The sequence below is a fragment of the Nostoc sp. genome (assembly GCF_036917515.1).
GTDB lineage: Bacteria > Cyanobacteriota > Cyanobacteriia > Cyanobacteriales > Nostocaceae > Nostoc.
The window spans coordinates 57,672-115,342 of the sequence record NZ_JBALDE010000171.1; the positions used below are offsets into that span (position 1 = coordinate 57,672).

The 57,671-nt window shown below is 41.6% G+C and carries 52 protein-coding genes and 6 pseudogenes (2 of these 58 cut by a window edge); 28 read left to right on the top strand and 30 right to left on the bottom strand.

Annotated features, from left to right (window positions below; translation table 11 throughout):
• A protein-coding gene (locus tag V7K89_RS22075; RefSeq protein ID WP_335190908.1) for a hypothetical protein crosses the window boundary here: on the bottom strand, positions 1-420 show its 5' portion. Its footprint begins 516 nt before the window's first position; 420 of the gene's 936 nt are visible here — the first part of the coding sequence; its start codon is at positions 418-420; its stop codon lies off the left edge, out of view.
• Positions 421-590: 170 nt separating this feature from the next.
• Entirely contained in the window at positions 591-1,550 is a 960-nt protein-coding gene (locus V7K89_RS22080; protein ID WP_335190910.1) for a 1-aminocyclopropane-1-carboxylate deaminase/D-cysteine desulfhydrase, read from the bottom strand.
• A gap of 220 nt (positions 1,551-1,770) precedes the next feature.
• Between V7K89_RS22080 and V7K89_RS22085 the strand changes: the two genes are divergently transcribed.
• From V7K89_RS22085 to V7K89_RS22095, 3 genes are all read left to right on the top strand, one after another.
• Positions 1,771-3,501 carry a diflavin flavoprotein gene (locus V7K89_RS22085; protein ID WP_335190912.1) on the top strand — a complete coding sequence of 577 codons (1,731 nt, stop codon included), beginning with the start codon at positions 1,771-1,773 and terminating at the stop codon, positions 3,499-3,501.
• Positions 3,502-3,618: 117 nt separating this feature from the next.
• The gene (locus tag V7K89_RS22090) at positions 3,619-4,131 is read left to right on the top strand and encodes a phosphate-starvation-inducible PsiE family protein (RefSeq protein WP_335190914.1); all 513 of its coding nucleotides are present in this window, start codon (positions 3,619-3,621) and stop codon (positions 4,129-4,131) included.
• A gap of 131 nt (positions 4,132-4,262) precedes the next feature.
• Positions 4,263-5,999, top strand: coding sequence for a diflavin flavoprotein (locus tag V7K89_RS22095; RefSeq protein ID WP_335190916.1), 1,737 nt, complete (start codon positions 4,263-4,265; stop codon positions 5,997-5,999).
• Positions 6,000-6,065: 66 nt separating this feature from the next.
• Here the strand turns inward: V7K89_RS22095 and V7K89_RS22100 are convergent, their stop codons facing one another.
• Positions 6,066-6,200 carry a hypothetical protein gene (locus V7K89_RS22100; protein WP_335190918.1) on the bottom strand — a complete coding sequence of 45 codons (135 nt, stop codon included), beginning with the start codon at positions 6,198-6,200 and terminating at the stop codon, positions 6,066-6,068.
• A 155-nt stretch (positions 6,201-6,355) separates the two neighbouring features.
• On the opposite strand from V7K89_RS22100, the gene V7K89_RS22105 reads away from it, so the two are divergent.
• The 3 genes from V7K89_RS22105 to V7K89_RS22115 all read left to right on the top strand — a co-directional run bounded on the left by V7K89_RS22105 (position 6,356) and on the right by V7K89_RS22115 (position 9,596).
• A complete protein-coding gene (locus V7K89_RS22105) occupies positions 6,356-7,222 on the top strand; it encodes a GNAT family N-acetyltransferase (protein WP_335190920.1) in 867 nt (288 codons plus the stop codon).
• Between the two features lie 550 nt (positions 7,223-7,772).
• Positions 7,773-8,783 carry an ABC transporter ATP-binding protein gene (locus tag V7K89_RS22110; protein ID WP_335190923.1) on the top strand — a complete coding sequence of 337 codons (1,011 nt, stop codon included), beginning with the start codon at positions 7,773-7,775 and terminating at the stop codon, positions 8,781-8,783.
• Positions 8,784-9,596 carry an ABC transporter permease gene (locus V7K89_RS22115; protein ID WP_335190925.1) on the top strand — a complete coding sequence of 271 codons (813 nt, stop codon included), beginning with the start codon at positions 8,784-8,786 and terminating at the stop codon, positions 9,594-9,596.
• A gap of 14 nt (positions 9,597-9,610) precedes the next feature.
• Here the strand turns inward: V7K89_RS22115 and V7K89_RS22120 are convergent.
• Positions 9,611-9,945, bottom strand: a pseudogene (locus V7K89_RS22120) (four helix bundle protein).
• Between the two features lie 161 nt (positions 9,946-10,106).
• On the opposite strand from V7K89_RS22120, the gene V7K89_RS22125 reads away from it, so the two are divergent.
• From V7K89_RS22125 to purU, 3 genes are all read left to right on the top strand, one after another.
• Positions 10,107-11,897, top strand: a complete 1,791-nt coding sequence (locus V7K89_RS22125) for a GldG family protein (protein ID WP_335191036.1) — start codon at positions 10,107-10,109, stop codon at positions 11,895-11,897.
• A gap of 71 nt (positions 11,898-11,968) precedes the next feature.
• Positions 11,969-12,595, top strand: a complete 627-nt coding sequence (locus V7K89_RS22130) for a DUF4340 domain-containing protein (RefSeq protein ID WP_335190927.1) — start codon at positions 11,969-11,971, stop codon at positions 12,593-12,595.
• A 25-nt stretch (positions 12,596-12,620) separates the two neighbouring features.
• On the top strand, positions 12,621-13,475 hold the full coding sequence (purU, locus tag V7K89_RS22135; protein ID WP_335190929.1) for a formyltetrahydrofolate deformylase: 855 nt from the start codon (positions 12,621-12,623) through the stop codon (positions 13,473-13,475).
• Positions 13,476-13,504: 29 nt separating this feature from the next.
• On the opposite strand, the gene V7K89_RS22140 is transcribed toward purU, so the two are convergent.
• A complete protein-coding gene (locus V7K89_RS22140; protein ID WP_335190931.1) occupies positions 13,505-14,257 on the bottom strand; it encodes a peptidylprolyl isomerase in 753 nt (250 codons plus the stop codon).
• A gap of 233 nt (positions 14,258-14,490) precedes the next feature.
• Positions 14,491-14,889 (bottom strand): hypothetical protein, encoded by a 399-nt coding sequence (locus tag V7K89_RS22145; RefSeq protein ID WP_335190933.1) that lies wholly within the window; start codon positions 14,887-14,889, stop codon positions 14,491-14,493.
• 575 nt (positions 14,890-15,464) lie between these two features.
• Between V7K89_RS22145 and V7K89_RS22150 the strand changes: the two genes are divergently transcribed.
• On the top strand, positions 15,465-17,753 hold the full coding sequence (locus tag V7K89_RS22150; RefSeq protein WP_335190936.1) for an FUSC family protein: 2,289 nt from the start codon (positions 15,465-15,467) through the stop codon (positions 17,751-17,753).
• A gap of 236 nt (positions 17,754-17,989) precedes the next feature.
• The gene (locus V7K89_RS22155; protein WP_335190938.1) at positions 17,990-18,133 is read left to right on the top strand and encodes a hypothetical protein; all 144 of its coding nucleotides are present in this window, start codon (positions 17,990-17,992) and stop codon (positions 18,131-18,133) included.
• Between the two features lie 80 nt (positions 18,134-18,213).
• Here V7K89_RS22155 and V7K89_RS22160 read toward each other — a convergent pair whose 3' ends face one another.
• The gene (locus tag V7K89_RS22160) at positions 18,214-18,540 is read right to left on the bottom strand and encodes a DUF3140 domain-containing protein (protein ID WP_335190940.1); all 327 of its coding nucleotides are present in this window, start codon (positions 18,538-18,540) and stop codon (positions 18,214-18,216) included.
• Between the two features lie 73 nt (positions 18,541-18,613).
• On the opposite strand from V7K89_RS22160, the gene V7K89_RS22165 reads away from it, so the two are divergent.
• The 3 genes from V7K89_RS22165 to V7K89_RS22175 all read left to right on the top strand — a co-directional run bounded on the left by V7K89_RS22165 (position 18,614) and on the right by V7K89_RS22175 (position 22,356).
• A complete protein-coding gene (locus tag V7K89_RS22165; RefSeq protein WP_335190942.1) occupies positions 18,614-19,264 on the top strand; it encodes a YeiH family protein in 651 nt (216 codons plus the stop codon).
• Between the two features lie 578 nt (positions 19,265-19,842).
• Positions 19,843-21,471: a Na/Pi cotransporter family protein gene (locus V7K89_RS22170; RefSeq protein ID WP_335190944.1), complete on the top strand. Its 1,629-nt coding sequence runs from the start codon at positions 19,843-19,845 to the stop codon at positions 21,469-21,471.
• A gap of 201 nt (positions 21,472-21,672) precedes the next feature.
• Positions 21,673-22,356, top strand: a complete 684-nt coding sequence (locus V7K89_RS22175) for an ATP-dependent Zn protease (protein ID WP_335190946.1) — start codon at positions 21,673-21,675, stop codon at positions 22,354-22,356.
• A 269-nt stretch (positions 22,357-22,625) separates the two neighbouring features.
• Here V7K89_RS22175 and V7K89_RS22180 read toward each other — a convergent pair whose 3' ends face one another.
• Entirely contained in the window at positions 22,626-23,924 is a 1,299-nt protein-coding gene (locus V7K89_RS22180; RefSeq protein WP_335190950.1) for a glycoside hydrolase family 10 protein, read from the bottom strand.
• 344 nt (positions 23,925-24,268) lie between these two features.
• Here V7K89_RS22180 and bchI point away from each other — a divergent pair, with 344 nt between their 5' ends.
• Both bchI and V7K89_RS22190 read left to right on the top strand, forming a co-directional pair.
• On the top strand, positions 24,269-25,393 hold the full coding sequence (bchI, locus tag V7K89_RS22185) for a magnesium chelatase ATPase subunit I (RefSeq protein WP_335190952.1): 1,125 nt from the start codon (positions 24,269-24,271) through the stop codon (positions 25,391-25,393).
• A 184-nt stretch (positions 25,394-25,577) separates the two neighbouring features.
• Complete coding sequence (locus V7K89_RS22190; RefSeq protein ID WP_335190954.1) at positions 25,578-25,877, top strand: hypothetical protein; 300 nt, start codon at positions 25,578-25,580, stop codon at positions 25,875-25,877.
• A 32-nt stretch (positions 25,878-25,909) separates the two neighbouring features.
• Here V7K89_RS22190 and V7K89_RS22195 read toward each other — a convergent pair whose 3' ends face one another.
• The 3 genes from V7K89_RS22195 to V7K89_RS22205 form a co-directional block, all read right to left on the bottom strand.
• On the bottom strand, positions 25,910-27,004 hold the full coding sequence (locus V7K89_RS22195) for a nucleotidyltransferase domain-containing protein (RefSeq protein WP_335190956.1): 1,095 nt from the start codon (positions 27,002-27,004) through the stop codon (positions 25,910-25,912).
• Between the two features lie 236 nt (positions 27,005-27,240).
• Positions 27,241-27,474 carry a Nif11-like leader peptide family natural product precursor gene (locus V7K89_RS22200; protein WP_335190958.1) on the bottom strand — a complete coding sequence of 78 codons (234 nt, stop codon included), beginning with the start codon at positions 27,472-27,474 and terminating at the stop codon, positions 27,241-27,243.
• A 260-nt stretch (positions 27,475-27,734) separates the two neighbouring features.
• Positions 27,735-27,890: a hypothetical protein gene (locus V7K89_RS22205; protein WP_335190960.1), complete on the bottom strand. Its 156-nt coding sequence runs from the start codon at positions 27,888-27,890 to the stop codon at positions 27,735-27,737.
• Between the two features lie 163 nt (positions 27,891-28,053).
• Here V7K89_RS22205 and rplU point away from each other — a divergent pair, with 163 nt between their 5' ends.
• Complete coding sequence (gene rplU, locus V7K89_RS22210) at positions 28,054-28,461, top strand: 50S ribosomal protein L21 (protein WP_335190962.1); 408 nt, start codon at positions 28,054-28,056, stop codon at positions 28,459-28,461.
• 29 nt (positions 28,462-28,490) lie between these two features.
• Positions 28,491-28,772: a 50S ribosomal protein L27 gene (gene rpmA, locus V7K89_RS22215; RefSeq protein WP_335190964.1), complete on the top strand. Its 282-nt coding sequence runs from the start codon at positions 28,491-28,493 to the stop codon at positions 28,770-28,772.
• Between the two features lie 669 nt (positions 28,773-29,441).
• Here the strand turns inward: rpmA and V7K89_RS22220 are convergent.
• Positions 29,442-29,768: a beta/gamma crystallin-related protein gene (locus V7K89_RS22220; protein WP_335190966.1), complete on the bottom strand. Its 327-nt coding sequence runs from the start codon at positions 29,766-29,768 to the stop codon at positions 29,442-29,444.
• 441 nt (positions 29,769-30,209) lie between these two features.
• Between V7K89_RS22220 and V7K89_RS22225 the strand changes: the two are divergent.
• The 3 genes and pseudogenes from V7K89_RS22225 to V7K89_RS22235 form a co-directional block, all read left to right on the top strand.
• Positions 30,210-30,725: pseudogene (locus tag V7K89_RS22225) on the top strand (cytochrome b/b6 domain-containing protein); the annotation flags it as partial.
• A gap of 7 nt (positions 30,726-30,732) precedes the next feature.
• The gene (locus tag V7K89_RS22230; protein ID WP_335190969.1) at positions 30,733-31,449 is read left to right on the top strand and encodes a molybdopterin-dependent oxidoreductase; all 717 of its coding nucleotides are present in this window, start codon (positions 30,733-30,735) and stop codon (positions 31,447-31,449) included.
• 297 nt (positions 31,450-31,746) lie between these two features.
• Positions 31,747-32,940 (top strand): NADH:flavin oxidoreductase/NADH oxidase, encoded by a 1,194-nt coding sequence (locus tag V7K89_RS22235; protein ID WP_335190971.1) that lies wholly within the window; start codon positions 31,747-31,749, stop codon positions 32,938-32,940.
• Between the two features lie 483 nt (positions 32,941-33,423).
• Here V7K89_RS22235 and V7K89_RS22240 read toward each other — a convergent pair whose 3' ends face one another.
• The 8 genes from V7K89_RS22240 to V7K89_RS22275 form a co-directional block, all read right to left on the bottom strand.
• Entirely contained in the window at positions 33,424-33,825 is a 402-nt protein-coding gene (locus V7K89_RS22240) for a fasciclin domain-containing protein (RefSeq protein WP_335190973.1), read from the bottom strand.
• 66 nt (positions 33,826-33,891) lie between these two features.
• The gene (zwf, locus tag V7K89_RS22245; RefSeq protein ID WP_335190975.1) at positions 33,892-35,430 is read right to left on the bottom strand and encodes a glucose-6-phosphate dehydrogenase; all 1,539 of its coding nucleotides are present in this window, start codon (positions 35,428-35,430) and stop codon (positions 33,892-33,894) included.
• A gap of 1,261 nt (positions 35,431-36,691) precedes the next feature.
• Positions 36,692-37,588, bottom strand: a complete 897-nt coding sequence (locus V7K89_RS22250) for a GNAT family N-acetyltransferase (protein ID WP_335190977.1) — start codon at positions 37,586-37,588, stop codon at positions 36,692-36,694.
• A gap of 128 nt (positions 37,589-37,716) precedes the next feature.
• Complete coding sequence (locus V7K89_RS22255) at positions 37,717-38,589, bottom strand: GNAT family N-acetyltransferase (protein ID WP_335190979.1); 873 nt, start codon at positions 38,587-38,589, stop codon at positions 37,717-37,719.
• 293 nt (positions 38,590-38,882) lie between these two features.
• Positions 38,883-39,764, bottom strand: coding sequence for an FHA domain-containing protein (locus tag V7K89_RS22260; RefSeq protein ID WP_335190981.1), 882 nt, complete (start codon positions 39,762-39,764; stop codon positions 38,883-38,885).
• 198 nt (positions 39,765-39,962) lie between these two features.
• Positions 39,963-40,685, bottom strand: coding sequence for a 6-phosphogluconolactonase (gene pgl / locus V7K89_RS22265; RefSeq protein WP_335190983.1), 723 nt, complete (start codon positions 40,683-40,685; stop codon positions 39,963-39,965).
• A gap of 272 nt (positions 40,686-40,957) precedes the next feature.
• Positions 40,958-41,701 (bottom strand): ribonuclease PH, encoded by a 744-nt coding sequence (rph, locus tag V7K89_RS22270; RefSeq protein ID WP_335190985.1) that lies wholly within the window; start codon positions 41,699-41,701, stop codon positions 40,958-40,960.
• Between the two features lie 117 nt (positions 41,702-41,818).
• Positions 41,819-42,442, bottom strand: coding sequence for an adenylate kinase family protein (locus V7K89_RS22275; RefSeq protein WP_335190987.1), 624 nt, complete (start codon positions 42,440-42,442; stop codon positions 41,819-41,821).
• Positions 42,443-42,726: 284 nt separating this feature from the next.
• On the opposite strand from V7K89_RS22275, the gene V7K89_RS22280 reads away from it, so the two are divergent.
• Together V7K89_RS22280 and dcd are read left to right on the top strand one after the other, a co-directional pair.
• Complete coding sequence (locus V7K89_RS22280; RefSeq protein ID WP_335190989.1) at positions 42,727-43,263, top strand: P-loop NTPase family protein; 537 nt, start codon at positions 42,727-42,729, stop codon at positions 43,261-43,263.
• Positions 43,264-43,349: 86 nt separating this feature from the next.
• On the top strand, positions 43,350-43,919 hold the full coding sequence (gene dcd, locus V7K89_RS22285) for a dCTP deaminase (RefSeq protein WP_335191038.1): 570 nt from the start codon (positions 43,350-43,352) through the stop codon (positions 43,917-43,919).
• 23 nt (positions 43,920-43,942) lie between these two features.
• On the opposite strand, the gene V7K89_RS22290 is transcribed toward dcd, so the two are convergent.
• The 4 genes and pseudogenes from V7K89_RS22290 to thyX form a co-directional block, all read right to left on the bottom strand.
• Entirely contained in the window at positions 43,943-44,314 is a 372-nt protein-coding gene (locus tag V7K89_RS22290; RefSeq protein ID WP_335190990.1) for a hypothetical protein, read from the bottom strand.
• 175 nt (positions 44,315-44,489) lie between these two features.
• Positions 44,490-44,825, bottom strand: a pseudogene (locus V7K89_RS22295) (XisI protein).
• Positions 44,813-45,230, bottom strand: a pseudogene (locus tag V7K89_RS22300) (XisH family protein). The pseudogenes V7K89_RS22295 and V7K89_RS22300 overlap by 13 nt, the downstream one beginning before the upstream one ends.
• Positions 45,231-45,365: 135 nt before the next feature.
• On the bottom strand, positions 45,366-46,088 hold the full coding sequence (thyX, locus tag V7K89_RS22305) for an FAD-dependent thymidylate synthase (protein WP_335190991.1): 723 nt from the start codon (positions 46,086-46,088) through the stop codon (positions 45,366-45,368).
• 190 nt (positions 46,089-46,278) lie between these two features.
• Between thyX and V7K89_RS22310 the strand changes: the two genes are divergently transcribed.
• Entirely contained in the window at positions 46,279-46,494 is a 216-nt protein-coding gene (locus V7K89_RS22310; protein ID WP_335190993.1) for a chlorophyll a/b-binding protein, read from the top strand.
• A gap of 145 nt (positions 46,495-46,639) precedes the next feature.
• The gene (locus tag V7K89_RS22315; protein WP_335190995.1) at positions 46,640-47,221 is read left to right on the top strand and encodes a thioredoxin family protein; all 582 of its coding nucleotides are present in this window, start codon (positions 46,640-46,642) and stop codon (positions 47,219-47,221) included.
• 155 nt (positions 47,222-47,376) lie between these two features.
• On the opposite strand, the gene V7K89_RS22320 is transcribed toward V7K89_RS22315, so the two are convergent.
• From V7K89_RS22320 to acsF, 3 genes and pseudogenes are all read right to left on the bottom strand, one after another.
• Entirely contained in the window at positions 47,377-47,889 is a 513-nt protein-coding gene (locus tag V7K89_RS22320) for a hypothetical protein (protein WP_335190997.1), read from the bottom strand.
• A gap of 784 nt (positions 47,890-48,673) precedes the next feature.
• Positions 48,674-49,545: pseudogene (locus V7K89_RS22325) on the bottom strand (IS630 family transposase).
• Positions 49,546-49,922: 377 nt separating this feature from the next.
• Entirely contained in the window at positions 49,923-50,999 is a 1,077-nt protein-coding gene (acsF, locus tag V7K89_RS22330) for a magnesium-protoporphyrin IX monomethyl ester (oxidative) cyclase (RefSeq protein ID WP_335190999.1), read from the bottom strand.
• A gap of 682 nt (positions 51,000-51,681) precedes the next feature.
• On the opposite strand from acsF, the gene V7K89_RS22335 reads away from it, so the two are divergent.
• Positions 51,682-52,179 carry a TM2 domain-containing protein gene (locus V7K89_RS22335; RefSeq protein ID WP_335191001.1) on the top strand — a complete coding sequence of 166 codons (498 nt, stop codon included), beginning with the start codon at positions 51,682-51,684 and terminating at the stop codon, positions 52,177-52,179.
• 59 nt (positions 52,180-52,238) lie between these two features.
• Here the strand turns inward: V7K89_RS22335 and V7K89_RS22340 are convergent, their stop codons facing one another.
• Positions 52,239-53,072 (bottom strand): DUF2996 domain-containing protein, encoded by an 834-nt coding sequence (locus V7K89_RS22340; protein WP_335191003.1) that lies wholly within the window; start codon positions 53,070-53,072, stop codon positions 52,239-52,241.
• 188 nt (positions 53,073-53,260) lie between these two features.
• Positions 53,261-54,316: pseudogene (locus V7K89_RS22345) on the bottom strand (DMT family transporter).
• Between the two features lie 257 nt (positions 54,317-54,573).
• On the opposite strand from V7K89_RS22345, the gene V7K89_RS22350 reads away from it, so the two are divergent.
• Both V7K89_RS22350 and V7K89_RS22355 read left to right on the top strand, forming a co-directional pair.
• Positions 54,574-54,936 (top strand): hypothetical protein, encoded by a 363-nt coding sequence (locus V7K89_RS22350; protein ID WP_104906199.1) that lies wholly within the window; start codon positions 54,574-54,576, stop codon positions 54,934-54,936.
• Positions 54,937-56,047: 1,111 nt separating this feature from the next.
• Entirely contained in the window at positions 56,048-57,025 is a 978-nt protein-coding gene (locus V7K89_RS22355) for a water stress protein WSP1 (protein WP_335191005.1), read from the top strand.
• Between the two features lie 357 nt (positions 57,026-57,382).
• Here V7K89_RS22355 and V7K89_RS22360 read toward each other — a convergent pair whose 3' ends face one another.
• Positions 57,383-57,671, bottom strand: the 3' end of a protein-coding gene (locus tag V7K89_RS22360; RefSeq protein ID WP_335191007.1) for an NYN domain-containing protein. Its footprint extends 875 nt past the window's final position; the window shows 289 of its 1,164 coding nt (coding positions 876-1,164); its start codon lies off the right edge, out of view; its stop codon occupies positions 57,383-57,385.

Below are 57,671 nucleotides of genomic sequence, written 5' to 3' on the forward strand. Positions count from 1 at the left end.
GTCAATATCAAATTGATTGAATGAGTAAGTACTATTAGCCTTTTGTTGATTAACAAAGTATATATGTTGCCACAAGTGAGTAGTGTTTGTTAGTAAATCTGCATTATGAAAACTATAATACCAAAAATACTTATTTAAAAAACTATAATCTGGTTTATCATTCCGATAAAAATATGCTGTGATAGTCAAATATAAATATCGGTAAGGAATTAATCTCCCACCCTTTATATGCAAAATCTTATCAAAAAAATCAAAAGTTTTCGCAACTGCTATTTTAAAATCAGACCATACAGCTTCAATATGCTCTGTTTTTAGCTCATTAAGATACTTGTTAGTAATACTTTTTATCCCAGCTTCGGGAAATTCAAGATTTACCACTACAGCTAGCATCTGAAGTAATGTCCAATCATCAACACTCACTTATCTAAATAGGTAGCAATGGCAGAATTAGTTGGCTGAATGCGATCGGTGTATGTAGACATTAAATTAACCTTACTTAACTTTGAGTAAATATCAAGATTGGCGTGTGAATTTTACTGATATAAGTAAAATTCCATACAAAGGTAATTGATATTTAATTAAGTGGCAACTCAGATTTTAGAAAATCCCTGCAACTTTTCTTCCATGCCGACATTGCCCTGTAAGCCGCCTGTGTGTACCAGTAACAAGGAGTCGCCTTTACAAAAAAATCCCTGTTGTAGTAAATCCATCACTCCGTAAAACATTTTGGCGGTATATACGTAATCAAGGGGTACGCCATGTTGTTGTGTGAACTGTTCACTAAACAGTATTAACTCGTCGTTCACCTTTGCATAGCCGCCAAAGTGATAATCACATATCAATTCCCAGTCAGCAGGAGAACTATATGGTGCAGGTAAATCAGAGGCGAGGTAATTTGTCAACAAAGTTTCAATTTCATGTGCAAGAAATGCCCCATTTTTCAATACGGGAAAAGCGATCGCTCTTTGTCCTTCATGCAACGAAAGCGCAATACCTGCTAGTGTGGTAGCTGTACCGCAGGCTACGCAGATACGATCAAATGCGTAGGCGTAGCCAGCCGTAGGCATCGCATTACCAATTATCTCTGTGCAGCCGCGCACACCATTTAAATTACTCCCACCTTCGGGAATGATAAACACCTCACCGAAACGTTGTCGCAGATATTCCTCTAACGCTGATGTATTGCGCTGTCGATACATCTCGCGGTTCAGATACACAAGCTGCATACCCTGTTGTACAGCAAAACTCAGCGTCGGGTTGAGTGGTAGCCTCTCCTCTCCACGAATTACACCGATGGTGCGAAAACCGAAAAGATTACCAGCCGCCGCAGTTGCATAGATGTGATTGGAATAAGCACCGCCAAAGGTTAGCAGCGTTGTGAAATTTTTCTCCTTAGCCTCCAAAAGATTGTATTTCAGCTTAAACCACTTATTGCCGTTAACCCACGGGTGCATGAGATCGAGGCGCAGCACATACAAATCAACACCAGCGTGACGGGCGATTTTGCTGTTAATTTGTTGTATAGAAGGAGGAAGAAAGGTTAACGACATGCGTAAACATTTTAACTTAGTATTTACATTTTCTCACATCCATTATTGAAGATAAAAGTAATGATAAACATTGAGCAATTCAATGGTAAATCAAGCTAAATGACGAATAAAAATTTCTGATGATTAGCTTTAGAAATTGGCATTTTACTAATTAAGTGTTTCAGGTAAATATAAGAAACATAACATTTGCTTCAGATAAGAATCTTTTTGGAGAGAACAAATGCTTGCACTCATAGAGCTTACTCAAGTTACTCCCAGCCCAGGACGTTTGACGATTCAAACTGTTGAAATTGCTCCTCAAACGACAGCTATCCGTTGTCTAGACTGGGATAGAGAACGTTTTGACATCGAGTTTGATTTACGCAATGGTACGACCTATAATTCTTTCTTAATTCAAGGAGAGAAAATTGCCTTAGTTGACACATCTCACCACAAGTTTGAGCAATTATATCTTGAGGTAGTGACGGGATTAATCGATCCAACTAAGATAGATTACTTAATTATTAGCCACACAGAACCGGACCACAGTGGCTTAGTGAAAGATATTTTGCAATTAGCTCCCTCAATTACTGTTGTTGGTGCAAAGGTAGCTATTCAATTTTTAGAAAATATGGTTCACCAGCCTTTTAAATCAATGCAGGTGAAAAGTGGAGAGCGATTAGATTTAGGCAACGGACACGAATTAGAATTTATCTCTGCACCTAACTTACACTGGCCTGACACAATATTGACCTATAACCATAAAACTTCCACACTCTACACTTGCGATGTGTTTGGGATGCATTACTGTGATGACCACACCTATGATGAAAATATTACCTTGATAGAGGAGGATTTTCAATATTATTATGATTGTCTCATGGGGCCTAATGCTCGGTCTGTTTTGGCAGCTTTAAAGCGGATTGAAAAGTTAGAAATAGCAATTGTTGCTACAGGACATGGCCCTTTATTACAACACTATATCTCTGAATGGCTCGGACGGTATCAAAACTGGAGTTTAGAACAAGCAAAAACAGAAACTTTAGTGGCTCTATTTTATGTTGAAGATTACGGGCATAGCGAGCATTTAGTCCGTACCATAGCACATGGGTGCGCGAAAACAAGCGTGGCAATAGAATTAGTAGACTTTAATAGTGCTGAGCCTCAAGAAGTTCGAGAATTAGTTGCACAAGCCTCTGGTTTAATAATTGCAATGCCAGCCCAATCTTCGGTAATGGCTCAAGCAGCTTTAAGTACGATTTTAGCTGCTGTTCACAAGAAACAAGCGATTGGTTTATTAGAGTCAGGAGGGGGAGAAGATGAACCCATTTATCCTTTACGTAATAAGTTTCAAGAATTGGGATTAACTGAAGCTTTTCCACCTGTCTTAGTTAAGGAAATTCCTACCCAAGCAACGGAACAACTTTGTGATGAAGCGGGGACAGATATGGGTCAATGGTTGACCCGCGACCGCACCATAAAACAAATCAAATCTATCAATACTGAGCTAGAAAAAGCTTTAGGGCGTATTAGCACAGGATTGTATATTATCACTGCTAAAAAAGGAGAAATTCAGAGTGCAATGCTGGCTTCGTGGGTGACACAAGCAAGTCTTGAGCCTTTGGGAGTAGCGATCGCAGTATCCAAAGATCGGGCAATTGAATCCTTAATGCACGTTGGTGATCGCTTTGTTTTAAATGTTTTAGAAGAAGGCAAATATCAAGGATTAATGAAACATTTCCTGAAACGTTTTGCTCCTGGTGCAGATCGCTTTGCTGGAGTGAAAACATATCCAGCTACCAATGAATCGCCCGTTTTAGCTGAAGCTTTAGCTTACATGGAATGTGAAATTACTAGCCGCATGGACTGTGGAGATCATTGGGTAATTTATAGCATAGTCCAAACTGGAAGAGTTGCCAAGCTAAATGCACTTACCGCCGCCCATCACCGTAAAATTGGCAATCATTACTAAATGGTCATTTGTCATTGGGAAGAAGCAGAGGGGAAAAAGGTAATTTTATTATTCTTCCCCCTGCTCTACTGCTCCCCACAGACGCAATAAATCACGTCTCTACAACTCAAAAAAAATATGTATAAATCTGTTGAAAATACCTCAATTAATATGTACGAAATCAATCGAGGACGCGTCGTGCGAACCTTGGAATTTATCCAAGATATGATTGTGATTTGTTTGTGTATTGGTTTATTTAGCTTCATGGCGCTTCAGGTGAAAGATATGTTTCTTTCCTTACTTCCACCTTTAGATTTTCATGCTGTTACTGCTGATATTCTCTTTTTACTCATCTTAGTTGAGTTATTTCGACTGCTGATTATTTATCTACAGGAACATCGAGTATCTATTGGAGTAGCTGTTGAAGTTTCCATCGTTTCTGCCTTGCGAGAAGTCATTGTTAAAGGTGTTCTAGAAGCAAGTTGGAGTCAAGTTTTAGCAACTTGTGCCTTTTTATTAGTTTTGGGAATACTACTGTTCCTCCGAGTTTGGCTACCCCCGACTTTTGAAGGTATTGACCCAGAACAAGAAGTATCTAAACGCTATAGAAACCTAGCCAAGTCTGAATTAACACAAACTAACGGTCATTAGACATAGGAGTGAAAAACAATGTAGAGACGTAGCAGTGCTACAACTCTACAAGGGTTCTGAATAACGCATATTTAATTTCACCAGATGTCTAATCCTCCATACCCAATACCCCATTATTAAGAGAGGTTATTATGTCTGCAAATACTTTAACTACCAGCCATCCTAGAGATGTACAAGTTGCTGAAATTGGTAAAAATACTCTGATTTTGCGATCGCGGACTTGGGACAGATTAAAATTTGAGGTAGAATATTCCCGCCAACGGGGAACTACAGCAAATTCTTATCTGATTCAAGCTGATAAAAAGGCTTTAATTGACCCTCCTGGTGAATCTTTTACCGAAATTTACCTTCAGCAACTTGCACAACATTTAGACTTCACTACCTTAGATTACATTGTTCTGGGTCATGTCAACCCCAACCGCAGATCAACTCTGCAAATATTGCTCTCTCAGGTTCCTCAAGTTACTCTCATTTGTTCTCGCCCCGCCGTCAATGCTCTCAAAACCGCCTTTCTCGAATGGGATTCACGCATTCAAGCGGTGCGATCGCAGGATACTCTAGATTTAGGGCAAGGACATCTTCTATCATTTATCACCGTACCAACTCCCCGCTGGGCGGATGGACTTTGTACCTACGATCCCGCCACAAAAGTTCTCTACACAGACAAACTTTTCGGCGCCCATATTTGCGAAGATATTTTGTTTGATGAAGATTGGAAGGGATTAGACGTGGAACGTCGTTACTATTTTGAATGTCTCCATGCGCCCCAAGCCAAACAAGTTGAAGTAGCCTTAGATAAATTGTCGGTTTTAGGAGCCAGATGTTATGCCCCAGCACACGGGCCAGTTGTCCGTTACAGCCTTAGTCGTTTTACTTATGATTACCGTCAATGGTGTCAAGGGCAAAAATCTCAAGAGTTGAGTGTTGCTTTGCTTTATGCTTCTGCTTATGGAAATACAGCAATTCTGGCGAATGCGATCGCTCAAGGTTTGATCCAAAATGGAGTTAATGTAGAATCAATCAACTGCGAACTAGCCGATTCTGGGAAGATTAACCGCATTGTAGAAACCTGTGATGGTTTGATTATCGGCTCACCCACATTAGGCGGCCATGCACCGACTCAAATTCAAACTGCTTTAGGAATAGTTCTCTCGGTGGCAGCTAAAACTAAGTTAGCAGGGGTGTTTGGTTCCTACGGTTGGAGTGGCGAGGCAATAGATTTAATCGAAAGCAAGCTCAAAGATGCAAATTATCAACTAGGATTTGAAACAATTCGGGTGCGTTTCAGTCCGACTCCTGAGATTCTCCAGCAATGTCAACAAGCCGGTGCTTCCTTTGCCCAAAACTTGAAGAAAACCAAAAAACTGCGGACTTCTCGCCAGATTGTCACAGAAAGCCATGTAGATCGTACTGAACAAGCGGTGGGGCGGATCGTTGGTTCTCTGTGTGTTGTGACAACTCGCGATCAAGAAACTCACAAAGGGGTTTTAACTTCTTGGGTATCGCAGGCAACTTTTAACCCGCCAGGGATTATGATTGCGATCGCTAACGAGCAAAATGCAGATTTAATGCATCATCCTGGCGATAAATTTGTGCTAAATATTCTCAAAGAAGGAAGAAATGTCCGCCGCTATTTTTCTCGTCATAGCACTTTAGGAGATAATCCCTTTGCAAATCTTGCCACAAAAACTGCTCTGAATGGTTGTTTGATTTTGAATGAGGCATTAGCCTATTTAGAATGTACAGTGCAAAATCAGCTTGAATGTGGCGATCGATGGTTAATCTATGCCGTCATCAATCACGGTAAAGTGTTGGAAAATGATGGTGTCACGGCTTTGGAACATCGGAAATCTGGCAGCTATTATTAATCTGACTGTTTACTCTTGTCTAGAAAGCCTCTTTGTTTGTAAAGTGATGGTGTACACACAGGTCTTTTAGAGTTGCAATGCGATTGTTTCGGCTGACAATGCGATTGTTTTGACTGACAATGCCATTGTTTTGACTGACAATGCCATTGTTTTGACTGACAATGCCATTGTTTCATGGCATTTGAAAAGCCTCACTTTCATTCCTCTCTCCTTTTAAGACTACGGTGTACACACAAGTCTTGCCGCAGCCATATCTTTATTAATAAATCTCGCGCTACGTTTCTATTTTGCCTTTGATTTTTTTAATGCATCTCCCTTTAATGGTTTACTATCTTGAAACGGCTAGTCTACCTATTATGAAAAGCACAAACTTCATTTTGCGAGAGGGAAGGATTGAAGACGCTCATGAGTGCGGTTCAATCTGTGATCAAGCGTTTAAGATCCTCCATGACCAATATAATTTTCCCATAGACTGGGCTTCTCCTGAAGTTACAATTGAGTGGTTTTCATCTCTACTTAAACGTCAAAATATTTACTCGGTTGTAGCGCAGCTAGATGGACATATTGTGGGCAGTAATTTTCTCTGGAATAATGGGGCAATTGCTGGAATTGGGCCGCTATCTGTTAACCCCATAACACAAGGACGTTCAATTGGTAAGCATCTCATGCAATACGTCTTAGATTACGCACGGCAGCAGGAGTTTGCAGGTGTCAGATTAGTGCAAGCTGCTTATAATAGTAGTTCATTATCCTTATATACTAAACTCGGATTTCGTGTGCGAGAACCGCTTGCAGTTATAAAAGGTACGGCGCTTCAACTTGAAGTTTTAGGCTATGTGGTTCGTAAAGCAACCGCAGCAGATATCGATATCTGCAACCAACTCTGTTTTCAAGTTCATGGTCATGTTCGCCAGATCGAATTACTTGATGCAATTGAGCAGCAAACGCTTACAGTAGTTGAACATAACGGTTGCATAACAGGATATATAACTGTACTTAGCTTGGATGGACACGCAGTTGCACACAGTAATCAAGACCTCAAAGCATTACTGAGCGCTGCAACAGCTATTTCTGAATCAGAATTTCTCTTGCCAACGCGCAATACTGAGTTATTGCACTGGTGCTTAGAAAGAGGATTGCACATAGTTCGACCAATGACATTGATGACTATGGGACTGTACAACGAGCCAGCAGGCGCATTTCTACCTTCAATACTCTATTAAATTGCCTGTTGCCGCAATCACTAAACTAAGTTAGCACATTTGTAACAATGGTCAAACCAATTCGCTTTTTCGCCCATTCGCAATTTCTTTCCCCACGCATAAATGAGGGGGCTTGAGTCAACTGACGTAGTGCAAGAAGCACTACGCGTCGCTACATACATATTTTTTATTTTCTATAAATAAATTTAGGGGCTTGTACCTTTTTCTTTCTGGTCAACAGAGTGGAAACGCTACAAGTGCATTAAATTTTTATATACAAATAACGATCGCATTCCTGCCTCTGGTGCAAAGTACGATTGCATCCTGAAATAGCCTATTTCCGTTTTGAGTTTTAACACCTCATATTTTCGCGTTGATCCCTCAAATAACATGGTATTCTCACGGAAGCAGAAGCTCCCAAGAAGAATTACATTCCTATTCTCCTGAGATGAAGCTCAATTTTCAGGAACTTTACCCATTGTCGGCGAATCATTAGTGCCAATCCCCGATACCCAATATCGTGATCTAAGATTGTTGGGTATTCTATAAATTTGCGATCGCTACTATACCGATGATTGAAGTTGAACATCTGAGTAAAATATACGGCTCTACCCCAGCGATTACTGATGTCACCTTTAGCGTCGAGCCTGGGGAGATTTTAGGGTTGTTGGGCCCCAATGGCGCTGGTAAAACCACAACCATGCGGATTCTGGCTGGTTATTTACCGGCAACCAATGGGAATGCCCGGATTGCTGGTTATGATGTCCATGAAAATTCTCTGGCTGTGCGCCAACGGATTGGTTATTTACCGGAAACACCGCCGTTATATCCAGACATGACGGTGGAGGGATTTTTGCATTTTGTCGCCCGAATTAAGGGAGTTCCAGCAGGCGATCGCACTAATAAGGTAACAGCCGCCATCGAACGCTGCAACTTAGAAGACAAGCGACGGGTGATTATCCGCAAACTCTCCAAAGGATACCGCCAAAGAGTAGGAATTGCTCAAGCGATCGTCCACGATCCCCCAGCAATCATTTTGGATGAACCCACCGTCGGACTCGATCCCCGACAAATAATTGAAGTGCGGAATTTAATTAAAAGCCTTGCTGGTACTCACACAATTATTCTTTCCACGCACATTCTGCCAGAAGTAAGTATGACTTGTAGCCGCGTCGCCATCATCAATCGCGGTAAAGTTGTGGCAACTAATACACCAGAAACTCTGATGACTCAGTTGACAGGCGGTTCAGGATATGAATTGGAAATAGAAGGAGAAGCTGCTCTAGCGAAACAGGTATTGCAAAAAGTTGCGGGTGTGAGCCTGATAGAATCAATTTCCACAGCCGGAATACATAGCCATCAACCCCAGGAAAATCGCGCTTACTTGCGGGTGATATCGCAACCTGGAAAAGAACCAGGACGCGATATTGCCACAACCTTAGTGCGTGCAGGATTCGGTTTACATGAACTGCGGCGGGTTAATGCCACCTTAGAAGACGTATTCTTGCAACTAACCACAGAAGAAAAGAATTTCGATCCTGAGGTAGACTTAGCAGCAGACAACGAAGGAGAAGCAGCATAAATGGGTATAGTGCTGAGTAATATTATTGCCATTTATCGCCGAGAGTTACAGAGTTATTTTGTATCGCCTTTGGCTTATGCGATCGCAGGCATATTTTGGTTCATCGCCGGGTTATTCTTCGTGATGATTTTGCTAGGGCCAGACGGCATTTTGGTAGGAGTTGCGGCAATAGATGCACAAGGGCAACAACTGGGAGTACCAGTACCACCGATAGATGTCCCTTACGAATTTATCCGAGCATTTTTAGATCGTATGGGATGGCTATTGTTGTTTATTCTGCCCATACTGTCGATGGGACTCTATGCCGAAGAACGGAAGCGGGGCACTTTAGAATTATTAGCCACCTCACCCATCACCAATTGGGCAGTAGCTGTAGGTAAATTATTAGGCGTGATCACATTTTTTATCACAATTGTTGTACCTATGTTAGTGTTGGAAGCGATCGCTATCAGCGGCTCAAATCCACCAATGACACCCTCAATTCCCTTGCTGGGTCATGTTGGATTAATCTTACTAGCAGCGGCAATTTTATCTGTAGGAATGTTTATTTCTTCATTAACAGACAGCACAATTCTATCTGCCGTTTTTACCTTTGCAGTAATCTTATTATTGTTATTGATTGATTTAATCGCCAAAATTGTCCCTGGCCCCGTAGGCGAAGCTTTAGGTTATCTGTCGTTGCTGAAACATTACAACACATTAATCCAAGGGATTTTTGATACTAGCGCCTTGATTTTATTCGCCAGTTACATTTTTTTGGGAATCTTTCTTACAGCTCAATCAATTGATGCTCTGCGCTTTCAAAGGCAATAGTTATTTGTCATTTGTCATTTGTCATTGTTCATTGGTGATTTGTCATCTGGTACATTGCCAATTGAGTTTAGGTAGGAGTTTAATTTTGGTGCTAGTTTGTTAATGATTGTTTTGATTGCATTTATTTGTTCGTTAGTTAAAAGATTACGAGTATAAGCTCGTTTTAACCAATGTTGAGTTTCATTCAAAGAACCTCTCGCTATTTTGATAAAACGTCTATTTTCTTGAAAACTACCTCTTCCTACACCTTCCGCTATATTGGCACCGATACTATCTGCCGAACGGACAATTTGTTTACCAATCGTATCTTTTGCAAAAAATCTGCTAATTGTTCTGATAATTGATACACCTGTAATTATTGAAACCGCTTTGTTGCCATTGATTCAGTTGTCTTGCTAATTTTTATTTAATCAATCAATTTTCGTGCATATATTTTTACTTGTCACTAATTTGTGATATATGACCAACGACAAATAATAAATGACCAATGACCAATGACAAATGACAAATATGAAACTAGTTGCAAAAAAGAAACTGTGGAAATATCTGTTTTGGTTGGGCCCGTTCCTAATTACTGTCGGCTTAACAGTTGGGTTAGTCTCTGAACAGTGGGGATTAATTCCATTAGTATTTCTAATTGCGGGAATTGTCATCAGTGGGTTGGGGATAATATGGCAAAGCTACCAGAGTAACTGGTGGAACCGTCGTTCTACCCAAGCTGGGACTAATGCCCTAGTGGCAACTCTGGCAGTATTGGCAATTTTGGGATTGATTAACTTTTTGGGAACTCGCTATCACTTGCGGGCAGACTTAACAGAGGCTCAATTATTTACCCTTGCACCCCAGTCACGTGAATTAGTAAGGGTTTTGCCACAGCCTGTTAAAGTGTGGGTGTTTGATGTTAACCAAAATCCCCAAGACCGAGAACTACTAGAAAATTATCAACGCCAAAGCTCAAAATTTAAATACGAGTATATCGATCCCCAAGCTAGGCCAGGACTTGCAGAAAAGTTTGGCGTTAAAGATTATGGAGAAGTTTATTTAGAATCTGGCGATAAACGGCAATTAGTACAAGCAATAAATGAAAATGAGCGCTTGTCAGAAATCAGATTAACTAGTCGCCTGCAACAACTAACAAATTCAAATACAGCCAAAGTTTACTTACTGCAAGGTCATGGCGAACGCCAACTTTCACCTGGTAAAGATGCAATATCACAAGCAGTTCAGGGATTAGGCGACAAAAATTTCACAACATCACCCCTGAATTTAGGAGAAACTTCTAAAGTTCCTCAAGATGCAGCTGTAGTGATAGTAGCTGGCCCCAAACGAGGACTGTTTGAGGGTGAAGTCAAAGCTTTGCAAGACTACCTTAATCGCGGCGGTAACTTACTGCTGATGATTGATCCTAATACCGATCCCAAACTTAACAGCTTGCTACAAGAGTGGGGTGTTCGTCTGGATAATCGTTTAGCAGTCGATGTCTCTGGTGAAAGCGTTGTGGGACTTGGCCCTGCTGCGCCCTTAGTAACAGAATACGGGCAACATCCAATTACCAAAGATTTCGGTAACGGCAATTCTTTTTATCCGATTGCCCGCCCACTGGAAATTACGTCTGTGCCTGGTGTTCAGGCTACTCCACTGCTACGAACCAAACCCTACCCCAGTAGTTGGGCAGAAAGCGACCTCCAAAGCGAAAAATTGGAGTTTAATGCAGATAAAGACCTCAAAGGCCCTTTAACCTTGGGCGTTGCTTTAACAAGAAAACAAACACCCAAATCTACTTCTACTCCCCAAGCTTCACCCACACCTTCACCCCTACCATCACCAACCACTCAAAGCAAGACTAGCCCTACTCCTTCCCCTTCCCCCAAGACTCCGCAAGCCTTACCTCTACCATCGCCAACCACTCAAAGCAAGACTTCCCCCACTCCCCCTGCCCCTCCTTCCCCCACTTCCTCTGCTTCCCCTACCTCCCCTGCTTCCCCTGCTCCCTCTGCCCCTCCTTCCCCTGCTGCCTCATCTCAAACAGCTACCGAGTCACGGTTAGTAGTTTTAGGAAATTCCGATTTCGCCACTGATGGTTTGTTTCAACAGCAATTAAATGGAGATGTATTCCTCAACTCAGTTACTTGGCTGAGTCAACAGGATGAGCAACCCCTTTCCATTCGTCCCAAAGAACCGAAAAATCGGCGGATAACCCTGACAACTACACAAGCTAATCTTTTAATATTGTCATCTCTGTTGCTTTTACCTCTAATCGGATTTGCGATCGCAGTTATTATTTGGTGGAAACGACGGTAGAGTTAGGAGTTAGGAGTTAGGAGTTATAAATATTAACTCTTGACCAATGACAAATGACAAATGACTAAAAAATGAAATTGCCGCGAACAACTTTAATTTTGATACTGCTAGCGCTAGGTTTAGGTAGTTTTGTTTACTTCCATGAAATTCGGGGTGCAACTGTGCAAGAACAAATCAAGGAGCAAAAGCAGAAAATTTTCTCTTTTGGAGAAGATGATGTGCAATCTTTAACAGTCAATACAAAAAAACTCACCCTGAATCTGGAACGTAACCCTGAATCTTCTAGTAAGCCCAAGTGGTTAATCAAATCTCCCATATCGGGCCCAGCAAATGACGCTATTGTTTCTTATTTAATGGATTTATTGGTCAAAGGTAATAGTGAACCTACTTTATCAACTCCTGCAAAACAGCTTGGAGAATTTGCCTTAGCTCCACCCCAAGCAACTATTAATATCACTCTGAAAAACCGACAAAGCCATCAGCTAATTTTAGGTAAATCTAACTTTAACGGTCGTTTATTGTATGCTCAAGCTGACCCTGCTGTAAAACCTGATGGTAATATAAATGTGCTGTTGGTATCTACAGATTTTGCAAATGCTGTAAATCGGGAATTATCAGAGTGGAAACAACCTGTAGATAATAGTCAGAAACTTCCTCCGCTTACCATTCCCAATCCGACTCCGACGAACAGCAAATAATTAATTCAAAATCTGGCGATACTATATGACAAATCCGACAGCAACATTGCTGATTTCCTGCCCCGATCAACGAGGATTGGTGGCAAAATTTGCCAATTTCATCTATTCTAACGGTGGTAATATTATCCATGCAGACCAGCACACAGATTTTGCTGCTGGGTTATTCCTTACCCGTATTGAATGGCAATTAGATGGGTTCAATTTGCCGCGAGAATTTATTGCTCCTGCTTTTAATGCGATCGCTCAACCTTTAGGTGCTAAATGGGAAATACGTTTTTCTGATACAGTACCACGCATTGCTATTTGGGTAAGTCGGCAAGACCATTGTCTATTTGATTTAATTTGGCGACAACGCGCTAAAGAATTTGTTGCTGAAATTCCTTTAATTATTAGTAATCATTCCAATTTAAAGGTAGTGGCAGAGCAATTTAATATTGAATTCCAACACATTCCCATCACTAAAGACAATAAATCAGAACAAGAAGCCCAACAACTAGAATTACTCCGGCAGTACAAAATAGATTTAGTTGTCTTGGCGAAATATATGCAAATTGTTAGTGTAAATTTTATTAGTCAATTTCCGCAAATTATTAATATACATCATTCATTTTTACCCGCTTTTATCGGAGCAAATCCTTATCACCGAGCTTTTGAGCGTGGTGTGAAAATTATTGGTGCAACAGCCCATTATGCTACTCCTGATTTAGATGCAGGCCCAATTATTGAACAGGATGTGGTACGAGTCAGTCACCGTGATGAAGTGGATGATTTAGTGAGAAAAGGCAAAGATTTGGAGAGAGTTGTATTAGCAAGAGCAGTGCGATCGCATTTACAAAATCGTGTATTAGTATATGGGAATAGAACAGTAGTCTTTGAGTGATTTTATATTGGAGCAAATTTAATTCGAGGTCAATCGAGGGAGATCCAGCCACCATTGGTCAGTTCAACTAATTTTTCTTCTAGCCAGGCTTCAAAGAGTTCATCTAGCAGTCGCTGGCGCATTGATTCATCTAGTAAAGCTGGGATAAGTATCTCTAGTCTTACAATCACCAGCCATTCTCCTAAACGAGTAGGACGCCATAGTTGACCCGCTTTACTGCCATACAACATTTGTGCTAGCTTTGAGGAGATTTTACCAAGTTCGACTGGTCCACACCAACCTCCGCTTTTTGCTTCTGGCCCTAGAGAAAATTGTCGAGCTAGTTCAGTAAAGGATTGCTCTCCTTCCTGAAGTCGGAAATAAAGCTCGTCAGCAAGCCCTTCATCCTTTGTCCTGATTAAAGAATAAATTACTTTGTTTAACGAAGACTTACGCTTAAGGAAATGACTTTCAATGTTCGGTTCCCAAGTAGCTTGTTTTAACTTCTCGATTTTCAGTTCTCGGATAGCTATAGTTTCTAGCTGTTCTGGAGTCATTTCATATAGTTCTAGCCATTGCTGACGTTTTAACTCGGAAGTCAGCTGCCATTTTTGATAAAATTGCTCACAAGCACTGGCTTTTTCTTCAAGTGTACAGGTAAAAGAAGCGATCACTTGGTCAGTGATAATCTCACGTAAAAATTGGGGAAATAGCTGATAGCTCGCCAATAAGCTGATAATTTTTTCCGTCGGAATTTTTTGATTTTTAACTTGCAAAATCTGAGCCATATCTAAGAAAGCCAACGGATTTATTCATATTTTGATCTGTTTTGTAAGCAGAGTCCAAGCCTCTACTTACAAAACTTATATAGGGTGTGAAAGATTATTATGGCATTGCTGATTAAGAGTATGAATTTATCTGACGCACAGGCGCAGAGCGTAAGAGTTTGAGATATGAAATTTTGAACATTCATTCATACTTCAATTCAGCAACGCCAGAATTTTCAGCTACAAGCACGCAAGGAAATTTTACTGATTTATACAACCTGAAATTCTATTACATACTCGCCGCCATTGCCAGAAAAAGTGAAGTCATAGAAGCCAGGTGTTCCATCAAAGTAAATTCCGCCGTTTTTGATTGTGCCTGGGTCGCTGCTGCCGAAGGTTTGGTTTAGGTCTATGGTTTTAAATTTGTCGTCGCCAGAAGTCCCAGGATCGTCTTCCCATAATGAAAAAAACAGAGGGTCTGCTTTAGTCGCTGGATCGTTTTCGAGTAGTTTGTTTGGGTAGATAACTTCGCCAGCATCAAAACTATTACTCAATGTATTTTTCTTAGAACCACTCTCAACTAGGTAATAGATTTCATCATTATTATCACCACCACGGGGATCTTGCTCGTCGATACATGCTATGTATTTTAAGTAGACTTTAGCCATGATGCTTTTCTCCTTCAACATTTTTTAGATGCTATTTTATACTTGAGCTTTGGCTAGTTTGCGGTGCGAAACCCAAAAGCTTTACAGTAATTGAGATAGGGCAAATGCAGTCAATGCAAGGCTTAATTACTTTTGAAAAGATATCACCTTGATCAATCGAAGTGCTAAATCAAGTCATAAAATTTTATATTGACTTATACAAGCCGAAAATTCAAAAAGCAGAAAATTTTAGAAAAAATCGGAGAATCCAGTAGGCGCTATCTCAGAATCTGTTATTGAATCAGCTAGTCGAGTAATCGCACTTTACGAAAATCTCCTCGAACAGCAGGAAAAAGCTCACAATGAAACCTTGGAACAACGTGAGGCACAAAAGATGTGGATTTACCAAAAGCACCAAGAACTTGAGCAAGTACAGAATGAGCTGGAAGTCATTCTCAGTAAATGCACCAGCGATCGCAAAAATTAAGCAACTCAATCACCTCAAAAGACATAATTACAGCCATCCTCCACACTGTTATATCTGGCTAAAATGCTGTAAGAAGTGATCGCGCTTTGTTATAGTCGCCAGTCTCATAATGTCATTTACAGATAAACGTCCTCTGGGTTGGTTGTTGCAGCAGTTTCAACTCCAACCAGGTAAACCCGCCCTTTCCTCTGGATTGCGTAGCCTTTTTATACTGGGTGTTCCAATTGGAATTGGCATCATTACAGGTCATGCTGCTGAAAGTGCGATCGCTACTATGGCAGCTTGGTTCGTTGGGATGGTAAATGTTGACGGAGCCTACCGTCAACGAGCGATTGCGATGATCGCAGCTACGATTGGGGTAACTGTGATGTTCCTAATCGCAAGTCTGGTTAGCAGTCATCTTTGGTTGGCTGTCCCGACCACATTCTTGGTAATATTTATCACAGGTTTAGCAAATCTCTATGGCAACGTGGCTGCATCTGTCAGCTTGATTACTTCGATTATGTTTGTGATTGCGCTGGCTAGATTCGCTTCATTTTCTAATTTGCCTACTCTTATTCAACACTGTGGGCTATGTCTGGCTGGTGGAACATGGACAACTGTCTTGTCATTAGGACTGTGGGTGGTGCGTCCTTATGTACCTGCAATGCAGATAGTCGCTAACTGTTATTTCTCATTAAGCAATTTTGTGGACTTGGTAGGCCACAGAGCATTAAATCCAAAGGATCGTCAGGAGTGGGAACAGCGATTTTTGCAAGCTCAGGATACACTCATTCAGAACTTGACATCTGCCCGTAGCGTCTGGACAACTATTTGGACTAGGCAAAGAGGAGCTAACCTGCGGGGAAATCAGTTACTCGTATTAATTGAGGATGTAAATCAAATTGTCAATTCTGTTGTCGCACTAAATGAACTAATGGCGATCGCATCCGAACATCAACTATTTTCTCGCTTACAGAAACAAATTCAGCAAGTTATACAACAGTTGGCAATTGCTCTGCAAATGTTATCACAAGCGATCGCCAAAGGAAAAAACTCACCTCACTTAGGGGATCTTGATCGGAGTCTTGAAGCACTAGAACACCAAAGGCAAGTTCTGCGTTCTCAAGTCCTCAATCAAACCATCACTGCTCAAACAGATGACTATTCCGATCTCGTTAACCTTGGGAAGATTACAGCCAGTCTGACAAAGATAGCAGAGCAAATTCATACTGATGCAGAGATTGTTACAGATTTAAGCCAAGGAAAACTACGCAACAGCATTGCCCAGCGAGATATTTCCCCCCCAGCCCAACCAGAGGGTTCTACAATTATTGATACGCTGCGAAATAATTTCACTTTTGATTCAGTCCTCTTTCGTCATGCGTTGCGCCTCGCACTGATCACAACTTTTGCTGAATTAATTGCCTCACTATTGCAACTACCTAGAGGTTACTGGATAACGCTCACAGCTTTAGTTGCACTTAAACCTAACTTTGGGGGAACGTCACAGACAACAGTACAAAGAGTCATCGGTACTATTTTAGGTGGAATTATTGGTATTATTTTGGTTTTACTAGTTAAGAATCAATTGGCGATCGCAGTTTGTTTCCTGGTGCTGGTGTTTGTTGCTATGTCGGTGCGACCATTAAGCTACAGTATATTCACCATACTACTTACTCCCGCCATCATCTTGCTACTCAACATTATTAGTGCAGGTGGCTGGAAGGTTGGAGTATTACGGATCTTTGATAGCTTTGCTGGGGGTGCCTTAGCCCTGCTTGGTAGCTATTTGCTTTTCCCGCGTTGGGAACGACAGCAACTTCCTGCACAATTGGAAAAAACAATTCGAGCTAATCTTGCTTACTTTCAACAGGTGATTGCTAACTATCTCCATCTAGAAGATAATGCGTTTGCTGATTCTATCAACATGCTACGCCACCAAGCAGCGCTAGAAAACGTCAACGCTAACGCCGCAGCTCAACGATTGTTCAGCGAACCTCGTCACATTCAGGGAGAAATTGAACCTGTAATGACGCTGATGGCATACATTCGTGGCTTTTTCAGTTCGGTAACAACTTTGGCAGAACATCTGCGGGAATTTAGCGGCGAGTACCAATTTACTGAACTCAAACGACTTGCCGATGCCATTGTCCAAGTTTTGGAAAACTTAGCAGATGCCCTTGGGCAAGGACAGCCACCCCAACCATTACCAGCGCTGGATAGCTATCTTGAAGCAATTCACAACCAAATCCAACAGCTACATACTGCTCGGTTATCAGAGATTGCTACCAATTCCAACACTTTAACTCCCACGTTACAAGCCGTTCAAGAACAAACTCTGCTCTCGACAGAACTGGATCGAATTGTTAATGAAATTAAAGTTATGCACTGTGTAATTGCTCGTTTGCAAGAATAATTTTCTTTTCACGTTGGTGCTGCGTTTTGCGCATCACGCGGGTGTTAACCTCTTGATTTTTTGTGAGTCTACGATCGCAGCTACCAGTTTGGCAAGATCGGCTGGTTTTGCAATATGGAGTTAAAATCCGGCTGTAAAAACCTGTTTTTTTTGTGTGGTTTCTGCGGCGTAAACACTTAGTACAGCATTTCATTAATTTGTAGCGAATTAATGAAAGGCAATAGGTTGCAATGCCAATGCATCCCAATACAATGTTAATGCGTTCCTCTGCAATGCCAATGCATCCCGATACAATGTTAATGCGTTCCTCTGCAATGCCAATGCATCCCAATACAATGTTAATCCGTCCTGATACAATGCCAATCATCCCCCTACATTAAAAATGCTATGCTTTTACGCAAAATTGTATTTAGGGCGATCGCGGGAATTTGCCAAGCTAAATAGCGGGCTATGAGATACTTTACTTGAGTGGGTCGTGTCCCCAATTTTTCAAAGAATAGCACCAGCGTGTGTGTTCCAAATCACCCGATGGCTGCTGTCCAAGATGACGGTGGACGTAACTAATAACTTTCTTCATCTGCGAAAGATCGTCGTTGGTATAATCATCCTTTTTCTGCAATAGCTGGATGATACGCCGTCCAGATTTATGACCGATTGACTCATCGTCGCCATCCTTTTGCCCGACAGTTTGTGACTCATCCGTATCTAACCAAGACTCTAGTTCCTTGGGTGTCATATTGACAACTTGATGAAACTCGTCAATTACCGCTTTAATATCTTTACTCATGACTAAACATTACTCCTCTACTTTTTTCAGAGCATCAGGCTTGTGAACAGCTTGTTTTCCTGTCTGATGCTTATTGGCAATCGGCTCCTCTATTTGTGGAGTTTCTGCGATTATTGCAGGCAAAGGAGCAATCGAAGCCGAGGACGATGATGCAGCGTTTGCGATCGCAGCAATTTTAGCGTTAGGTGCATTTGGGCTGTTTGTTTACCCACTGATTGGGCATACCTTCGGCATGAGCGATCATGCTTTTGGACTTTGGGCAGGTCTGGCGGTGGACAACACAGCAGAAGCTACAGCAGCCGGCGCGCTTTACTCAGATGAAGCATCTAGGATTGCAGTACTCGCCAAAACAACTCACAATGCCATGATTGGGTTTGTTGTTCTAGGGTTTGCTCTTTACTGGGCAGCACGTGGACAGGCACAGCATGTTGAGAATAAAGCTGAATTCTTGTGGCAGAAGTTTCCTAAGTTTGTGTTAGGTTTTCTGCTAATCTCGATCCTAGCAACCGTTGGCGTCTTCAATAAAGACCAGATTACCAGTTTAGGGAATTTGTCCCGATGGGCATTTCTGCTAACCTTTGCAGGAGTGGGGTTACAAACTGATTTTAGAGAAATGAAGCGGCAAGGCTTACGTCCCTTTATTGTGGGAGCGATCGCAGAACTAACAGTGACGGTTGTGACGCTACTCTTAGTGCTAGGGGCAGACACTCTATTCAAGCTGTGAATCTTTTGACTAAAGTTAGCAAAACTGATGTCACCCGTAAGCTGGCTTCATTATTAGGTGGATAAACTCGACTGATGCCAGTAGTAAGGGTGACTACCATAACAGTTATAAAACAGAGATAATCAGGCTCAACAACCCTCCCAATAATACCAATTCACAATGACGCTCTCTACGAGACGCTAAAAGCTAACGTGGACTCGCTAACGCTGCGCTAACGCAATTAAAAAACTTAGATCCAGCAAAGCTTTCAGGAGTTACATCTGTATCAGATTTTTCGTGAAATGGTATAATCCCATTTGCCATAAACCACAGCCAATAGCCGCCCCCAAGCCCGCCGCAGTCCAGACACAGGCGGTTGTCGTGAAGCTCTGTGATTTAGAGAGCGCAGATTTTCTGGAAGATCCTTGTATTAGTTTGAATTTTTTTCAAAGAATATTGTTTTTCTTGAACTTTTGCATATTTAGCACTCAAGATTAACCTGTACCATATTTATTTAACCAAATGTTAACTTATTCTTAATTACAGTATGTTTACCAACTTACTGTATTTTTTGTCAGTTAGCAAAGTTAGGTGTGCTGATGCTGAAGACTCAAGATCCCACACAAGTCTTGATACTGTTAATTGGAGGTTCAACGCTACTTCTGTATGGAGTGAGACTAGTTACTGATGCAATGGAGCGGGCATTAGGTTCACGTCTACGAGTGGTGATGATGAGGCTGGCAAGGCGTCCTCTGGCAGCTTTTATATCAGGGATTATCGTAACTATGCTGACCCAAAGCTCCACAGCAACTGCCTCAGTGATGGTAGGACTGGTTAGCGCTCAGTTAGTACCCTTAACAGCAGCAGTGATCATGCTACTGGGAGCTGCTGTCGGCTCTACGTTGGTTGTACAACTGTTGGCGTTCCACATTACTGAATATGCACAAGAGTTTCTGGGTTTAGCGGCAGCGTTTGCGCTGTTGACTCGACATAAGGCACTGCGGGATGTTGGTCGTGGTGTATTCAGTTTTGGATTGGTATTGCAGGGTTTAGCAATGATTGACGCTAGTAGCGCTCCTATTGCCGATAATCCGATTACGAATGAAATTATGCAGGCACTTTCCCAGTCTCCTTTAGTACTGATATTACTGGGTATCTTGCTGGCAGCAGCATTTGTCTCTAGCATCGCAGCAATCGGAATTGTTATGGCTTTGGCTGGAGGAGGTGCCCTCCCACTAGAAGCGGCTTTGGCAGTAATGCTAGGTGCCAATATTGGTACAACACTCATGCCCTTACTCACTGCATTGAACCGAGGCAGCGTTGTTGGACGCCGACTAGGATTTATCTATGTTGGTACTAGGCTTGTTGGGGGAGTATTGGTGCTGGCATTGCTCAATCCCTTGACAGTGTTGTTGACTCGTTTGCTCCCCAATCCTTCAACACAAGTAGCATTAGCACACCTGGGATTTAACTTAATATTGGCGATCATTTTTGTGCCACTAGCAAGTCTACTTGCAGACTTAGCTACCAGACTTCTCCCAGAACCTGAGACAGAAAAGAAATTAAGTGCACGCTACCTTGATCCCAATGCATTGATGTTGCCTGCCGTTGCACTTGGTCAAGCAATGCGTGAGGTTATGCGGATGGCAGATTTGTCCGCAGAGATGTTACAGCTTAGTATTCAAGCGTTTGAAGACGGGGTAAAAGATTTACCTAAACAGATTGGGGCACTTGATAACCAGCTTGATGATATGGAAACGGCTATTAAGCATTATCTGATTCAAATAAATGATGAATTGCTAACGGCAGAACAGTCACAACGGGAGTTAACATTGCTTTCTATCAGTACGGAGTTAGAGGCAATTGGCGACATCATCGACCGACAACTTATGCGATTAGCCCGACGCAAACGGCGCAAACAAATTGCTTTCTCTCAGCTAGAGTGGAACGACATTGTTGCTTACCACGGCGAGGTGCTAGGACTGCTACAACGAACACTAACAGGGCTAGCTGCACAAGACGCAACTATTGCAGATGAAGTATTGTCCCAGCGGCAATGGCTCAATCAATTTAAGCGGGAAATTTATCTTCGGCATCTCCAGCATCTGAGTTCAGGAGATCCTGTCAGTCTTAATGCCAGTTCCATTCTCTTAGAGATAGTTAATGCTATGAGCCGTATTCTTTCTCATATCAGTAGCATTGCCCGTGCTATTCAAGGAGAGTTGTGATTTATTAAAGGAACTTAAAGATTTTTGAGTGAAAAATAAGCCTCAAACCCATGCAGAGTAAGGTAAATAGACCAAAGACCAAAAATGACCTAAACCCAGATATACCAAATAAACAAAGCAAAACGATGTCGAAGTCTCTCTATAATATACATTAATTCCCACATAATGAAGAAATATTAAGTTGGATTCAGAAAATTCTCAATGAGCCAGACTACCCTAAATTTAGTTGCAATATCTATTTTTCTCATGACCCTATCGGTACTGCTGGGGCCATTCTTGAATTTGTCGCCGACAGTACCGGCACTTGCTACCTTCGCTATTTTGGGAATAGCCACTTTTGACAGTTTTAGCTTGCAAGGCAAGGGTGGTACTATCTTTTTAGATTGGATTGCTGGTTTTTCAAGTGAACACCGCGATCGCATCGTCCATCACGAAGCAGGGCATTTCTTAGTTGCTTACCTGTTGGGTATTCCTGTTACTGGCTACACACTCAGCGCTTGGGAAGCCTGGAAACAGGGGCAATCAGGCCAAGGCGGCGTTAGCTTTGATGATGGGGAATTAGCATCTCAACTAGAAGTAGGTAAAATTAGTGCCCAAATGCTAGACCGCTACTGCACTGTTTGGATGGCAGGTATTGCTGCTGAAACCCTGGTTTTTAAGAATGCTGAGGGTGGAACTGATGACAAAAGCAAACTGATAGGAGTTTTGACAATTTTAGGCTTTTCTGAATCAGTTTATCAGCAAAAACTGCGTTTTCATACCCTCCAGGCAAAAACTCTATTAGAAGAAAATTGGTCTAGCTACAAGGCTTTAGTTAGTGCCATGCGACAACGCACTTCGGTCGAAGATTGCCATGCTGAGTTAGGAGTAGGGAGTGGGAAGTAAGAAGTTATATCAAGCTAGTAATGAAGAGTTTGTAGTAAGCACTAAAGTGCTTAGAAAATAAGGACTAAAGTCTTTACTAAGCTGTTACGCATTTAAATTGTATATTTACTCGTGTTCACGCAGCGTCTTCTTCAGGAGAAAGTTGTCATTAGTCATTTGTATTTAAAAGGACAAATGACCATTGACAAAGGACAGTTTTAACAATTGCAATGTGCAATCTAGACGCGCATCAGCTTACGAACTCATTAACATCATCTTAAACAGAAAAGTTATTCAACTCTGGCGCGGAGTGCAGGAGATGGAAAAAGATTTTCAAATCCGGCTTGTCGCTCATTTAAAGATTCTAGAGCATCATTCCAAAGACTTTCATAATAAAAGAAAATTACGCCTAGACCCCTTTCTTGGGCAGCCCGCACCTGAGACTTAATTTGCTGCATGGGAACTGGATTATTTCGTAACCCTGTCATAATGCCAACTCCAGTTGGAATTCTTTGTTGCGCTTCTTGAATTTCTGCGCGGGAAATATTTGCCACAAAACTTTTCAGATCCGGACGATAAATTTGCACAATTAACTCGTCCACAATATTTTGTCGCATCCAACTCAGCCAATCTTGCAAGTGAAACTTGTAAGCCAAATCATAGTAATTAGGAGAAACAGAGAAAATTGCCTGGGGTTTTCTCTGTTTCACAGCTTGATTAAGTTTTACCATGAACGCCGTAATCTTATCTGCGCGCCACTTTACCCATGCCGCATCTTGGGGATTTTTTGGGGGAGGATTCTTGGTTTCTTTGGTGTACAAAGCAACTGTATATTGATCGTAGCCAAACTCGTGAGGCAAACTCATGTGATCGTCAAACTGAATGCCATCGGCATCATATTGGGTAACAGTTTCCAACACAAGATTAGTGATGAACTGTTGCACTTGCGGAAGGAACGGATTGAGCCACATCACCTCACCAGCCGCACTGATTGAAGTTTGACTACCATCCCGCTTTTGTGTGAACCAATCCGGGTAATTCATTGCTAGTTCTGACGTTGGAGGAGCCATGAAACCAAACTCAAACCAGGGAATCACCAGCAATCCTTTGCGATGAGCTTGGTTAATCAGGTCTGCAAGAATATCATGTCCATCTGAACCTTTGTAGACAAAAGGTTGAATACCTGCACGTTGTGCTATGGCACTGGGATACATCACATAGCCAGAATTCCACACCACAGGATAGATTGTGTTGAAGTTCAGCCGTTGCAGTTGACTCACCGCATCTTGCACTTTATCGCGATTCTTGAGGGTGTCAAAATCATTGTTGGTCATCCAAACCCCGCGAATTTCCTGACGGGGTATCTGTGCGATGGCGCTGAAGCGCCCACCTTCGGTGATCGCAGGGGTGAAACTGTCCAACAGCAACACAGTAACAAACGATATTAAAATAAGAATCGGAAAAAGAGACTTGAGTAGTCGACGCCAACTTTGAACAATAAATGAAAATGATGATTTCATGGATTTGAATGATGCATTAGCTACCCACACAAGCCACTGTTCGCTTTTACGATTGAATCTACTAACCATATAGTTTACAAGTATTTATGCTTAGTACAGAATTGATGAGTTAGTAGTTGTTCGTTCCTTGCTTATGGAACTTTTGCACCAAAAAAAACTAAAACAGACAAATTAAGATAGTTGACGCAGCTAGTAAGCATTTGTGCCCAATAGATATTTGGTATGGGGAATGGGGCATTGGGCATGGGGCATTGGGAAGAGACAAGAGGAACAAGGTAAAATTTTCTTCTTTAACTTCCTCTACCTCCCCTGCTCCCCCTGCCTTCCCTGCCCCCAGATCTTCACATTCCCCTACACCCTACCTGTGTCACAATAAAGAACTGTAATAAGAAAAATATTGTTAAGGTAATTTAGTGAGTCCAACTGCTCAATCTACGGCAAGTGCGCGTCGCGTAGTATTTCCTTTTACGGCAATTGTGGGCCAGGAAGAAATGAAACTAGCGCTGCTATTAAACGTGATTGACCCCAAAATTGGTGGTGTAATGATTATGGGCGATCGCGGCACCGGGAAATCCACAACTATCCGGGCACTGGCGGATCTGCTACCAGAAATTTCTGTGGTTGCTAATGACCCCTTTAATAGCGATCCTAGCGACCCCGACTTGATGAGCGATGAAGTCCGCCAACTTTTAGAACAAGGGGCGGAAATTTCCATAACTCACAAAAAAGTCCAAATGGTAGACCTGCCGCTAGGAGCTACAGAAGACCGAGTTTGTGGCACAATCGACATTGAGAAAGCTTTATCTGAAGGTGTCAAAGCTTTTGAACCGGGACTGCTAGCAAAGGCAAATCGTGGCATTCTCTATGTGGATGAAGTTAACTTACTAGACGACCACCTTGTAGACGTGTTACTCGACTCCGCTGCCAGTGGTTGGAACACTGTAGAACGAGAAGGTATTTCTATCCGTCACCCTGCACGTTTTGTGCTTGTCGGTTCTGGAAACCCTGAAGAAGGCGAACTACGCCCTCAATTACTCGATCGCTTTGGGATGCACGCAGAAATTCACACAGTCAAAGAACCAGCTTTGCGGGTGCAAATCGTGGAACAACGTGCGGATTTTGACCAAAATCCGCCAGTATTTCTCGAAAACTATAAACCCCAGCAAGAAGCATTGCAAGAGCAAATTGTCAATGCTCAACAGCTTTTGTCAGAAGTGAAAATTGACTACGATCTGCGGGTGAAAATTTCTGAAGTCTGTTCAGAATTGGATGTGGATGGTTTGCGGGGTGACATTGTTAGTAACCGCGCTGCCAAAGCCTTAACAGCTTATGAAGGACGCACTGAAGTTACAGTTGATGATATCCATCGCGTAATTACGCTATGCTTGCGTCACAGACTGCGGAAAGACCCTTTAGAATCGATTGATTCTGGCTACAAAGTCGCAAAAGTTTTTAGCCGTGTCTTTGGCGTCGAACTACCAGAAAGTGATACTGCACAAAAAAACGGCACAGGTCAAAAGTTAGGGGCTAGGGCTTAGAAGTTAGGAGTGAGGAGTAAAGAGTTAGGAGTTTTGAATGGAAAACTGCTTCATAACTCAAAACTTTAATTCCTCACTCAAGACTGAGTATATAACTGACAACTCCTAACTCAGGATTCAGCACTGACTATATAACTCACAACTCCTAACTCCTAACTCATAACTTTATAATTCAACACTAACTATGAGAATTTGGTCTTTTTGGTTCAACAGCTTTGTTCTATCTAGCCAATACAACCCGCCCAGGTTTGTAGAATTATTGATGCTCTTATTAGCGATCGCTATGTTGACAATAGCCAGTATTTTACCCAACGACACACCCTATTTAATCTTAGGCTTGAGCTTAGTAGTTGGGGCATCTATTTCTATCTTAGTGCGGGAAGCGATCGCCCCTTCACCTCAGAGACGAATTACCCAACTAACAGCATTCCTATTACTCATCATCAGCCTCTATGGCTTTGCTGACTTAATGTACACTCTCTAGCTAGTCATTTATTCACAGCCAATGACTAATGACTAATGACTCCATCTTTGCATTTCCACCAATTCCATACACAACTCATTAATTTGCTCCAAATCAGGTTTATGAGGTAGGGCAGATTGTTCGCAAACAATTTCCATTTCGGCGACTAAATCTTCTGCCATTTTCATCACCTGCTCATAAGAATACTCACCTTTTAAAATAGCTTTTAAATCTTCAACATCACCAGCTGTTCTCCGATCTACAATCACTTCACCTTGCTGCAATATTTCTACTCCACTGCGTAACAATCTAATGCAGTGCATTCCATGTTTCAGGTCAAAACCCGACTTTCTTTCCATTTCTGCTCTAGCCGGATTTCTATTCTCCTGCCAAGATAAGTAAGCTTTCCATTCTCTTAAAGCTATTTGATAGCTTTGACTTTTTTGAAGCAGGCGGATAAAATCTTTACGGCTATTGGTTAACTTTTGGGTATATTCCAAAGTTTCATCGGGTAAAGTATATTGTTTTAAAACTCCTTTAAAATCAATATCTGCTGTCAGCAATTGATATAATTGTTCTGCTTCTTCCAAAAATTCAATCCGTCCTCTGATTAAGTTATAAAGATACTCCAGAAAAGCATTTAACTCATCTTTGCTCAGAGGTGTTTCGTCTTCTATAGCAAAGTCAGATGGTATTGGTTTTTTTTGCGGTGGCTTTAATAACCACTTACGATGAGTTTCCATCTTTTTGATTTGGGCAAAGGCATAACCCGTGTAAGTATGTTTTACCTTCTTGCTCAAAAATAACTGTTTACGATCGATTAAATGCTGTCCGACTGCGCTTAAAAAAGGATAGTTATTCAACCAAAGCAATTCTAAAACATTGGGATTCGCGCCAGCTAATAATTGGAGGATTTTCCTTAATTCATATATAACTGTGTCTTTGTTATCATCTATGAATGGAAATATTCCTGGTTCATCCCAACCACCATCTTTTTGTTCTATCCGATCAAATCCCAAATAGTACCTTTTAGGTGCAATAAATACTCCCCGATAATCAAAGTCGGAATCAGGACGATTTAAACCATAGCCGTGGCTACCAGCCAAACCAATTAAAATAGTTCTTTGCTCAACTTCTATTCTTTTCATATCACCTGATTAAAATATAGTCATCCTAACTCATCAGTTAAGCAGGTGGCGAGACGGAGATTAGAGAAAGGAATCATTTGCGAACAAAAAAATCCCCAACTTCTCTAAGAAATTAGGGATCTGAGCCTTGGTCTAACAGGAATGTCCTGAAAGGAGATGATACAATGGTATCCCCTTGAGGAACAAAACTTGGCAATTCAGTTGTTCCTATACTTTCGATTTCCTATTAATAGGAATTATCTAGGATTGATGTGGCGTCTATTCCCCCATCCTGGATTGATAATGGCGGCTAAATCTTCCTCAGATAATTTGCTGATTTCACTGTCGAGTTCTTCGGCATTGAAATTATAGCCACGCTCTTGAGCAATTTTGATGAAGGCTTGTGGATCGGCTGTTGCTTTGAGTCTTTCCTGTAACGCTTGATCTTGTTTTATCGCTTGAAAAAGTCGGGCAGCATTTTGCTGTGTCATGACAATCAATCTCCTGTTTGAAATATCAGGTTTGAACGTGATAGTTTAACTTTTGAGGATTCACGAACTTTTGTAAATAATTTCTAGATGTGACACCTTATATTTGATATTAAAACAAAGAAGAAAAATGTGTTGATTTTGATAAAAAAATATAACTTTTCAATTAATACTAATTAATGTTAACTTTTGGTAGATTCAGCCCTAAGATAGTAGCAGTTTTTATCTAAAAAGTATTTGTTCTGATTTGTTGTAAATACAATTTACATTCGTGTGAGTGAGCGATGTCTATGATGGGCTACGCCTATAATCATGACGACAGTTGGTAATTCCTCCCCATCTTGGAAAATAAGCGATCGCCCAGAGTAATTAGCTGATTTTTCATTTTCAGGCTGACCAGACAGCAATGCTAAACCCAAAAATCCTCTTAGAGCTTGACTTGACGCATGTTAATAAAATAGTATATTAGATCGTCTGTCTAATTCCTGCTCGGATCAGGTAGACATATTACAAAGGCTGGCAAAAGCATCTCTATAAAAGATAAAAACCAGCTACCTGTACGGCAACTTCAAGGACAATTCCATGACCTACGCGATTATTGAAACTGGCGGCAAACAAATACGAGTAGAGCCAGGGCGGTTTTACGACATTGAACTGCTTGCGATTGAACCAGATGAAAAAGTTACGATAGATTCCGTATTACTCGTGCAGCACGATGGCGAAGTCACTATTGGACAGCCATTAGTAACAGGTGCGACTGTAGAAGGGACTGTAATGCGGCATTTCCGAGGTCGTAAAGTTCTGGTATACAAAATGAAGCCGAAAAAGAAAACCCGCAAGAAGCGGGGGCATCGTCAGGAAATTACCAGACTTATGATTGACTCTATCACTCTTAACGGTGCAGTGTTTGCTGCCCAAGGAGAAGCGGAGAAGGAAACTCCCGTTGTAAATGACACTGCTGTTGAAGAAGTTGAAACCGCTGCTGAATAATAAAAGAAGTAGATACACAAGAGGAAATCATGGCTCATAAGAAAGGAACAGGTAGTACACGCAACGGTCGTGATTCTAATGCCCAACGTCTGGGTGTCAAGCGTTATGGCGGTCAAGTTGTACGTGCAGGAAACATTCTTGTGCGTCAGCGTGGTACTAAATTCCACCCTGGTAACAATGTCGGTATTGGTAGCGATGACACTTTATTTGCCTTAATCGACGGTGTTGTGACGTTTGAGAGAAAGGGCAAAACTCGTAAAAAAGTTAGTGTTTATTCACCCGTAGCCGCTGCTGAGGCAGTAGCAAGTTAAAGTGTTAAGGTGGGTAACAGTGCCCACCTTAATCGTTAGTTAGCGCTGATGTGATAATCAGATTTACACAAATATTCACAGCAGTTACTTAACTTTTAACCTTTATTTACTCTAAAAAATAAGTTCCTAACTCTTTTATTCTCTCTACCCAACCTTTCATCTTATCAGCAACTTTATACTTCCATTGAAGTTGAAGTACTTCTCTACTATGAGAATTATCAAATATAACTTTGTCTTTGTTTTCAAAGACTGGCGCCAGAAATTCTACCTAAGTAACCTGATTAACTCCAGTTCGTCGTCTCGGTTGCTGTTACTGTTGGTCATGGTGTACCTTTGGCTGTGAGGATGCGATCGCGTCTGGGATTTTGGGCAAGTCGCTTACTCCTAAGCTAGTCTTCTGGTGTGCTTGCTATAAGCTTTCCAGGCTTAACAATCTAAAATTTTTCCTCTGTTAAAACTAAGCCTAAATCGTTGATATTTAAACCAGTGGGCAAATCGACAAGTGCCGACTCTAAAAGTTATTTATGTCGGCACTTGCGAAACGCTACTTAGGCTTTTTTGCAGCTTCTCTAGTATTAGGGCGATGACACCGAGCGTGAATTACCACAATCGATGGCTGCGGGTTTTGCATTACAGAGTACTGCTTCAATTTTCCCAGAATCAAGCACTCTAAGATGCGATTAATTTCAAGGATGAGATTGTGTCATTAGTTATCCCAAAGTTTTCGACCCAAGGATAGTAGCCTGGTCCTAAATCTTTGTAAGAACCTCTGTAATTTGCATCTGCATAAAAACGCCACGTTCCTCCTGTAATAATAATTGAGGAAGTTTCATCGTTAAAATCACTTCCAACGTATGGACGGCTTCGGGTTGCATTGAATCCCTTACCACCATAATTGATATCTTGACGAAGTAATACTTGAGCTCCACCCTGAATGGTACTAGCTTCTTCAAAGGAAAGCTCTACAAAAAGGGGATCTATGTCAAAAATTGTCATGTTTTACTCCTTTGGTTAAAGAAATAGTTGTTATTACAGTTGTAGATAGTTGTAATGGACTGTCAACAACAACTTAACAAAAGTTGATTGAGGATACCGTTGGCAAAATATTATTGAATAAAAAAGTTTTCTTTACTACTTGCTATTATGGACAAAATGAAAGGAACACATGAGAATTTATAGAAAAATTCAGCTATCTGAGCATTCCTTCCACAATCCAGTGTTTCGGTAGTAAGTTGAAGCCTTTTGTGTCGTCTGAACGTTTGACGATTTCAAGCTCGATCTATCAGTTGCTTTCGAGCGATCGCTACTAGAAAAATGCCAGCATTGTTTTGCAATATATAATACCTTATTTTCTTAAGTGTAATTAGTGTATGCATCCCTATGCGGAAGAACTTTCTGCATTATGATTATCTAAGTAAAAGTCCAAATGAACGCTCTGTTAACTTAGTTGTTTACCTAGATGAATATCAGCAAATCTATAATGCTAATTCGGTACTTGGAGGGCGTGAAGGTTGGCATTTTCCTGACTTTCTGTTGCTAGGAGGCTGGCTAGCAGGTGGCAGAAACTGGCATTTTGCTGCTATGTAGCTGTTTTCGCTAAATTTACTTTGGTATGGACTTTATATCTTTATAACTCGTCGTTGGCAACGTCGGTTTGCCGATTGCGGTGACTTAAAAGCATTGCAAGTCAGCCAGAACCGAAAGCGCAAAAACTACGCATGGCATCGGCTAGTTTATACTGCTATCATTCCAGTGCTACTGCTGGCAATTTTGAGCGATCTGGCGATGTACAAACCTGCCCAAATGCATTGGCTTTCTGGGCTATTTGGTAGTTGGCAAATACGCACTGTTCACTTTATCACTGTTCCCAATGTCATACTATTTACAGTTGTTCATTCTTTACTTGCCCTGAAGGTAGGAGGTATCCGTTTAGTGAAATCTATGTTTTTGTAGAGGTTTTATGAATCTGATTCTTCCCAAACGTACCTTATCTCGTCGTCGGTTACTGCAAGTATCTGGACTTTCAGGGATAGGCTTTCTTCTTAGTGGCTGTGGGACAAATTTGTTCTCAGATAATCTGCGGCAAATATCTGAGCCACTGAATGAACGTCTAGAAGCACTCCTATTAACTCAAAAACCTATACCTGAATTTCCTGTCAGTGCCATAGAAGCAGATAAATTGCTGGTTAATACCTTTGACTTCACCCCACAAATTGATCCGGCACAGTTTCGCTTAATAATTGATGGTGAGGTCAATAATGCGATGCAATTGAGCATGGCAGATATTCAAAAACTTCCCTTGACTTCAATGGTGATTCGCCATGTCTGTGTTGAAGGCTGGGCTGCGATCGTTGAATGGGGAGGCGTGCGATTACGAGACTTAGTAGCGCTGGTACAGCCGAAATCAAACGTCCGCTATGTCTACTTCAAATCTGCTGATGGCTACTATGAAAGCTGGGATATTGCCTCTGCTGTGCATCCCCAAACTCTCATGGCTTATCAAAAGAATGGACAACCTTTATCAGTTGATAATGGTGCGCCCATGCGTCTAGCATCCCCAATTAAACTGGGCTACAAGCAAAGCAAGTGGGTAACTCAAATTACCTTTGTCAGTAATTTGTTACCTATTAAAGGCTATTGGGAGGATCAGGGCTATGAGTGGTTTGCAGGGCTATGAGGCAAGCAGGGGAGGCAGGGGGAGCAGGGGAAGATGGGGGAGATGAGAGAGAAAATTTCACCTTGTCCTTCTTGTCATCCTTATCTTTCTTGTCCCTGTGTAATGGGATGTTTTTTATTTGGAAGTTCCTTATATCCCCACCCTATAGAGGGATGGGGAATTATGGTGATTAGTTAAAAATCGTTTGGTAAGCGACAAAACATCTGACACCCAATATCTAAAACTTATCCAGAATCGATTTCGACGAGCTAATCCGGACACTGGATGTTAGTCTACAAAGCACGGAAAAGTAACAGCATGACTACAGAGAACTTAACTACCTTGCCATCATCCCCAGCCCAGACAGAATTAAAATTCATAGATTCCCCTGGCTGTCAATCAACGAGTTTGCACGACTCGGATGTACCAGAAGTTGACTTGTTTAGTCCACTGAAAATTCGAGATATTACCCTGCCCGATCGCATAGCAATGTCACCAATGTGTCAATATTCAGCAGAGAATGGAGTCGCAAATGATTGGCACTTTGTCCATTTGGGGAGTCGGGCTGTTGGAGGTACTGGGCTGATTGTAGTGGAAGCGACAGCCGTAACATCCCAAGGACGAATCACCCCCGGCGATCTCGGTCTTTGGGACGATATGCAAATCGAGCCACTAGCTCGGATTGTGCGCTTCCTTCACCAACAAGGAGCGATCGCAGGGATTCAATTAGCTCATGCTGGCCGGAAAGCGAGTTGCAATGTTCCGTGGCTGGGTGGTACACCGTTAACACCTGAACAAGGGGCTTGGCCGGTAATCGCGGCAAGCCCAATTCCGTTTCAAGAGGGCGGCCCCATTCCCATACCCCTCGATGAAGCTGGGATTGAAGAGGTGATTCAAGCCTTTGTTGCTACAGCCGGACGTGCCCTGCAAGCGGGCTTTGGGATTATCGAAATCCACTCGGCTCATGGATACCTACTGCATTCTTTTCTTTCGCCGCTAAGTAATCAACGAACAGATCGTTACGGAGGTTCGTTGGAGAACCGAATGCGTTTGTTACTGGAGGTGACAAGACGAATCCGAGAGATTCTGCCAAGCGGGATGCCGCTTTTTGTGCGCCTCTCTGCTACCGACTGGGTAGAGGGAGGTTGGGATATCAAGCAGTCAGTTATATTATCCCGTGAACTAAAGGAATTAGGCGTTGATTTGATCGATGTTTCCACAGGAGGCTTAGTCCCTCATGCCAGGATTCCCGTGCAGACAGGTTATCAAGTACCTTTTGCTGCCAAAATCCGAGAAGAGGCTGGGATTAGGACAGGGGCTGTAGGGATGATCAAGGAGGCTGAGTATGCCAACCAAGTAATTACTCGTGGATGTGCAGATTTGGTTCTTGTCGGTCGAGAAATGCTCCGCGATCCATATTGGTCGATTCGTGCCCGTTGCAGCTTGGATGAAGAACCGAACTGGTCTTTGCCCTACGGCTATGCAGTTAAACAGAAGAGACGGGGGAAATAAATCTCAACGGCAGGCGTTGCTGAATCAAATCCAGCAAATTACTTGTAATATGTGATTGTGATCGCAACAAAGTGGAGTGAATCGTCAAGGTTTGAGATTACGACGCTGCGATCACAATTGATTTGTGTTTAACCGCAGATGATATTATGGCGATCGCCTCCTGCTTTCAATGTAATTTTTGCAACTTCACAAGTTAGACGATCATTTCCAACTATTTACAGCCTTTGAGTACTTACTCCCGACGTTTCAGCAAAAGGGGCGGTGAATACTAAGCGATATAAATATGTTGTATATCTACTAGCGATTCACTGGAAATATTTAACTATTTAAATCCAATTATCAGTAATAGATATACAACATTAACTACTAAATTTGAATAAGCATATTTAGTTTAGGTGATTTTGATTGCCAATAAAGGCAAAAAATCAAATGCTGATCCGATCGTAGTTACAAATTTAAATGAAAGCAGGTATATGAACAAAGTTATTCAGGAAACAACACATTATCAATAATATGGATAACACCATTGTCAGCTTCCACATCCGCAGTCACAATGTAAGCATCATTCACCTTAACATTATTCTCAGTATTAACTTTGATATCTTTTCCTTCAGTTGTTGTTAGCTTTTGCGACTGATTTAGTTCAGTTGCATTAATCTTGCCAGAAACCACATGGTACTCTAAAACCTGTCTTAACTTAATCACATCCTGTAGAAGTTCTTCTACGGCTCCTGATGGGAGTTTGGAAAAGGCTTCGTCTGTTGGAGCAAAGACAGTAAACGGCCCATCTCCCTTAAGTGCAGTATCAAGACCAGCAGTAGTAATAGCTGTTACCAAGGTGTTGAAAGAACCCGCATTAATTGCAGTATCTATAATATCTGGCATCTGATGTCACCTCAATTGTGCAAAAACTTGATGTTAAGAGATTTAGCACATAAGTGTATGTTTAGACTATAGGTCAATTCTTTGCCACTGCCGACCATCGCGCGCCAACAAATCATCTGCTGCTAATGGCCCCCATGAGCCTGCTGCATAGTTGGGAAAGTTTTCAGGTGGCGTGGTTGCCCAAGCTTCTAGAATGGGGGTGACGACGCTCCAGCCCAGTTCTACGTTGTCCGATCGCTGAAACAAAGTCGCATCACCGATCATGCAGTCGTATAGCAAGGTTTCATAGCCAGTACTCTGGATCTTGCCAAAGTAGTCAGTGTAGCAAAAGTCCATTTCTACCGCATCCATTGCCATCGCGGGGCCAGGCACCTTTGCACCAAATTGGAGGTGAATTCCTTCCTGTGGTTGAATGCGGATGGTCAAGAAATTAGGCGTGAGACGCTCAATCGAGGTTTGGCGAAATAATAGTGAAGGTACTTGCTTAAACTGAATTGCAATTTCAGTCACACGTTTAGCCAAACGCTTGCCTGTTCGGAGATAAAACGGCACCCCTGCCCAGCGCCAGTTGTCGATGTTCAGCTTTAAGGCAGCATAAGTTTCAGTGTTAGAGTCTGACGCAACTCGTGGCTCTGAGCGATAAGCAGGCACTTGGGTATCCTTCACCGTTGCCGCACCATATTGTCCCCGTACAGTATGAGTTTGCACAGTTTCAGCAGTGAGCGGAATGATGGACTTCAATAGTTTTGACTTTTCATCACGCACCTCATCGGCTGAAAACGAGACTGGCGGTTCCATCGCCGTCATTGCCAGCAGTTGAAACAGATGATTTTGCACCATGTCCCGCACTGCACCTGTACCTTCATAAAAGTTGCCTCTGCTTTCGACTCCAACCGTTTCGGCTACGGTAATCTGTACGTGATCGATATGTTCGCGATTCCAAATCGGTTCAAACAAGCCATTACCAAACCGAAACACCAAAATGTTTTGTACAGTCTCTTTGCCCAGGTAGTGATCGATGCGGTAAATCTGTTTTTCTTGAAGGACAGCACCAATGGTTTTATTCAGAGCACGAGCCGAGTCCAAATCATGCCCAAAGGGTTTCTCGATGATAACTCGCCGCCAGTGATCGTTTTCTTCGCGCACTAATCCGGCTGCACCAAGCTGTGTAATGATGTCGCAAAAGAAGTTAGAGGCAGTTGCCAGATAGAACAAATAGTTTCCCTGAGTGCCACAGTCTCGATCGATTTGAGTGAGTAAGTCTTGCAACTGATGGTAAGTGTCAGCCTCCTGAAACTCACCGGCAAGATAGTACAGTCGCTGCTCAAGCGGTTGCCAAAGCTCATCGTCTACGGGAACCGTTGCGAACTCATGAATATCTTGGGCGAGTTTGCCACGAAAATCGTCCTGACTCATTGAAGTGTGTGCGACTCCAACGATCGCAAATTCCGGCGGCAGCAAATTGCCTTGTTTGAGGTTGTAGAGGGCGGGAAGCAGCAGACGCTTGGTTAAATCTCCTGCTGCTCCAAAGATAACGATCGCACAGGGTTCTGCCGGACGGATTGAGGCTTCGACAGGAACCTGGGGCGTGGTGGCAGCCGTCATGATATAAATCTCCGCATGTTCTTCAATATCTCCACAAAACTATAGCGCATTGCAGACAGCAGTTTATCTGGAAACATCGCGGTGACTTAAAAGCATTGCAAGTCAGCCAAAACCCAAAGCACAAGCAGGACTTACGCAACTGGCACAGGGCGATCTCGATTTGATAGTATTTATGTACTACAAAGAAGTGGCGTACTCACAAGAGATTGGGGAAATTAGTAATAGTAATCAGCGGTGTTAAGTTATTCTTCAAATCATGAGAAAATTATTCGAGGATGGATAAAATAAATCCCATAATTTCTGAGATTTACGAAACTTAACTATTGCCAGTACTTGTTAAGTAGTCAAATTAATTATACTTTCACAAATTTGGCAGAGCATTTAGAACGGATTTTATCGATAATTATCGAGGTCGAGGGCGTAAGAAAGAGTACTCCATGTTTTTAGATGCCAAACTTCTCTATTAATACCCGACGATGCCGTTTAATAAAATCTCCCCATCCACGATATCCAACACATCCATTCATTACAATATTTTCAATTACACCAAGCCTTAATTTAACCGATAGGTTCGTCCCTAAAGAAAAGATATTGGACAAATAGCAGCCTGAAAGTTTAGTCTGCACAGGCATGGACGAATTACAGAAACGGTTATGAAGCATTTAAACAATACAAATACAATTTCAGAGTGAGTTGATGATTTACCAGCGATCATCCATTGGTTGTCACTTTCTTCAGATCCAGTTTCTGCTCAACCAAGAATTACCACAAAATTTATCATAGTTTCAGCTTGCTAGAGGAAAAGTTGCTGCTAATATCCATCTAAAGAATAAGGCATTACTAATGGCATAGCTCCAATATTCGTTAAATAAGCTAGAAGTAAATGAAAAAATAGCCATAAGTATAGGGAACAAGGGCAGTAAAAGATAAATAAACCCAAGATTTGGTAGCAAGTAAAGTACTAAAATAAAACCTCCGATTAAGACTACACTTTGTCCTAGAATGAGCTAACTATTATTCATGCGATCACAAGCTTCCAGCCCCAACTAATATTTTGACGTGTTTTCAAAACACTTTGCTGTATAAACTCAGCTTTAACCTGGTTAAACCAGTTATCATCGAAATTGGGTTTTTTATCCAATATTTCGATATAAGGATTCGCATTCCATTTGAATAAATCTCTATAAGTTAAACTTCCATATAAAGCAGTCCTGATGATGAAAATTTCAGTTATATTATGATTCAATTGTTTCTGAGTAACTTAACACCTTGCAGAACGCGGCAACATAAATTTCTCGCCCTCTGCGGTAAATTTACCGCGAACCATCAGCACAGTTTCATCAAATTTATGAGTGAATGCTTGTACATTTTTGACATCAAGAAGTTCTGGACTAAAGTAAATTACCACTTCTTTAATGGATTGAGGTATCTTACTAAGAATATTCTTTAAAGAGCATATCTGCGTTGTAACTAAATCGAAAAGATGAAGTCGTGTATCTTCTATCTCCATACAGGCGATTAAATCTAAATCTTCTGCATAGTATAAGGGACGACTTCCTTCATTGACGCAGAACACAGGTTTTTCTTTGACTACGCCAACTATATTAGAGACAGGAATGCGGGTTTCCAAAAGTCTGTGTAGCAATGTGTAATCTTTGGTATTTGTAAAATCTAGTATTCTGAAGCTATCAGTGCTACCTGTGGAGTTACACTTAGCCTTAAATATGTGTTCTTCGACTACACGAAAGCCAAAAGGTAAGTAAAACTCTGGTTGTGGTGTTGTCAGTACCAGGGTTTCGTAAAGGCGATGTCTACGATCAGCTACGCCAACGCAATACTCTAGCACTTCCTCCATCACTTCACGGTAATACCCTCTCCTACGAAATTCTGTACGGGTAGCTACTCCATGAATTCCTCCGACAGTGAGCTTTTGTCCCATAATTTGCATGGGAATTTCTAACACTCCCACATGAGTAATAGCTATATCATCGTGAAAGCGAATAAACGGAGTTGAAGCTGTTTCCCAAGATGCACCTAGTTTTCTTGCACATTCTGCTAAACTGCTGAGTCCGGGAAATGTGACTTCCATCAAGTCAAAAAGCTTATTGCTTAAACTGGGATCATTAGAGAATGACTGTTTGAAACGATACTGGCTCATAGTTCAAGTATTATGATCAATTCAGTAAAGACTACAAAATCAATTCCAGCAAATTCAAAAAAAGGGAAATTATAAATGGGTAGCAAGGGCGTAAGGTATTGTGCCTCTAACGTTTAACTCAATATTTATTAAGCTTGAGTCTCTTCAAATAAAACTAAGCCATACTTCTCACCAGTAGGCAAAAAGCCAATTCCTCGATAAACTGCTTGGGCTGCTTGGTTATTATCATTTGTAAACAGGATGGCACGTTTTACTCCCTGCGATCGCGCATCTAACAACGAGCCTGCTATCACACTTTTGGCGTAGCCTTTACCCCGTAGCGCTGGTGGTGTCCACACTCCACCAATTTGTACAACATCAGGTAGGCTGGCATTGAAAGCAGAATAGGAAACTGGGGTATTTTCTGCTACCAAAACCCAATGCATAGCCGTAGCTTGACGTGCTTCAATTACCAGACGGCAATCTGGCCTTAAACTAAGAGTATCTCTTCGTCCTAAAGTTTCCACATTATAAGCAGCACACCATTCAGTGAGTAATTCCAACTCATCTGGATGTGGCAAACGACACTTTACCTTTGCTGATACTAAGGCTTGAGGTATTTGCAAGTCTCGCAGTGTTAGAGAAAACAATATCTCAAATTCATCAAGCTGAGTTGGTCGGTTGCTAAGTCCCAAAATGCTTTTTGTCGCTGCGACTTGTGCTGCTGGGCCACTGATTCCAGAGATGACACGTCCAGATTGTGCTACAACTGCTTGCACCACCTCTGTCAAATGTACAGGGGCTTGGACTACGATCATCCCATTCCAAAAGTGGGCTGCAACTGCCACTATAATTTCATCTATGTAAGCTGCTATGTAAGTTCCTTGAAATCTTGCACTTTGGTCAAGCAGTCCCGCAGCTCGCCAATTAGATCGCAAAAACATAGAAGTATCGGTGTGTTGCAAGAGAAATGCTTCCAGCGATACTTCATCTCCGGGTTGCAGGGTTCTCAAAGTAGGCACAAAAAACTCCTAAGTGTCGAATTTAGTTTACTGAATAGGCTGTTTCGGGAATAGTAGCAATGCCATCTGTAAAGTTGGTTCTACCTAATGGTAATTGAAAGGGACACAGCCTAACTGTGTCCCTAAATGAAGCTACTTCAAGATGCTAGGACTGGCGATAGCAGGCAAACTCCATTGAACAACATAGTTATCCGTCGCTTGTCTGATGCAGTTCATTTGTTTCTCCTCCAAAATGGATGCCGGAGGATGGGCAGAAAATACTTAGACTGATGTCATAATCTATCAAGAATCAGTTAAGCAAGTTGAAAGAGGAATGTCATCAAGTCTCCTTTACCCAAGCTGATGCGATCGCCTGGTCGCAAGCGATGACGGTTCCCTGGTAAAAGTGGCAAATTATTGATGTAAGTGCCATTAGAACTTCCCACATCCTCTACATAATGAGCATCTCCCTCGACGCGAATATCTGCATGAATCCGCGAGACAATTTCGGAATTGGGAAATCCTGAAACATCTATATCTGGAGGAATCCGGTCATTGGGCTTGCCGATATGAATCACAGAAAAATTTTGCGGTAATTCAATTAAGCGATCGCTTTGAACGTGGATTAACCGCGCTGTAACCTGCTGTAATTGCGTTCTGGCAGCAGTTGCAGTTGGTGCTGGTGCTGCTGGCTCTTTTACTTCGGCTTCAGAAGCCGGTGCTGCTTCCACAGGTGGTGGAGTCGGAATACTACTTTGTCCAGAGACTACGGGTTGAGCTACAACGATTGGCACAGGTTCTGGAGGGCTGCTTTTTGCAACAGGTGTCTGTGGCGCTGGTTGTGGAGGAACTGCCACCTCTGTTGGTGGTAAAGATGATTCGGGAGGATGGGAGTTAGTAGAACCGCTCATTCCCAAGGCATCTGGTTGTAAAAGTTCTAACAGTGGATCCGGTGGAACTAACGCTGGTACTTCCACGGGAATATCAGGAGTTACTGTTGTCGCTACTGCGGTATGAACGTGTGGAACACCTGCGGAGTGAAGGTTATAGCCACACTGACCACAGAATGCAGCATCTGCCTGCACAGTTGCCCCACAACTGGGACAATTAGTAGTCGCAGGTAATGGTGTATAACAAGCTTCACATTGGACAGCACCGTCAGGGTTGGGATGATTGCAATTAGGGCAGACGATCATCGATATTTAGCCTTTGTTCAAGATCATCATAAATATAGTTAGGACTGGCAAGCAGAGGGCGGCCCTAGATTTAGATTCTAGCAATTACTGCTAATGGAACAATGAATTGGACACTCTTATACGGGGAAGCAGAGGGGCAGGGGGAGCAGGGGAAGCAGGGGGAGAAGAACCAATGCCCAATGCCCAATGCCCGATTGTTCAATGTTGAAGTTCCAAACCTGCTGCCGCATCTAGCAGCCACCAAAGTTCTCCTTGGGGCTGAATTAAGCGGGATGGGTAAGTGAAGTCATCGGCTACAGGTGCAAAAACTTGCGCTAAAGCTGGTCGTTTATTAGCACCAGCAACCAGAAAAATCACGCTACGAGCAGAGTTGATTAAGGGGTATGTGAAACTTATCCTGAGGTTTCCGTCTTTGTTACCCACAGTCACGAGGCGATCGCGTACTTTAAGAGCTTCTGTATGGGGAAACAAAGATGCAGTATGTGCATCATCACCCATTCCTAGTAATACTACATCCAAGGGGGGAAACTCGACTCCAGAAGAATTGAAAAATTCTTTGAGTTGTTGTTCATACTTGACAGCAGCTAGTTCTGGATTTGCTTCTAAAGTTGGTACGGGGTGAATGTTAGCCACTGGGATGTCAACACGATCTAACCAAGCTCGACGCGTCATCAGTTCATTGCTATCGGGATGATCTGGTGGTACGTAACGCTCATCCCCCCAGAATATATGAATTTTATCCCAAGGCAGTTTTTGAGTAGCGATCGCTTCGTATAACGGTTTAGGTGTACTGCCGCCAGACAAGGCGATGGTAAACCGCCCCCGCTGCTCAATGGCAGTTTCTAACTTAGACAGGATTAATTCTAGCGCTCGTGCAACCAGCGCTGGCTGATCCGGTAAAACTTCAACGGTTTTGTTCATGGCTTCATCATCATATTGCTGGCTTCTGGCAATACAATACCGAACTTATTACAATCCCCCTTTTTAACTTTTGAAACATTTAACATCGTAGATTAAGTAAGCTGGAAAAACGTACACCTCCTTATCACCCTCAACCGTAAGTTGTCAGTAGTCAGTCGTATTAACTACTAGCCACTCTCATGATTATTTTTACTTACATCCAGTTACTTGATACTTTGTTGATTAACGCCACAAAGGATACGTTTATTAATTCTTATTAAAAATTAATAAAACTAATTAATCACATACAACGCTTCCCAGTTAGCGATCGCTTCACGTTGGGCAATTAACAATTCTTGAATTCCTTTTTGGGCGACATCTAGCAGTTGATCCAACTGAGTGCGGCTAAAGCTGCCTTCTTCGGCTGTTCCTTGGACTTCAATGATTCCCAAATGTTGATTCATCACCACATTAAAATCTACTGTTGCAGCCACGTCTTCGATATAATTCAGATCCAAAAATGGCTCTCCCTCCAGTAATCCTACGGAAACTGCTGCTACCTGTCCACACAAAGGCGATCGCTCCAATATGCCCTCTTGCAACAATTTAGAAATTGCATGAGCTAACGCCACAAACGAGCCTGTAATGGCTGTTGTCCGAGTTCCAGCATCTGCTTGCAACACATCAGCATCCACAGTCAGCGTGCGTTCTCCCAGTGCCTCAAAATCCACTGCTGCACGTAAGCTGCGTCCAATTAAACGTTGAATTTCTTGCGTCCGTCCAGATAATTTCAATAGTTCCCTTTCTTGGCGTTTTTGAGTAGCAGATGGTAACATCCGGTACTCAGCAGTTAACCAGCCGTTACCACTTCCTTCGAGAAACTTCGGAACTCCCTTATTAACGCTAACAGTACAAAGTACTTGAGTATCACCGCATCTTGCGAGAACAGAACCGGGGGCAAAGCGGGTGAAATTGGGGTGAAAGCTAATCGGACGTAGTTCGTAGGGAATCCGACCGTCAGGACGCTGCCAAGCCATTGGAATTGCCTCAAGTTTTACAATACTGCCTTAAGATTACCTTAGTGTTATTGGGCATTGGGCATTGGCAAGAATTCTTCCTAACTCCTAACTCTCCTACTCAGCACTCAGCACTCTTCAAGGAACTGAAAGCAGAGTCAAAATATTTTGCTGCACCATTTCTGGTGACTGGTCGCCGTTGATGGTCAATAAGCAGCGACGACGGTCGTAATATTCTAGGATGGGAATGGTGCGATCGTAGAATAATTCTACACGGCGCTGTACAATTTCCGGTTGGTCATCTGGTAGCGATCGCCCCAAGGATCGACTAACCATCACTGCTTCCGGGACTTGGAGATAAATTGCCCAATCTAGCTTTTGCCCTAAATCATCCAATAAAAAATCTAATTCTTCCGCTTGGAAGGCAGTACGGGGATAGCCTTCTAACACCCAATCGCAGTTAATATCTGGTTGTCTGAGGCGAATTCGGATCAATTCAACGATCATTTCGTCTGGAACTAACTCCCCTTTTTGCATGTAGGGCCGTGCGTGGTAGCCTAGTTCACTCAAGCTAGCGTAAACCGAAAGAGAAGTCCGAGAATCGGCTTCCAAGCATCGAAATTCCGGCAGGGGCTGATTACTAGATATTGCTGATCGTAAAATCTCACCTGTAGAAATTAGAGGAATATCAAAGTATCTGCAAAGCCTTTGTGCTTGAGTGCTTTTTCCCGATCCTGAACCTCCCAGAATCACCAATCTCACAACAATTTACTCCTCATCCTGTCAAATTCCCTACTTGCTAAGTCTGTTTTGCCTAATTGGAAATAGAAATTTTATGTTTTCATTTTTACAACTCATTTCAGAGAAAAGAGGAAAATTTAAATCAAAATAACTCTTGACTTCAATATAAAAGTAGTGTTTGACTAAGAATGCAATTTGCCAAATTCACCACACCTGTGAAAAACAGATAGATTATACAGGCAGATTTGTAATAATTACCGCCAGCACAAACCTTTAATTTATTGTAATTTTTTGAACTTTACCCTATGGTTGCCCAGCTAGAAACTCCAAGTATAAATTCACCCCTTACATTACCATATCCAGTTGAAGGGCTAGTGCAAGTTTTCACTAGCTCACATCGCAACTTTTTTACGAGCGTTATGGCGCAAGCACTGAGAATAGCTGGGCAAGGAACGTCAGTATTAATAGTCCAGTTCCTCAAAGGTGGTATTCGTCAAGGACAGGATCGACCTATACAATTAGGACAAAATTTAGATTGGATTCGCTGTGATTTGCCTCGTTGTATTGATACACCACATTTAGACGATACAGAAAATCAAGCATTACAAAAGCTGTGGCAGTATACACAACAAATAGTGTGTGATAGTAAGTATTCTCTAGTGGTGTTAGATGAGTTAAGTTTAGCGATTAACTTTGGTTTAATTTCTGAAACGGAAGTTTTAGCGTTTTTGGCAAAACGCCCTCCCCACGTCGATATCATTCTCACAGGGCCAGAAATGCCGAAATCTCTTCTTGATGTAGCAGATCAAATTACAGAAATCCGTCGGAGTTATCGACCCTAAACAAAATACTCAATTCACGATATCCTAGTAATTCTGTTTGAACTAGCTGTGAAGTTGTGATTAAAAACGATATCTGGATTACTGAAATGGCTCAACAAGGTCTAATTTCGCCCTTTGAGCCAAGTTTAATCCGAAAAGTGGAAAAAGATGAATCAGTAGCAGTTAAACATGTAATCAGCTACGGTTTATCTTCTTATGGCTACGATATACGCCTTTCATCAGCTGAGTTCCGCATTTTTCGTCACATTCCTGGAACTGTAGTTGACCCCAAAAACTTTAATCCCCAGAATCTGGAGCCGACAGCATTGCACACAGATGCCAATGGCAGTTATTTTATTTTACCTGCTCATAGTTATGGCTTAGGAGTCGCTTTAGAAAAACTGGAAGTTCCTAATAATATTACAGTCATTTGCATAGGGAAATCTACTTATGCCAGGTGTGGTATAATAGCGAATTTAACTCCTGCGGAGGCTGCTTGGCGTGGACATTTAACTCTAGAGTTTTCTAATTCCTCTAGTGCCGACTGTCGTATCTACGCTAATGAAGGTGTGGTGCAATTACTCTTTTTAGAAGGCGAACCCTGCGCTATCAGTTACGAAGCACGTCAGGGTAAATATCAGGATCAGCTAGAAATTGTGACTTTGGCTCGTGTTTAGACTGAATGATATCTAAACAAAGTTTACACAAAAATAGAACTTAAATCTATTTTGGCAAGTCCGAGTTGGTTTGCAATTTTGGCGTACTCATAAACTAAATAGTAGATATCAATAGTGAGAATATCGTTTGATACATAGTTTATTTTAGAAAGAGTAAAGCTTTTTTTAATCAAAGTTTTGGGAGGTAAACCAGGAAGTGAGAAAAAAAGACTTAGGTTGTAAAAATATCCGTCTAAAGAGTCAGAAACAGAACCGAGAAAAGAATAAATGCTCTTACCTCCACTACCGCCCTCAAACTGATAATTATTAATTCCTAGCTGATTACAGCTCTTTAACAGCTCAATAATTTCACTTTGCTTTGAAAGTAAAAACTTCTGCTCTACACTGATATTCATAAAATTTTGCGAATTCATCAAATTTTGTCTTGATTGTAGCTTAAAAAATTCTAAAGTTTAAAAATTTAATGACTCAATTTGCTTAAGGTGTCAACCTTGCCTTACCTAAACGCTGCTTTTCATACCATTGTGCGATCGCTCTGAATCCAGTTCCATAAATCAGATTGCGATCGCTTTATCCCACTGCAAATTCTGTTAGCTTTCGCATATAAGGAGGCTGATAAGCCAGCACTATATTTTGCTTAGGAATACCATACTCGACTAATTCATTAGCCACGCCAACCTCAGTACCGTCATACTGAATCCAAATCTTATCATCTTGAATATCTAAGTGAATTAAACAGCCATAAACCCGATGACGATTTTCCCAACCCGTATTCACAACTTAATAATGATCTTGTTGTCCATCAAAAATAGTTTGCCGTTCGATTTCACCATACGCAGGTTTAATCTGAGCATGACTTGTCAAAACTTGCTGAATAATTAGTCTATACTCTGCTAGTTTATCCATTGTACAATTACCTCATTTTCTGGGTCAAATACTAACAGTTTTAATTGATATTCGTGAATACTCAGTTATGGCAATTGCCGGGAGAAAAAATCTTCATAAGTTACTAGCGGAACTGCTAAATAGAGAACTCGCTCTGGCTCTTTCAGTTTTAGTGCTACTCGATAATTTAAACATTGTCCCAAAGTTGTATGAAACTCAGAAATCACAGAAGGAGCAACAAAACTCTTGATTTCTACAGCAATTCGCTCGTTTTGCTTTTGGGCAGCAATTAACCGTTCTGCACCCAGATCAATTTGCAATTGTCCATCTGCTAAATCAATAGACAGTGGATCTGTGTGTAATTGTCCAGCCATCTTTTTGCAAAGCCAATCTAACTAAATTATGGAAAATATCTTTTGCAGACATTCCTTGAAATTTTAATTAGAGATAGTCTAAACCTTTATCACATTCTAGCTCTAAGGCAAGAGTTGGAGCGATCGCACTGAATTAAACCCAAATTCGGAACGCATAAGCGCGTAAACGTAGGGAATTAACAGTATTCTAAGGTGCTAACCTTGCTTTACCTAAACGCTGCTTTTCATACCATTGTGCGATCGCAGGTGTCCAATCTTCAAAATGAGGCCACATCATTTCACACAACTTTTGAATTTCAAGTTGAGCATCTTTCTTATTTCTCAGGTCACAAAAATGCAAGAAAGACCTTAAATTGAAACTAACTACAAAATGCTGGCGGTAATCAAAAGGCACTTTACCTCTTGCGTGTTCTTCAGACATTCCCGCCTCAAAATCAGCTTTATATCGTTTAGCTGCTTCTAGACACCATTGCAAATCTACTGCTCGTTGCTCTGGTGAATAATGGTATTTTTTGCCTTGTCTATCAGTGTAATAACCAACAGGACGTAGGTAAAAAACATCTTCTATGTCTTTCTTACCTTCTACTACATCAATAAATTGGTTGCCTGTATATCTAAAAGATTGTACATCAAATGATACAGAAACACGATGAGTACGCGCCTGCTGCATCACACTATGGGGAAAGTAGCCACAGTTAAAAACAATTTGGGGATGCTCTAAAGGGCCATAGTGTCCCCTCTCACCCGCTAAAAGCCGCTTAACAATAACTTCGCCGCTTTGTGACTCCGAGGGCCAGGAGTCGCGCTCATCAAACACAAACCCATCAGTATAGTCCTGGTGCATCGCGGCATAAATCACCTGCTGCGGGTTTGGTGTTTTGGCAATAACCTCTACTCGAAATCGATGCATTAGTTTTTGGGAATGGATTAATGACTGAAAGTGCTTACACAGAAGGAGCGGAGCCTGTTTGTTAGACATAGCTTTGAACTCGATCTATCATATCTCTGGCTTGGACTTCTACTCGATCGGATGAAGATACTTTACAAAAATTAACAAGTTTGTTACAGTTATTTACATAAAGAGAAACAGAGGAAAATCCATGCGTACAAGTACTGCTATCATTGACGACCAAGGCAAACTGAACAACTTTGCGATCGAGCCAAAAGTTTATCTAGATGAGCAAGGCGATCGCACCGGCTTCACTCCTTATGCAGAAATGCTCAACGGTCGTTTAGCAATGATTGGTTTTGTCTCTCTGATAGCATTAGAAGTATTCACAGGACACAGTATTGTTGGTGTTTTGGCAAATCTCTAAAAACTAATTTATTTAACAAAATTCTCAACAAATATAAGAGACGGGAAATTTCCTGTCTCTTAATTTATGGAAAACTTAGTGCTAAAGTGAAAATATACTGATAACAAAAGCCGTTAGTTATCAGCGTAAAAATATTGGATGAACTATGGCTTTAACTGCTTCAACTATGTTGCCACTAGGCACTAAAGCGCCAGATTTTAATCTACCAGAAGTAGTATCTGGAAAGGCAACTTCACTTTCTACCTTTGCAGATAAAAAAGCACTGTTGGTAATGTTTATTTGTCGGCATTGCCCGTTTGTAAAACACGTCCAAAAAGAATTAGTGCAGTTAGGAAAAGATTATTTTACAAGTGATTTAGCGATCGTTGCCATCAGTGCTAACGATGCAAAGAATTACCCAGATGATGCGCCAGAGTCGTTACAAGTATTTGTTACAGAACAAGGGTTTAATTTTACCTTATGTTACGACGAGAGCCAAGAAACAGCGAAGGCTTACACAGCAGCTTGCACGCCAGATTTTTTTGTATTTGATGGCGATCGCCAACTTGTTTATCGGGGACAATTAGATGATAGCCGCCCCAGTAATGGTAAACCCGTAACAGGTACAGATTTACGCGCAGCCATTGAAGCAGTGTTAGCGGATAAACCTGTTACAAACGAGCAAAAGCCGAGTGTTGGTTGCAACATTAAATGGAAACCTGGAAACCAACCCAGTTATTTTGGTTAAGAAGCATTGGACATTGGGCATCCCTTCGGCTTACCTCGGCTTCTTTACGAGACGCTACGCGAACGCTCGGCACAATTCGCTCAGGCAAGTGGGGATTGGGCATTAGGCATTGTGAAAACTTGTCCCTACTCCTTACTCCCTACTGCCCACGCCTATCAATGTTTAATTTCCAAATTCAGTATATAGCATCCTAATTGGACTTTTTCTGCCCACAATTCATATTCCAACCGCAAATGCTCTGGCAAGGGTTGTCCATTGAGAGTTAGGCTACTAGTAAAGTTTCGTAAACGAATGGGATCATTAGGTTGTAATGACTCAGTTGGTAACCAATAGCGACTAATGCCATAAACACCCTGTTCCCAAAAGTGACGGTAACTCACTTGAGCGTTACCTTGCATAGTCATGATGACTCGGTAAGGGGAAATCTCCAGCCACAAAATTCTGGGACTGTTAGGGGCGTAAGCTTTGCTCTTAGTTTGAGCAAGTGTGTCTTCTGGACTTATGACACTCTCTACTTCGCAGCTAATTAAAGGCGGTGCGGTCATCAGTAAATGGAATCGCTCGGTATCTTTTTGATACAATGTTGCGGCAGTTTCGACAACAGACCAGATTGGTAGGTCAGTGGAAATAAGTGATAAGCACACGGGCTTGCGGTGATGGGTGAGCATGGGAGCGATAAGGGCTAAAAGCTATTGAACAAAGTGAAATGGACACTCTAGCTATCTAATAGGTCAGGGTAAGAAACTAAATAGTAAAGCAGGCTTAATATTAATGAATCCGCTGATTTGTTAATAAGCTACACAAATCTAGATAGAAACAGGTAGAATGTCAGCTTACACAGCAAAAACGATACTTTATTCTAGAAAGAGCTAATTCCTAAGTAAAGCTTGTAAATATTCTAAGTCTATAGCCTCAAAACAGTGGCAGTCGTTTTAGATGTTAAAAACCTTCTTCAAGAAGACTTACCGGAGATTGGAGTAAGTTTCATACAGCCAAAAGCGATAGGATACTACCAAGGAAGTCACCAGAAGCGACAAACTAAGTCGCTGATGAACTTCCGGTGTATTCAAATGCCAGTGTATCCTAATGTTGGCTTCTGTTATAACCGTAGAAACTCACGAAAACCTTTCTCACCAAAATATTGCTGAGTAAAAAGTAAAATTCATTGACTCAGCAATATTTTGGTCTGCCCATTGCGCGTCTGGCAAAGAAGAAAGAGCAAAGATTTCCATTTCAAAGTAGCAAAATATGAGTAACCGTGTGAAGTGAAAGTTTCATGTACGGTTTCAGGTGAGAGGTAAACCAGCCTCGAATTGTTAAATCAGAATGGAAAAATCAGCTGAATTCAAGGTATTTATTACTAAACTACACCTAACTATCTCCGATTTTTGCCTAACAGTAAATTAGCGATCGCAGTACTAATTGCTTGACATATAGCCGTAGCCATATTAGTTAGGACGCTGCTTGCTTGAGAACAGTTTCAATTGCATCGCGTAAATTATTGGATGTGGGTAACACCTTGCGAACCCTACTTTTGAAAGTCGCCCAACACTTTTCAATCAGATTGAGGTTTGGTAGGGCGGCTGGTAGACGACCTGACACCCTGTGGCTTCATTAATTGGGCAATCTGACCGCCATGATGAAACGTCGCATTATCGACTCTTCCCCCACTCACCCAGACGCAACACCGGAATCAAGCAAGTTTCTAGCCAGGTTTGAAACACTGTACGGTTACAAGCCCCCTCGACCGTAAATGGCGCAATCAATTGTCCCTCTCGATACCCAGCAATCAGATTAATGCGACCTTGCCGCCGACCCGATTTCAGGTCGTAGAAGCGTTCCCCAACAAGGGAGTAGCCATCGCCGTAATTATCCGTTCATCCATGCCAGACTGATCAACATATACTTGATGGGGAGCTTTGGGATTTTCCAGTTGTGCTAAGAAGGCTGCCCGTTTCGCTTCATCTCGTTGACTATATCCGTATATTTTTTTTACGTGTATGTCCTATCTTTCCTAATGCCCTGGAAATCGTGCGTTGGCTAATCTGCCCGTCCCATAGTTGTGCCATTTGGCTCTGTTGTTTATCTCCATGCTGTTTCACAAAGCTGCGAAACTTTTCCCAATCGTTGATTTTGCCCTTCTGCGGCGATGCTTTCCTCTGTTTAGGTTTGACATCACCTGTTTGGGCTTTGCGCTGGAACCACAAGTTAATTGTGTTGCGACTGATATTGAATAGAAGGCTTGCTTCACACTTCTTGAGACCGTCCAACTCAATCGCTTGCATGACTTTTTGCCGGAAATCATCACTATAAGCTTTAGCCATTGAAATGGGGTAGACGCTATGACAACTTTTTTAGTTTACGTCCTAACCTTGTTGGCTATAGCTATACCCCTCTTCTGTCACTTTCCGGGAGGGCGATCGTGCTTAAGCCTGATGAGGCAATCAATACAAGCTATACTATTAGAAAAAAATTGGTCTTGGATTTGTTATTAGAAAAGAATCGCACGATGCCTGCGGTTTTTGCTAGCCTACGCTTGCTATACAAAAGCTCTAGAATTTAGAAATGGCAAATGTTTTCGGAGACTGACACAAGAGGGATACAAGTAATCATTGACTATGGGAAATTACCTCGTTGACAAGGACAAAAAAGTGGCTCTGCAATTAGCAGAACCACCAAAGCTTTCGCAAGCCTGTATAACTTAACGAACTGCCCCTTGAGCAGAAACAGTATCAATCGGTTTCATCAGGTACAGCCGCAATAACTGCCAGCCAGTAGAGATGTAATGCGGCAGTTTTTGGAAAAATTGCAGGAATTTGGGAATGTTGGAGTTAGCGATCACACCCAGCTTCTCGTTATTGCTTATACAAACATCCAAGCGCTCATAAAACTCTGGATTCTCTACATCCAGCATTAGTGGGAATACCCGACCTGCGTTTTCGTTGGTCTTCTTAATTACATGGATATCGTATTCTCGCGCATCCAATCCCAGGGTGGCATAAAAGTCCTTGCGTTGGATGTCATTAAGATACATAGTCGCAAACACCGACAACAGGAAGAAGCGACTCCATAGCCGTGCTTTCCAATCATTCAATATTTGCGGCTGGGATTTCATGATGGCATCAAAGAAATCGCCGTGACGGTTTTCATCCTGACACCAGTTCTCAAAGAACCGGAAGATTGGATAAACCCGGTCTTCGGGATGTGCTTCTAAATGGCGATAAATGGTGATGTAACGCCAATAACCAATTTTCTCAGAAAGATAAGTAGCGTAGAAGATGAATTTCGGTTTAAAGAAGGTATAACTGCGACTCTTAGTCAAAAACCCTAAATCTAGGGACAGATTAAAGTCCGATAAAGCTTTGTTCAAAAAGCCAGCATGACGCGCTTCATCCCGTGACATCAGGTTAAAACACTCTGCCAAGACGGGGCTTTTGCCTTTTAAGCGACGACCAAGTTCTTTATACAGCAAAAAGCCGGAAAACTCTGCCGTACAAGAACGTTCTAGAAATTCAACGAACAATCGGCGAGTTTCTCCGTCAATATGATCCCAGGATTGTTCAAACTCGGCATCCCGAACAAAGTGGTGGCGGTTGTAGTCAGTGCGGAACTCTTCAAGAATGGCTCTTAACTCATCTTCATTGACGGAGATATCCATCCGTGCCATTTCATCAAAATCGGTAGTATAAAACCGAGGTGTTAACAGGGTTTCTTTTGCCGGGACTTTAATCCCTGGCCGGATTTCTTCAAAGCCTGGTTTTTTGAGGGAATCTACCATGTCTTGATTTCTCTTTCGTCTTTATTATCTTAAGTAGACCTTTCGGGTGACGCTCCTACGTCTCTACCGCCACGGTAACGGCAGTTCTTCATGGGGAAACCCCGTTGGCGCTAGCCTCTCCCTTTAGGAAAAGACCCGACTGCCTCACCAGAAATGCTCTGGCAAACCGTAACAGCCCACAATAATCGAATTGTATAAAGTTCAGTCTACCAAGGTGCGGGTGAGAAATTTGTAAGCAAAACATTAAGAGTTGCAACAATCATTCAATATTTGCGGAATCAAAAATCGCAGATTGGTAGTCAAATAAATGTAGTTGAGTGAGCAGCATTATTTTGAGCGAGTGGAGTAGTACTTACCTCTTGATTCTCAAAGCACTACTATCTCAGTAATTTTCTGTGGTTATTACTAAAATAAATTCATGGGGTTTTATTAATACGTTGATCGCCTTAAAATTAACAATCCATGAGTAGCATAATTACTGAAAAAGTATAAGCAGTCTAGTGATATCTTGCACATGCCCACAACTTCAAATCAGAGTTGTAGCGAACAGTAGTGTCCACTAGGAAAATTGCTAGCAAGCAACTGATGCAAGATATAAATCTAGCTATTAGTACTTGGTATAAAAAATAGTCCAAAAAACTTATCTTAAACAACAAGAGTAAATCCAAAGGGTTGAAACAAGATGAATCTTGAAAACAATCAGCAGCGAAAAGACCGACTTCTTGTCTCTTATATCTTGTGTGCAGTCGGATTTCTGGGGGTGGGAGGATTGCACCGTTTCTACAATGGTAGGATCGTAACTGGTTTGTTTTGGCTGTTGACTGGTGGTATGTTTGGTATAGGGCAGTTTGTGGATTTGTTCTTTATCCCCAACATAGTTGACGAATACGAACACAACCTGAGATTAAGAGCGGGTGTATCTCCCTTTGGTGTGCCGTTGAATCAAGCAGTGGTTGCTTCTCAAATCCATCGACCAACGGGCAACCAACTCATGGTGAAACTGATTGAAGCGGCGGAAAGTAAGGGTGGTATTTTAACTGTCACTCAAGGCGTAATGTTCACGGGAGCTAGCTTTGCTGAAGTGGAAGCTACACTCAAAGAGATGTACAAATCAGGTTATGTAAAAATTGATAACGACCCCAATACTGGAGCCGTTACCTACCATTTCCACGAACTTTAATTGTTATTTGTCATTTGTCATTTCTTAAAAATTAATGACCAATGACCAATGACCAATGACTAATTTCTACCTAACCACTTTTGACCGTCCAAGCGCTGAACTAAGCCATATACCAATAAATCGAGGGTAATTTTGCGCTCATCGATTAAGAATGACTCAAGAGTACTAGGTTTTTTGCCTTCATTACAAGAAAATCCTTTTTTACCTTGAATATCTTCTTCGGGGAAATACAGGTTAAACTGACGCTTACCAATTTCTGACCAACTGCCGATAATTTGCCAGCATTCTTCGGCGGATTCAAAGCCAGTAATTGGTACTTTTTGCTTGGCAAAAGACACCTGTAAATCTTGTACGCCTTTTTGAGCGATCGCTTTTTGTAAAGCTGGCAAGTAGTCTTGCTCAATGAACTCTACAAATGGCTTATTTTCAACAGCTGGGGGTTTTTCCTTTTTAGCGGCTTTAGCTGCAGCGGGTTTTTCTCCTGTTGCGTCGTCGGCGGCTGCGGGTTTTTCTCCTTTTGCGGCTTTAGCGGCGGCAGCGGGTTTTTCTTCTGTTGCATCGTCGGCGGCTGCGGGTTTTTCTCCTTTTGCGGCTTTAGCGGCGGCAGCGGGTTTTTCTTCTGTTGCGTCGTCGGCGGCAGCAGGTTTTTCTCCTTTTGCGGCTTTAGCGGCGGCGGGTTTTTCTCGCTTGGGTGGTACAGCAGCTGGTTTAGCAGCATTGGGGTTATCTTCGGGGTTTGCGGCTTTAGGATCTGGCGCGTTGGCAGTAGGAATATCTGTGGCTTCGGGTGAGTCTGTACTAGGAGCGTGTTCTTCAGCTACACTGGGAGCTTGCTTGTCAACAGTGCTGGGAGCTACTTCTCCCGCTTGATTGTGATTGGTTGGGTCTGCCATTGCTCAGGTCAATCCTTTAATCTAGCTTTGGGAGCGATCGCTCACCTTGATGTATCGGGTATTTTTATTTTGACATACTAGTACTGCAAGGCGGAATTCCTAATTCGTAATAACGCTCCTGCGGACGCTCGTACAGTTACAAATAACGCAAAAGCTTAGGATATAAGCTTTTTTACCCTCCGCCTCTTTCAAATTCCTTTGAATCCCATACCAGTTTCTACTTGTTGCTGTGCTGGAATAGAACTCACTTTGTTAGACGCAATGCTAAAAGTCTGACGCCTAGTGCCAACTTGGCTCAAGAATATGCCTACTAAAATCAAGCTACCGCCAATATATTGAGGTTGGGTAGGGGCTTCACCCAAAATTAAATAGGCTGCTATAATTCCCACAAGTAGGCCAAATGAGCTAACCAAGGAAGCCGAAGCAGTAGAAGTTTTTAAGCCTTTAATCCAAAAAGACTGGCCTAGCACCACAATCAACCCGCTATAAAGAAACATCCACTGCCACAAGAATGGTGAGAGGACACCAGCGAAATGATCCCTGCCATAAAGGATTAAAGCAATAAAGAAAAAGATTACAGTTCCTAATGCAGTCCGAAAAATGCTATAGATTCCCAAAGGAATGTGCGAAAGGTGTTTCTTGCTAATAATCGTAGAAGTGGCTATAGCCACAGATGCGGTTACGGCCAAAAGTTCCCCTATGCCTAAACCGAAACCTCCCATGTCATCATGGTTTCTGTTGGAGGCTGAAGAATAATAGTTAGAATAACACCAACAAAAGCTGCGATCGCACCAAGAAATTCCCAAATATTTACCCATTCTCTTTATAACCAGACTGATAAAGCCAGAGTTAGAGGCGGTTCCAAGCGTCCCACCAAAATGACATTGTTCACCCTTCCTTGTGAGTGCCAGTGCCTGGAAAATTAAGCTAGGGGCTAACGCTCCAAATAAAATAGCTACTGCCGTTAGCCTGACCCAATCCTTCCTTGAGAGTTACTTTAAAGTAGCTTTGTTCCACTGCCGCCCATAGATTAGGAGCAGAAGTATCAAAGCGCAAAGGTTTCCCACAAATAAAACATTACACAAAGAAATCGGATTGCGATTGTCAATAAAATGTTGAGCACCAATTTCTGTTAGTTTCCGGGTAACAGCGCTAGATGCTCCAAAAATTAGTATTGCTAGCCAAAGATATGTTTGTCCTGAAATTCTATGGATTTGGTGAGATGGTCTTTTGGCTCTAGTCACAATAACATCACTGCAATGAAAGCATTGCTCATTATATTAAGTTACGCTCACGCACTTCAAAATGAGGTTTTGTTGAGAAAATACTTAAATTATCCTAGTGACTTTGAGCAGCCATGATTACCTGAGAAAATGCTGAGAATTCACTAAATTTTCTCAAAGGATAAATTCATGAAAATAGTGGCTTAGTTTCAATAAGCTCTCACTGCCACCTGAGATGCTTGGGGTGTTCAGGATAAAACAAAAAAGAGAAGTAACAAATGAAACTCGCACCCTTACTTACGAGTGTAGCCTTGGTTGGTTTTTTCACAGTTTGGGACGTACCATTAAAGGCGATCAATCCGTCATTAGTGCAAGCATCAGCAGCTGAAGAAATGTCTGTAGCACAAAAATTAGACTTGCTTACTAAGAGTAAGGGTCAAATTGGTAGTGGCGATCAACTTCGTCGTTTCTTCTTTGGTGACTTGGAACCAATCGGTATCCAGGTTGGTGGTGCAGGTCATGTAGTTAACCTTTATAACAAAGCTAATGATGTCACCTTCGCTTACTGTTCGCATTACGATGTGATTGTTGCCATTAAAAAAGGTAAGGTAACTAAATTTGAACCCAGTGAAGTGAAGTAATAATAAATCCACTTTCTAATTAATATTTTGCTAAAACTAGAGGAGCAATTCGATTAACATCTAGGTTACAATATATGAAGAAAAGCCCGGAGTAACGGAAACGTCTCCGGCTTAATGCTGTGTCTTTACACTTTAGCAAAAGTCTGATTTAGTCTTCCTAAAAAATAATATTAAGTTTTTAGAACACTCAGGTTAAAGTCAAACAGTGATATATGAAAACTTTTTTTATTTTGACATTAAACTTTTATTTAATTATCCCTGTCCAAGTTATTTGAAAGTGAGTGGACTAAAAGCGATCGCCCGTGAAGATAAATTATTTAATAGCTATTAAATCAATCTAATTCTGACTGTACTAATACTTTTAATAACTGTATAAATTAACTATAGTATTTTATTTAGTAAATTCTGTTTCCTTGTGAAAGTCTACAAAATCAGACTTGGCAAGACAAAAGGATTGAGTAAATTGCTCTATGCAACCTCAGAGGTAATCGGTAGCGGTTTCACAAGGATAAATCCTACTTCTATATTACTTTGCCTCAATGTGCTTTTTTGTTGAAACAACAGAAGAAGTATATCAGCGAGTGAAAGCATTTAGCAACTACTAAACCTTAACCAAGATGTTATTAAACCTTAATATTAGTTAAATATAGTCTTGTTAAGATAACTCTAAATACAATTTACAAGCTTAAGTTTCGACTTATAACTGGCAATTTAAAGATGCTTAATTTTCGGCTCATTGTAATCTAGTTTGGGAATAATAGGTTTCCAAAAAATGTCTGAAAGTGTAACTTAATGTAGTTTTAGGAATTCTATCTCCGAGCATCAAGTTATCACATATCCTACTTTCAGAAATTGAGTAAATACATAGTAATTACAACAATCTTGAGTTAAGTAGTCTTAGCTTGTTTACAGTCAAAAGTTTAGCAGTATGTATTTCAGTTTGGCAAATTTCTCTGCTATATAAGCAAAGTAAGATAACACGGACTAATCTTAAATCTCAACCTGGGAAGGTTAGCTTTGTTTGTGTCGTACAAGCTTTTAGTCAGATAGTAATTTGCATATTTGGAGTGTTCCCAAAAGTTTAACAGGTTTCAATAAGGAGAAAATTCTCATGGCTCTTTACGGCTATACGATTGGAGAAGATCGTGACCAAAACCCTAATAATGGCAAGCAACTTGACGTTTACCGCTTTTTGATCCCTTCTGCACCTGGAGGTACTATTACTCCCACACGAGTAGGTACAGTCAATATTGCAGGTACTGTTACTAACGCAGATCTAGAAGGTTTGGCAACTAACCCCACTACTGGAAGGGTAATTGCAGTTAACGAAGCACGGGCTACTGCTCTTCCAAATAATCCAGGTCCTGTTATTGTCGTTAATAATGTAGATCAGCCTTTTGCTCCAGCCCAGGTCTCACCAACTCCTACACCATCTAACCTAGTGCGTTTTGGATTTGAGTCAGGTGCTGACTTTAGTAAACAACAAAATGCTCTGTACAACATTTCAGGAAATAAAACTGCTAATCTTGGTGGAGAACCAGTAGGAAGCTCACTTTATAAAATTACTACAGGTACCCCTGGAACTATTAGCCTTGTAGACGCTTTTGGCGCACCTACTACTGCTGCACAAACACAAGGAACTCAACCTACCAACCCTGGAAAATTTACCGATGGATTAGCTATCGACAATCTTAGTCCTGGTAACACTCGCGCTTTTGCTAGTGATTTCCATACTAGTGATGGAAATGGGAACAATCTTTACAAAGTCGATCTGCTCACTGGTCAGTTATCTGCGCCGATTGCTCTGAGAACTCCTTCAGGACAACCTTTGAATGTCAACGCAGATTCTGATTTGTCATTTACTAACTTAGGTTCTCAAAGATTGATCGGTTGGCTGGAAACTGGTGCTGTCTATGAGATCACAGGCTATCAAGATGAACTTGCTGCATCAGGTCTTGGTTTAGGTAGTGCCACAGGTACTAATGGCGCTGGCTTTGCAACCGCCACCTTACTTGGTAACGTTACTTTACCAAATGCTTTGGCAACAGCACCTGTTCAGTATGAAGGCTTTACGATTGTTAATGAATAACAGCCGTTAAGATGCTCTTTCTTCAACTCTTGTAATAAACTACTTTTACAAGAGTTGAAGAACGGATCTAAACATAAAAAAATTTTATTTGCCAAACTATTTGTACTTTTTGTAAAGACTAACTGGATTTTTATTTTTAAATTTATCAAAACAGAATATATACATCAGTTTTAATAACAAGTTCAATTTGGCACTTATAAACTAGTTAATACTAGTAAAGGAAATTAAGCTTGAGTGATAGTTGTGCATAGCGCAACCGTACATCTTGTTGTGGGCGTAGGCGTAGCCCACCGTAGGCATCGCCTGCAAATTACGCCAAGGTTCTAGCAACTTGGATTAATAGTCTGCCAAGCGGGATTATGATAGGTTAACGGAGTTGGTAGTAAGCACTTTAGTCACTATTTTTTTCTGAGGAGCAGGTATAGGTATAAAACAATCACAAACAGACTTGAGAATACGATTAATTTGTCCTTCGTAAGCACATCCAATTACAGTCTTTCCATACTCATGGAGCTTTTTAGCTAAAGCGGCAAATGCACCATCACCTGATACAATAACGAAAACTTGCAACGTAGGACGATTCTGGGCTAATTCCATAACATCAATGGCTAGTTGCATATCTGCTGCATTCCGTTTATGGCTGTAA

Coding starts and splice junctions, on each gene's coding strand:
- V7K89_RS22080 (WP_335190910.1), bottom strand. CDS start 1,550: ATGTCGTTAACCTTTCTTCCTCCTTCTATACAACAAATTAACAGCAAA.
- V7K89_RS22085 (WP_335190912.1), top strand. CDS start 1,771: ATGCTTGCACTCATAGAGCTTACTCAAGTTACTCCCAGCCCAGGACGT.
- V7K89_RS22090 (WP_335190914.1), top strand. CDS start 3,619: ATGTATAAATCTGTTGAAAATACCTCAATTAATATGTACGAAATCAAT.
- V7K89_RS22095 (WP_335190916.1), top strand. CDS start 4,263: ATGTCTGCAAATACTTTAACTACCAGCCATCCTAGAGATGTACAAGTT.
- V7K89_RS22100 (WP_335190918.1), bottom strand. CDS start 6,200: ATGAAAGTGAGGCTTTTCAAATGCCATGAAACAATGGCATTGTCAGTC.
- V7K89_RS22105 (WP_335190920.1), top strand. CDS start 6,356: ATGAAAAGCACAAACTTCATTTTGCGAGAGGGAAGGATTGAAGACGCT.
- V7K89_RS22110 (WP_335190923.1), top strand. CDS start 7,773: ATGATTGAAGTTGAACATCTGAGTAAAATATACGGCTCTACCCCAGCG.
- V7K89_RS22115 (WP_335190925.1), top strand. CDS start 8,784: ATGGGTATAGTGCTGAGTAATATTATTGCCATTTATCGCCGAGAGTTA.
- V7K89_RS22125 (WP_335191036.1), top strand. CDS start 10,107: ATGAAACTAGTTGCAAAAAAGAAACTGTGGAAATATCTGTTTTGGTTG.
- V7K89_RS22130 (WP_335190927.1), top strand. CDS start 11,969: ATGAAATTGCCGCGAACAACTTTAATTTTGATACTGCTAGCGCTAGGT.
- purU (WP_335190929.1), top strand. CDS start 12,621: ATGACAAATCCGACAGCAACATTGCTGATTTCCTGCCCCGATCAACGA.
- V7K89_RS22145 (WP_335190933.1), bottom strand. CDS start 14,889: ATGGCTAAAGTCTACTTAAAATACATAGCATGTATCGACGAGCAAGAT.
- V7K89_RS22150 (WP_335190936.1), top strand. CDS start 15,465: ATGTCATTTACAGATAAACGTCCTCTGGGTTGGTTGTTGCAGCAGTTT.
- V7K89_RS22155 (WP_335190938.1), top strand. CDS start 17,990: ATGCATCCCAATACAATGTTAATGCGTTCCTCTGCAATGCCAATGCAT.
- V7K89_RS22160 (WP_335190940.1), bottom strand. CDS start 18,540: ATGAGTAAAGATATTAAAGCGGTAATTGACGAGTTTCATCAAGTTGTC.
- V7K89_RS22170 (WP_335190944.1), top strand. CDS start 19,843: ATGCTGAAGACTCAAGATCCCACACAAGTCTTGATACTGTTAATTGGA.
- V7K89_RS22175 (WP_335190946.1), top strand. CDS start 21,673: ATGAGCCAGACTACCCTAAATTTAGTTGCAATATCTATTTTTCTCATG.
- V7K89_RS22180 (WP_335190950.1), bottom strand. CDS start 23,924: ATGGTTAGTAGATTCAATCGTAAAAGCGAACAGTGGCTTGTGTGGGTA.
- V7K89_RS22190 (WP_335190954.1), top strand. CDS start 25,578: ATGAGAATTTGGTCTTTTTGGTTCAACAGCTTTGTTCTATCTAGCCAA.
- V7K89_RS22195 (WP_335190956.1), bottom strand. CDS start 27,004: ATGAAAAGAATAGAAGTTGAGCAAAGAACTATTTTAATTGGTTTGGCT.
- V7K89_RS22200 (WP_335190958.1), bottom strand. CDS start 27,474: ATGACACAGCAAAATGCTGCCCGACTTTTTCAAGCGATAAAACAAGAT.
- rplU (WP_335190962.1), top strand. CDS start 28,054: ATGACCTACGCGATTATTGAAACTGGCGGCAAACAAATACGAGTAGAG.
- rpmA (WP_335190964.1), top strand. CDS start 28,491: ATGGCTCATAAGAAAGGAACAGGTAGTACACGCAACGGTCGTGATTCT.
- V7K89_RS22220 (WP_335190966.1), bottom strand. CDS start 29,768: ATGACAATTTTTGACATAGATCCCCTTTTTGTAGAGCTTTCCTTTGAA.
- V7K89_RS22230 (WP_335190969.1), top strand. CDS start 30,733: ATGAATCTGATTCTTCCCAAACGTACCTTATCTCGTCGTCGGTTACTG.
- V7K89_RS22235 (WP_335190971.1), top strand. CDS start 31,747: ATGACTACAGAGAACTTAACTACCTTGCCATCATCCCCAGCCCAGACA.
- V7K89_RS22240 (WP_335190973.1), bottom strand. CDS start 33,825: ATGCCAGATATTATAGATACTGCAATTAATGCGGGTTCTTTCAACACC.
- zwf (WP_335190975.1), bottom strand. CDS start 35,430: ATGACGGCTGCCACCACGCCCCAGGTTCCTGTCGAAGCCTCAATCCGT.
- V7K89_RS22250 (WP_335190977.1), bottom strand. CDS start 37,588: ATGAGCCAGTATCGTTTCAAACAGTCATTCTCTAATGATCCCAGTTTA.
- V7K89_RS22260 (WP_335190981.1), bottom strand. CDS start 39,764: ATGATCGTCTGCCCTAATTGCAATCATCCCAACCCTGACGGTGCTGTC.
- pgl (WP_335190983.1), bottom strand. CDS start 40,685: ATGAACAAAACCGTTGAAGTTTTACCGGATCAGCCAGCGCTGGTTGCA.
- rph (WP_335190985.1), bottom strand. CDS start 41,701: ATGGCTTGGCAGCGTCCTGACGGTCGGATTCCCTACGAACTACGTCCG.
- V7K89_RS22280 (WP_335190989.1), top strand. CDS start 42,727: ATGGTTGCCCAGCTAGAAACTCCAAGTATAAATTCACCCCTTACATTA.
- dcd (WP_335191038.1), top strand. CDS start 43,350: ATGGCTCAACAAGGTCTAATTTCGCCCTTTGAGCCAAGTTTAATCCGA.
- V7K89_RS22290 (WP_335190990.1), bottom strand. CDS start 44,314: ATGAATATCAGTGTAGAGCAGAAGTTTTTACTTTCAAAGCAAAGTGAA.
- thyX (WP_335190991.1), bottom strand. CDS start 46,088: ATGCATCGATTTCGAGTAGAGGTTATTGCCAAAACACCAAACCCGCAG.
- V7K89_RS22310 (WP_335190993.1), top strand. CDS start 46,279: ATGCGTACAAGTACTGCTATCATTGACGACCAAGGCAAACTGAACAAC.
- V7K89_RS22315 (WP_335190995.1), top strand. CDS start 46,640: ATGGCTTTAACTGCTTCAACTATGTTGCCACTAGGCACTAAAGCGCCA.
- V7K89_RS22320 (WP_335190997.1), bottom strand. CDS start 47,889: ATGCTCACCCATCACCGCAAGCCCGTGTGCTTATCACTTATTTCCACT.
- acsF (WP_335190999.1), bottom strand. CDS start 50,999: ATGGTAGATTCCCTCAAAAAACCAGGCTTTGAAGAAATCCGGCCAGGG.
- V7K89_RS22335 (WP_335191001.1), top strand. CDS start 51,682: ATGAATCTTGAAAACAATCAGCAGCGAAAAGACCGACTTCTTGTCTCT.
- V7K89_RS22340 (WP_335191003.1), bottom strand. CDS start 53,072: ATGGCAGACCCAACCAATCACAATCAAGCGGGAGAAGTAGCTCCCAGC.
- V7K89_RS22350 (WP_104906199.1), top strand. CDS start 54,574: ATGAAACTCGCACCCTTACTTACGAGTGTAGCCTTGGTTGGTTTTTTC.
- V7K89_RS22355 (WP_335191005.1), top strand. CDS start 56,048: ATGGCTCTTTACGGCTATACGATTGGAGAAGATCGTGACCAAAACCCT.